We start from the raw sequence: 57,671 nt of genomic DNA, 5'->3' as shown, positions 1-57,671 counted from the left end.
CTCGGCCACGTCTAGGCCCTGCGTCCTGTCCTCCGTCAAGTCGCGAGCGTTTGCGTCAATGAGGTCAGCATCAACAGTTGAGACGGTGACCACGGCTGCCTGAGATGGCATGGTCCGAAAAGCTGGGTGGTTCTCGTACATCCGAGAAAGCTTCAGGGCGGATGACAAGACAGACTTGGGGGCAAGAGCTTCCTGGGCGGAGAGCACCGAGAATCCGGTGGTAAATGCGCTGGTCGACCTCGCCAGGTCAGCGAACTGCAGCACCGTCCGAGACCGCTGCAAACTCGTTGCCTTGATGGCATCAGTCAGAGCAGTGCCAAGGCCGAGATTCAGAGCAGCCGAATGCTGTTTGGCGATCTCCGCGAACGTGCTGTGGAACCCGAGCACCGACTTCGAGAGCTGGGGGGTGACCAGAGCGGAGATGCGGGCGTCACGCTGTTTGGCGATCTCCGCGAATGTGCTGTGGAACCCGAGCACCGACTTCGAGAGCTGGGGGGTGACCAGAGCGGAGATGCGGGCGTCACGCTGTTTGGCGATCTCCGCGAACGTGCTGTGGAACCCCAGCACCGACTTCGAGAGCTGGAACGAAGATGGGGCGTATCGAGCCGCCCCGGTCGTTGGCTTTCCGGGGCGGCTCGTCTCGCCGGAGGATGATGACTCGTGTGATGACTCCTCTGTCACACTTCGAGGCTACCTGAGCTTTGCGGAGCGACGGTTTCCTCACTCGTGCCACCCGTGCTCAAAGGTTGGCGGAGCGGCTTTGGCGCGAGTGATCATGGCCCCGTAAGCTTCCGGCGCGTCGGGCAGTCTGTGGACCTGCCCGTTAAAGCACGACGTTGGGGCCATGATCTTCGAGGCTCGCGCCAAAGTGGCTGCCTAAAGCCGTGGAGCCGACCGCCCCAGCCACGACGTACCCCTTCTCTGGCATCAGGCGGCTGATTGCTCTGAGCGCGGCGCGGGCGCCGGCTGGGCTGGAGCGGGGCGGAGACAGGAGCGCAGGCCCGGCCGGGGGTCGGGCCGCGCGCGGGGAGCGGAGCGAGCCGCCTTGAACCAGTAGAGAAAGTTGTAACTCACTGGGCTGGCAGGTCGTGATCACTGGGGCGTGTCAGAACGGTGAGGGTTCGCTGTAGCCCTCGCTTGTGTCAACGGGACATGGGGCGCTGTCCGTTGGTGCCTCTGTGTCACAGAACATGAAGGGGTTTCGCTGGCCTTCCAAGCCTGTGGAGTCCTCGCCCCATGTGTTGAGGGCGTCGATGGCCTGCTCTCTGTGTTGCCACAGTTCGCTGGTTCCCAGGGTTTGCCGGATCGCGGGGATCAGTGCTGTGCGGTGGTGCAGCAGGCGGGGATCGTCCGGAGCGGAATGCACGCCGTGATCGCGGCCTCGGCTACCTGCCGGTCTGTGTCGTCGATGTATGCCACGGCTGCTGAGTACAGAGGCGGTCGAATCCTTCGGACGTCGACGGCCGGCGGGTAGTCGTCGAGGGGGAATCCGTGCCGCCGACTGAGGACGTCGGCCTCGTCTGTGACTGCGTCAGCTACCGAGGCGATCCAGTGGAGTAGCTCGGCGCGCATGCATACGGTGGTCAAGTGGTGGTTCTTGTCCACGGTGCTGATGCTTCGTGGATTCGGGAGGATCGCGGCCACGCACAGTGCTGCGGGCACCGTCGCCTCGTAGAGGGTGTTTTGGTGGTGCAGGGTGTGGTGCAGGTAGTCGAGCGCTTTGGTCCTCACGCTCTGGTCCTGGGCGAGGAGTTCGGCCAGTCTCTTGGGTGCTTCAGCGGCCGACCCGTAGGCGTGCCCGAGGGTGGCCCAGTTCGTTCCCGTCGCTAGAACTCTGTACGTCTCTGCCTCGTCCAGGGCGGCGATTGTCCTGGGCAGGTCCGCACCGACACTGGCGTTGGTGCCGTTCAAAGGGTGATCGCTGCTGTCGGTGCTCACAGGGCTGAGCATGCCCGATGCCTGGCCCAGCGGGGAGACTAGGTGCGAGTCGAGCATCGGGCCAGATGCCGAGCGTCAAACGGACCTGTGAGGCTTGAAGTCGTATGCGCATGTAGGGAGTTCCGCGGCCTGACGGTGCGCCAGCGGCAGGAAGGTCACCGGGCTCACGGTCCAGGTGATGAGCGTGCGGGCGTGGATGACGGACACCGCCCATGGCACGCGGCGCAACAGGGCCCGTCGGGTGTTGACGCGGTGGTCGAAGAGCCGCTCCCATGCCTCTTCGAAGGTGTCCGCGTCGAGTTCCGGTGAGATGGTGCGCAGGATCTCGGAGACCCGGTTGTTCGCCTCGGTCTCTGTGTAGGCGTCGTAGGAGCCGAAGAGCGTTGGCGGCTGGCCGTCGTCCAAGTGTCGAGTCCAGCATTCGCACCAAGAGCCCGGACCGATCGTCGTGCTCAGCACTGGTGCCCTCCTCGTCGCACGTCCGTGAAGAGCTCCGCGGTGACCGTGTGGCCGCCGTCGCTCTCGTGGACCACGACCCGGTGCGCAATCGCGCCAACCATGCCCAGCCCCCGGCCGTGCTCCGCGTCCTGGTCCTGGTGCTCGACCTTCGGAGCCGTCCCGGCGCCCCCGCCGTCCGTCACCGACAGGGCGACCACCTGCGAGGACACAGCGAGCGCCAGGTGGAAGCTGCCTGCCTCTCGCCCACTGGCCGTGTGGAGGATCGCGTTCGCGCTCAGCTCGCTCACGATCAGTTCTGCGTCGTCGGCCAGAGGTGAGCCGCGCAGGATGTCGCGGGTCCAGCGGCGGGCACGGCTGACCTCTTCGGGGAAACCTGGGCAAGTAAGTCCCCAGACCCGCACAGTGCTCGTATACTCGTGCATACAAGTTCCTTCGTGCTGGTAGGCCGCCATGTGCAGCGGGTTCGGGCTAGACGAGTTTCACGCCGTCGTGGGCGCGGATGGCCGGCGGGAACGCCGCGTCGAGTGCGTCGATGACGCGGATCGCGTATGCCTCGTCGGCGAGTTCGGTGACTTCTTCGCGGGTGGCCCAGCGAAGTGCGCGGGTCTCGTCCCCGGTGGTGGGTGTGCCGTCGGCGGCTTGGCAGCGGAAGACCAGGGAGATGATCAGCCCGGTCATGTTCTTGTAGACGCCGGTGAGGGTCGCGGGGAGCGCGATCTTGATGCCGGTTTCTTCGAGGACTTCGCGTTGGAGGGCCTCGGGGAGGGTTTCGTCTCGCTCGACGACGCCGCCCGGGGGTTCCCACTTGCCGTTGTCGCGGCGCTTGATCAGGAGGGCGCGGCCGTGGTCGTCGACGATGACTCCGGCGACGCTCACGGAGTGCGGACGGTCAGTGCTCACGTTCCTCGGCCCTCTCGGCTGGCTAGGCTCTCCACCGTAGCAACAACACTCGCCCACTCGTCTAGATATCCAAAGGAGTACTCAACGTGAGCTCTCTCCGTACCGGCCTGCTCGGTGATCTCGACCCCATGAGTGATCGTGCGGTCTTCCGGCAGATCGCCGACCAGCTGCGCGAGGCCATCGACCGTGGGCGGTTCAAGGAGGGTGAGAAGCTGCCCTCCGAAGCTGACCTCGTCGAGCACTACGGGGTTTCGCGGATGACCGTCCGCAACTCCTTCTCCGTCCTCCAGGGCGAGGGCCTGGTGCATGCCGAGCACGGCAAGGGCGTCTTCGTACGGCCTCGGCCGCCCGTGCGGCGCCTGGCCTCTGACCGCTTCGCCCGCCGTCACCGTGAGCAGGGCAAGTCCGCGTTCACAGTGGAGGCGGAGGCCGCCGGCAGTCATCCCCAGGTCGACAGTCTGGAGGTGAAGGAGGAGAAGGCCAGCCAGGACATCTCCACTCGGCTCGGTTCCGTACGGCGTGTGCTCGCCCGCCGGCGCCGGTATCTCCTCGACGGGAAGCCGGTCGAGTTCGCAACTTCCTACCTCCCGCTCGATATCGCGCGCGGTACGCAGATCGCCGAACCCAACCCGGGCCCCGGCGGCATCTACGCCCGCCTCGAAGAACTCGGCCACCACCTCGACCACTTCGAGGAGGAGATCCGTGCCCGGATGCCCTCGCCCACCGAGGTGAAGACGCTCCGGCTGGCCTCCGGCGTGCCCGTGATCCACCTCATCCGCACCGCGTACGACACCGAGGGGCGGGCGGTGGAGGTCTGCGACACGGTCATGGCGGCGGATGCCTACGTGCTGTCGTACCAGCTCCCGGCGACCTGATCGCGTGACGGGCGGTGGTGCGCGGGGGGCGCTTCCCGAACTCGTACACCCCAACGTGCATACTCGTATAGACGAGTGGGCAAGTTGTGTGACAGGGTGGTCCGCACGAACCTGGAGATCGGGTTCTCGGATCGCTACATGTATAGACGAGTAGATAGGGAAACTTCCTTGCGTACCATCCGTGTTGAGACCACCGCCGCGACGATCCTGCTGACCGAGGCCCCGGAGCCGAAGGTCCGCGACCGTCAGACCGGCGAGATCGCCAAGGACGCCGTCAGCGGCGAGGCGCTCATGACGCTCGGCGTCGTCTACATCGAAGAGGGCGAATCGTCCCTCATCAAGGTCACCGTCCCCGAGGGCGGTGTCTCCGAGGGACTGGCGCTCGGAGCTCCGGTCTCGCTCCCGGGCCTTGTCGCCCGGCCGTGGGAGAGCGTGTTCAACGGGCAGCAGCGTCACGGCATCGCCTTCCGTGCCGCCGCCGTCACTCCGGCCGCGTTCCCGGCCGTCGCCGGGGCTGCCGCCTGATGGCCGACCTGACGACGCTCCTGGAGGTGGGTGGTCCCCTCGCCGCGCTCGGCGGCGGGGCCGCCTACACCCGGGCCAAGCACCCGGCCGCGTACTGGTCCACGGTCGGCCTGCCGATATCCACGACCCGCCTGCTCAGCTCGTACGGCTCGGTCATGGAGGCCTGCGGCCTGACCGTCGCCCCGTCCCGGCTGCGCATCCTCGCCGTCAGGGCCACCACCCGCCGCGAGGTCCGTCCCGTACCGCCCCGCCGGGGCATCATCCGGCCCACCACGACCGGCCTGCGGATACGGCTGCGGCTCGCCCCGGGCCAGGAACCCGCCGACGTCGCCGCCTCCGCCGAACGGCTCCGCCACGCCTGGGGAGTTCACGCCGTCTACGTCACCACCCTCAAGCCCGGCGTTGTCGAACTCCGCCTCGTCGGCTACGACGTACTGCGCCGGGTCCGCATGCCCCGCACCCGCAAGCTCCCCTCCGGCCTCCTCAAAGTACCGGTGGCCCTGCGGGAAGACGCCACCCCCTTCGTACGCGACTACCGCACCGTTCCGCACCAACTCACCCTCGGCGCAACCCTGTCGGGCAAGTCCATGTACCTGCGCCACCTGGTCGCCGGACTCGCCCGTCAGCCGGTCGCCCTGGTCGGCATCGACTGCAAGCGCGGCGTGGAACTGTCCCCGTTCGCTGCCCGCCTCTCGGCTCTGGCGACTGACCCGGACTAGGCGGCTGACCTGTTGCCCGCGCTCATCGATGAGATGGAGGACCGCTACGACCTGATCAAGTCCCGGCAGGGCATCGCCCCCAACACCCCTGAGGAGGAGATCACTTCAGACATCTGGGGCCTGCCGGAGAGCGAACGCCCGGTACCCGTCGTGCTGTTCGTCGATGAGGTGGCCGAACTCTTCCTCGTCGCCACCCGCAAGGACGAGGAACGGCGCGACGAGATGGTCACCCAGCTCATCCGCCTCGCCCAACTCGGCCGCGCCGCCGGCATCTACCTGGAGGTCTGCGGCCAGCGCTTCGGCGCCGAACTGGGCAAGGGCGCCACCATGCTCCGCGCCCAGCTCACCGGCCGCGTCTGCCACCGCGTCAACGACGAAGCCTCCGCCAAGATGGCACTCGGCGACATCGCTCCCGAAGCTGTCGGCGCGGCCTGCGCCATCGCCCCCGAACGTCCCGGCCTGGCCGTGGCGGGGGATACCTCCGGCGGCTGGTCCCGCATCCGCACCCCGTACCTGTCCCTCGGCGCTGCCGCCGAGATCTGCCGCGACTCCGCGCACCTGGTGCCCGACCTGCCTGCGCTCAAGCGATTCCAGCCGTACGCACCCGCGCAACCGGTCAAGGCCCCGGGCCTCAACGTCCAGCCGCGCCCGGCAACCAACTGACCTTCCCTCACCCCGGTTTGGCGTGACCGCCTTGCGCCACGTCTCTACCCCTCCCATGCCCGAACCCGGAAGGAGCCGCATCATGCGCGCCCAACTGGCCCGCGTCGACGCGGTACTCGTCCAAGCCCTCATCGCCGCCGCCCTCTCCTTCGCCCACCTGCACGACATCGCCTCGGCGGCCGGACAGGACGGGTGGAAAGCGTGGGCCTACCCCATCAGCGTCGACCTGCTGCTCGTCGCCGCCTGGCGCCGACTGCGGACCGGCGACGCGAAAGCCTCCGGCTGGTGCTGGTTCGTCATCGCGCTGACCGCATCCCTCGGCGCGAACGTCGCCACCGCCGGACTCCTCGACCTCGGCGACGTTCCCGCCTGGCTACGCATCCTCGTCGCGGGCTGGCCCGCCGTCGCCTTCCTCGGCGGAACCCTCCTCGCCCACACCACAACGCCCCCAAAAACCAACGACATTGAGGCCGTCGACGTCCAAGAGGACGTGCCCGAACCCCTGCCCGAGATGCCCGCGCAACCGGCCATCGAGGCACCGCCCGAGCGCCCTGCCGTGCCTGTCCCGGCCGCCCTGGTGGAGCACGCCCGCAAGGTCGCCGCCGAGCACCACACCCGCACGGGCACACCGATCGACACCCCGACCCTCTGCGTCCGCCTCGGCGTCCCGGTACCCATGGCCGAAGCCATCGCCGCCCAACTCTGAAGGCGGGCTCTGTCGGGAGGCTTTACCGCTTCCGCAACACTCGCCGCGTTCCGATAACGGCCGAAACGATCAGTACCTCAAGGCAGCCCGTGGTGATCGCGGTGGCCCAGGACTCGCCCAACCACCACCGTCCCCCAAGACACGCGAGTCCAAGTACCAACGCGGCCGTACCGCAGGCGGCCAGCTGCCGCACCCCTTGTGACATACCGCCTGTCTACACGCCCTCGCCCCTCTTGGGCGAGCGATCAACGAAATGGAGATCATCCGTGCCCGCCAACCGCCGCTTCCGCAACGTCATCCGCATCGGCCCCGTCCAGGTCGCCACGTCCTACGACGACCGGGGCCAGGAGAAGCACACCGCTGCCTGCACCGCCCCGCGCTGCGGCGCCTCGCACGACTACGACAGCCGCGCCGCCGCCGAGTTGGCGGCCCACACCCACCGCTGCCCCGTCCGCTGAAAGGGAGTTCCACCCCGTGACCGTCAGCCTGCCGCTCGTCGTCGTCCTCGGCTTCTTCGCCTGGGGAGCGGTCAAGTTCCTCGGCGTCCGCACCTGGATCGTCGTACTGATCGCCCTGTTCGGCTTCTGGCTCTCGCACACCTTCCTCGCCCCCGCCATCGAGTCCGGCACACGCTCCGGTGTGGGTGTCGTAAACGGCTCACATGACTAGACGAGTAGATGAGAAAGGGTTCGCTGTGTTCCTGCCCAAGTACCCCGACAACCCGACCCCGCCGCCCACACACACCCACACCCCGGCCGACCCGATGCCCGCACGGCGCTCGCTCCCGCCCCTCGCCATCGACCGCAACACGGTCGTCGCCCTGGTCGTCGGCGGAGTCGTCCTCACCGCGCTCCTGGCCGCCGTCGCCGTCACGGCCATCTCCGTAGCCATCGCCGCCGTGGTCCTGCGCTCGATACTCCGCGACCACCGCCGCTGAACGACTCCCGGAACACCCCCTGGCCTCCGGGGCGGCGGCACACGACCAAGCATTTCGCCGCCCCGGGGCCCGTCTCTCCTGACCGAGCCAGCCAGAAGGAGCAAGCCATCTTCACCCGCCCCACCCCGGCCCCACTCCCCGAACTAGCGAACCTGGCCGCGCAAGGCACCCTCCCGGGTATCCTCCGCCAACTCTCCAGCCTCGGCGGCTGCACCAACCCCATCCGCCTCGACGGCCACCGCACCGAATACGACGTCGACACCACAACCGGCGAGATCGGCACCGTCCTCCACCACCTCAACTCATCCTCGCTCCCGGCCGGCCAGCTCCTCGTCCGCTGCAACAACCGCCGCACCACCCGTTGCCCGGCCTGCTCCGAGGTCTACCGCCGCGACACCTTCCACCTGATCACCTCCGGCCTACGCGGCGGCAAGGGCACCCCCGAACACGTCGCCACCCACCCCCGCGTCTTCGCCACCTTCACCGCCCCCGGCTTCGGCCCCGTCCACAACCGCCGCACCGACGGCCGCCCCTGCCGCTGCGGCACCCACCACACCCAGGACGACGACACCCTCGGCACCCCACTCAACCCGCACACCTACGACTACGAAGCCGCCGTCCTCTGGAACGCACACGCCGGACCCCTCTGGCGCCGCTTCTCCACCTACCTGCGCCGGGAAGTCGCCAAGCGCGCAGGCCTCTCCCAACGCCGCTTCCGCGACCACGCACGCGTGTCCTTCGCCAAGGTCGCCGAGTACCAGAAACGCGGAGCCGTCCACTTCCATGCCGTCATCCGCATCGACGGCCCCACCGGCGGCGACACGCCACCCCCGCCCTGGGCAACGGCCGAGCTGCTCACCGACGCCATCCGCACCGCTACCGCCAAGGTCCGTGTCGACGGTCCGACCATCGACGGCCGCTCCCACACCTTCACCTTCGGCCGCCAACTCGACGTCCGCACCATCCGATCCGCCGACTTCAACGACGGCCAGGAGCTGACCGAGCGGGCCGTCGCCGCGTACATCGCCAAGTACGCCACCAAGGGCGCCGAGACAGCGACGGGAGCTCTCGACCGCCCGCTGAAGTTCGCCGCTGAACTCGCCCACCTCGACATCAGCGACCACGCCCGCCGCCTCATCCGAACCGCCTGGGCCCTCGGCGCCTGCAAAGACCTGGAACACCTCCGCCTGCGCGCCTGGGCCCACATGCTCGGCTTCCGCGGCCACTTCTCCACCAAATCCCGCCGCTACTCGACCACCCTCGGCGCCCTCCGCGACGCCCGCGCCGAATGGCGCCGTGCCCAAGCGACCCCCACGCCAACAGAACCCCGCACCAACACGACATACGTCCTCGCCCACTGGGTCTTCGCCGGAACCGGCCTCTCCTCCACCGAAGCCTGGCTCGCCGAATCCCTCGAACCCGCCCCCGGCACGGAAGGAGAGCCCACCCGTGGCTGAGCCGCGAGCCCTGACCGCTGTTCCGGAACTGGCCGACCCGTCCTTGGTCCTGCTGACCGTCGAAGAGGCGGCACGGCGACTCCGTATCGGCCGTACGACGTGCTTCAAGCTCGTGCTCGCGGGCGAGATCGAATCGGTCACGGTCGGTCGACTCCGCCGAGTTCCGGCTGAGGCGCTGCCCGCCTACGTCACCCAACTCCGCCGCCGTCCCGCCGTAGCGGCCTGAAGGGGGAGACATGGCAGAGATGAAACGCACCCGCCAGCCCAACGGAGCCTCGTCCATCTACCTCGGCAAGGACGGCAAATGGCACGGCCGCGTGACGGTCGGCGTCCGCGATGACGGCAAGCCTGACCGCCGCCACGTCGAGCGGAAGACGAAAGCCGAAGTGACCAAGGCGGTCCGCGAGTTGGAACGGGCCCGCGACGACAAGAAGCTCCGGAAGCCGGGCAAGGGCTGGACCGTCCAGGGCTGGCTTGAGCACTGGGTCGAGAACATCGCCAAGCCGTACGTCTCCGAGAACACGTACGCCGGATACGAGGTGGACGTACGTGTTCACCTGGTCCCGGGCCTCGGCGCCCACCGACTCGATCGGCTGGAGCCCGAGCACTTGGAGCGCTTCTACCAAAAGATGCAGAGCAACGGCAGCGCGGCCGGCACCGCCCACCACGTGCATCGCACGGTCCGTACCGCCCTCAGCGAGGCAGTACGGCGCGGACACGTGCCCACCAACGCAGCCGAGATCGCTAAGGCTCCGCGACTCGAAGAGGAGGACATCGAGCCGTTCACGATCGAGGAGGTTCAGAGCCTGCTCGTCGAAGCGGCGAAGCTCCGCAACAGCGCGCGGTGGGTCGTCGCTCTTGCGCTCGGACTCCGGCAGGGCGAAGCACTCGGGCTCCACTGGGAGGACATCGACCTTGCCTCGGGATACGTCCGCATTCGTAAGAACCGACTCCGCCCCAAGTACGCGCACGGCTGCGGCGCCAACCCGTGTGGCCGCAAGGCCGGTTACTGCCCCAAGCGGGAGCAGACCCGACGCGAGCACAAGTCCACCAAGTCCCGGGCCGGACGGCGCACCATCGGCCTGCCCGACCCGCTGATCAAGATTCTCCGCCAGCACCAGGAAGCCCAGGACCGGGAGCGGATCGCGGCCGGCACCGACTGGGAGGGCAAGGGATACGTCTTCGCCTCGCCGATCGGCGGCCCCCTCAGCCCCAACACCGACTTCCACACCTGGAAGCGGCTTCTCCGGGACGCGGGCGTACGCAACGGCCGTCTCCATGACGCGCGCCACACCGCCGCGACCGTCCTCCTGATCCTCGGGGTCCCCGACGTCGTGATCGACTCGATCATGGGTTGGGAGCCCGGGGGAGCGGCCAGGATGCGCGCTCGGTACATGCACGTGACGGGGACCATGCTTCGCAAAGTCGCCCAGCAAGTTGGCGACGCCCTTTGGGAGCTCCCGAAAACGGACTCAGAGACAAACTGAGACGGAAACTGAGACGGACAACGACGAAGGGCCCCGCTGCGAACAGCGGGGCCCTTCGACATCGTGCCCGGTGAGGCACTGGCGGAGGATACGAGATTCGAACTCGTGAGGGGTTGCCCCCAACACGCTTTCCAAGCGTGCGCCCTAGGCCACTAGGCGAATCCTCCGCGGCAAACAATACAAGACGTTGAGGAGTGCTCGCGAACTCGTTCCCCCCGCTCAGATCCTGTAGCCTGTGCGGAGCCCCTCACGCGGCGCTATCTGACTGAACTCCCCCAGGGCCGGAAGGCAGCAAGGGTAGGTTGGCTCTGGCGGGTGCGTGGGGGGCGCTTGCGTTCGCGGTGGTTCCGGTGGGCGAGGTCGCCGTCGGCCCCCGTTGTCAGTGGGCGCCTATAACCTCGTACGCGTGTCGTCTCTCGCGCTGTACCGCCGTTATCGCCCGGAGTCGTTCGCCGAGGTCATCGGGCAGGAGCATGTAACCGACCCGTTGCAGCAGGCGCTGCGGAACAACCGGGTCAATCACGCGTACCTGTTCAGCGGCCCGCGTGGCTGTGGCAAGACGACCAGTGCGCGGATCCTGGCCCGGTGCCTGAACTGCGAGAAGGGGCCCACGCCCACCCCCTGCGGCGAGTGCCTGTCCTGCACGGACCTCGCGCGCAACGGGCCCGGGTCGATCGACGTCATCGAGATCGACGCCGCTTCGCACGGTGGTGTGGACGACGCCCGTGAGCTGCGCGAGAAGGCGTTCTTCGGGCCCGCGAGCAGCCGTTACAAGATCTACATCATCGACGAGGCCCACATGGTCACGTCGGCCGGCTTCAACGCCCTGCTCAAGGTCGTCGAGGAGCCCCCGGAGCACCTCAAGTTCATCTTCGCGACCACCGAGCCCGAGAAGGTCATCGGGACGATCCGGTCGCGGACCCATCACTATCCCTTCCGGCTCGTGCCGCCGGGCACGCTGCGCGACTACCTCGGCGAGGTGTGCGGGCGGGAGAACATCCCCGTCGAGGACGGCGTGCTGCCCCTCGTCGTGCGCGCGGGCGCCGGTTCCGTGCGTGACTCCATGTCCGTCATGGATCAGTTGCTGGCTGGGGCGAGCACCGACGGTGTGACCTACGCCATGGCGACCTCCCTCCTCGGCTACACGGACGCCTCGCTCCTCGACTCCGTGGTCGAGGCCTTCGCCACCGGTGACGGCGCCGCCGCCTTCGAAGTCGTCGACCACGTCATGGAGGGGGGCAACGACCCCCGCCGTTTCGTCGCCGACCTGTTGGAACGCCTGCGCGACCTGGTGATCCTCGCCGCCGTGCCCGACGCCCTCGAAAAGGGCCTCATCGACGCCCCGACCGACGTCCTGGAACGTATGCAGGCGCAGGCCGGCACCTTCGGCGCGGCCGAACTCAGCCGCGCCGCCGACCTCGTCAACACCGGCCTGACCGAGATGCGCGGCGCCACCGCCCCCCGCCTCCAGCTCGAACTCATCTGCGCCCGCGTGATGCTCCCCGCCGCGTACGGCGACGAGCAGTCCGTCATGGCCCGCCTCGACCGGCTCGAACGCGGCGTCAACTTCGCGGGCGGCGGGGGAGCGCCCGCCATGGGATACGTCCCCGGACCCGACGCCCACGGCGGCCACCCCCAGGCCCAGGCCCAGGCCCAGGCTCAAACCCAGGCCTACGGAGGCGGCGGCGCCCCATCCGTCCCGCCGGGCGGCGGTGCCGCTGCCGCCCGGGCCGCGGTACGAGGTCCAGGAGCACCCGCCGCCGCCCCGGCCTCCACCAACTCCGGTGCCCCCTTCGCCAGTACGACGACACCGGTCGCCCCCGCCCCCGCGGCACCGCCGGAGCAGGCCCCGGCCGCCTACTCCCAGCCCACCCCGCCGCCCCAAGCACCCCCGCAGCCACAACCCCAGACACAAGCCCCTGCCCCCGCCCCCGGCGCCTGGCCCACCGCCACCGCCGCAGGCAGCGGTCGCCGCCCGGGCGGCTGGCCCACGACGACCCCGGCGGGCGGCGGCCAACCCCCGTCCGCCCACGGCGCCCCCGCCCCCGCCCCCGGACCCACCTCCGCCCCCGCCGCTGTACCGGCCTCCGCACCCCAGGCCACCCATGCCGCGGCCCCCGTTCAACCCCCGGCCGGCGGGCTCGACCCCCGCATGCTCTGGCCGAACATCCTGGAAGTGGTGAAGAACCGCCGCCGTTTCACCTGGATCCTGCTCAGCCAGAACGCGCAGGTCACCGGCTTCGACGGCACGACCCTCCAGATCGGCTTCGTCAACGCCGGGGCGCGGGACAACTTCAACAGCAGCGGCAGCGAGGACGTACTGAAGCAGGCGCTGGCCGAGCAGTTCAACGTCCAGTGGAAGATCGAGGCGGTCGTCGACCCGTCGGGCGGTGGTACCCCGCCCCCGCAACCGGGCGGTTCATACGGCGGTGGTGGTGGAGGTGGAGGTGGCGCGCCGGGTGGCTACGGCAGTGCACTCGGTGGCTCTGGTGGCTCCGTTGGTTCCGGTGGCTACGGCAACCACGCCCCCGCCACGCCCGCCCCCGGCCCGATGTCCACCCAGCCCACCCCCGCCTCCGCGCCCGCACCCACGCACACCACCAACTCGCCCTCGGCACAGGCGTCCACCCAGCCTCAGCCTCAGCCCCCTGCCGCTGCCCCCTCCCCACCCCCCGTCCACCACACCGTCTCCGCGGAGGACGACACCCCCGAGGACGACGACCCCGACCTCGTCGAGTCGGCCCTCTCCGGCCACGAACTGATCGTGCGGGAGCTGGGAGCAACGGTGATGGAGGAGTTCACCAACGAGTAGCGAGCGACAAGAAGCGGCGAGAAGCGACAAGAAGCGACAGGGAGCGATTGAGCAGGGTCCCTCACGACCACCCCGCCCCGCCCCGACCCTGCCCCGACCCCGACCCCGACCCGACCCCGACCCCGCCCCGACCCCGACCCCGACCCGACCCCGACCCCGCCCCGACCCCGACCCCGACTCCGACTCCGACCCCGACTCCGCCCCACCCCGGACCACCCCACCCTCCCCGTGTCCTAGGCTGACCCCGTGAACGTCCTTGTCATCGGTACCGGCGCCCGCGAACACGCCCTGTGCCGTTCTCTGTCCCTCGACCCCGACGTCACCGCGCTGCACTGCGCCCCCGGCAACGCCGGCATCGCCGAGGTCGCCGAACTGCACCCGGTCGACGCCCTCGACGGCGCCGCCGTGGCCGCGCTGGCCACGGAGCTCGGTGCCGAGCTGGTCGTGGTCGGCCCGGAGGCACCCCTTGTCGCCGGGGTCGCCGACGCCGTGCGCGAGGTCGGCATCCCGGTCTTCGGCCCCTTCGGGGAGGCCGCGCAACTGGAGGGCTCCAAGGCCTTCGCCAAGGAAGTGATGGCGGCGGCGGGTGTCCCGACCTCCCGCTCCTATGTCTGTACGACCCCGGAAGAGGTCGCGGAGGCTCTCGACGCCTTCGGTGCGCCGTACGTCGTGAAGGACGACGGACTGGCCGCAGGCAAGGGAGTCGTCGTCACGGACGACCTCGAAGCGGCGAAGACTCACGCGGCCGCCTGCGAGCGCGTCGTCATCGAGGAGTTCCTCGACGGCCCCGAGGTGTCGCTCTTCGCGATCACCGACGGTGTGACCGTCGTCCCGCTCCAGCCCGCGCAGGACTTCAAGCGCGCGCTCGACGGCGACGAGGGCCCGAACACGGGCGGTATGGGCGCGTACTCCCCGCTGCCGTGGGCCGACCCGAAGCTGGTGGACGAGGTCATGCAGACCGTCCTCCAGCCGACCGTCGACGAGATGCGCCGCCGCGGCACCCCCTTCTCCGGCCTGCTCTACGCCGGTCTCGCGATCACGTCACGCGGTGTGCGGGTCATCGAGTTCAACGCCCGCTTCGGCGACCCGGAGACCCAGGTGGTTCTGGCCCGCCTGAAGACCCCGCTGGCCGGTGTCCTGCTCGCCGCGGCGAACGGCACCCTCGAAGACCTGGCCCCCCTGCGCTGGAGCGAGGACGCGGCGGTCACCGTCGTCATCGCCTCGCACAACTACCCCGACACCCCGCGCACCGGCGACCCGATCACCGGCCTCGACGAGGTGGCCGCGCAGGACGCCCCGCACGCGTACGTGCTGCACGCCGGGACCAGGCGCGACAGCGACGGCGACGCCATCGTCAGCGCGGGCGGCCGTGTCCTCTCCGTCACGGCGACCGGCACGGATCTCACCCAGGCCCGCGAGCGCGCGTACGCGGCCCTCACCCGCGTCCGCCTCGACGGCTCCCAGCACCGCACGGACATCGCGGCGAAGGCGGCGGCGGGCGAGTGACCCCAGGGGCTCCCGCGCACCGAGTATCCCCAGGGGCTCCCGCGCACCGAGTATCCCCAAGGGCTCCCGCCCGCCGATGAACCCCACAGGCCCCGATCCCGTCTCAGGAATCGGGGCCTGATCCTTGCCCTCACCCTTGCCCTCCGTCGTCCACCTTTCCCCTGAGCCATTCCATCGAGTGACCGATGCCCCATCCGGCTGACGGGGGCCGGGGCCCCAACTATGGTGCGGCGCAAGCGTTCCGGCACTTGGCCCACCGGCATTGCGATGTCAGTGGCGGGTGCCACAGTGGGGGAGTGAGCAACGCCAGCAGAGCGGGACAGCACGGAGGGGGTGACGTCCGGTCGTGACCGGTATGGGTGTGGAGGCGGGCGCGCAGGCGGCGCGTTCCCGGGCCTTGGCCGTGCTGCGCATCCGCAGCCGCGCGCTGGCCGTCGCCCTGTTGCCCGCCGCCGTCGCGGTGATCCTGCTCGCCGGCGGTTCCTCCGGCCATCTCATGGGCCGGGGCTGGGACCTGGCCCGCTGGATCATGGGCGTGGCCGCTGTCCTCGTGCTGCTCGCGGCCGGCGCGATCGCGCTGGTCGTCGCCCGCTCCCGCCCCGCCGTGAGTCCTACGGTCGCGATCGCCGAGGAGTCCGCCCCCGACCTGTACCGCATGGTGCGCGACCTGGCCGACCGCCTCGACGTGCCCGCGCCCTCCGCGATAGCCCTCACCCCGGACTGCGACAGCTGGCTGGAGGACCGCACCCACCGGGCCCACGGCCCGCTCCCGCAGGAGGACCGCGACGAGATCACGGGCGTACGGGGCCTCACCCCGGCGCGCTCCCGTCGTACGGCGGCCGCGCCCGTCCTGGTCATCGGCTCGCCGTTCCTGTGGTGGATGCGGGTCGGTGAGCTGCGCGCGGTGCTCGCCCCGGTCGTCGCGGGTACGGGACCTTCCGCGCACCCGGACATAGCCGCCGCCCGCCGTTTCGTACGGGGCCTGGACGCGGCGGTGGCCGTGACCTCGGCACCGCGAGGTCCCGTGTTCCGCTCGGTGCTGGCCGGTGTCGGCTGGGTGGCCCGGCTGCTGCTGCGCAGTTGCCGGGGGCACGCGGCCGAGATGGAGCGGGGCGTGGCCGCCGCTGCCGCCGAGCGTGCACAGGCTGTGGATTACGGACTGCGGATCGTCGCCCAGGAGCAGGTGGGGCTGGCGTACGCGGGCTGGGACCGGCTGCTGACCCGGGTCGCGCTGCCCGCGTGGCGGATGGGCCGCTGGCCGTCCCGCCTGGACGCGGGCGTCGTCGCGGCACTCACCGAGCTGTCCCGCCGCGACCGCCTGGCCGAGGGCTTCGCCTCCCGGCTCGGCGAGCGCCCTGCCTGTGACCTGCTCGAAGAGCCCGGCACGATCGACGAGGCGACCTCGCTGCTGGCCGCCCGCCTCTTCCACGGCGGCCCGGCCGAGGCCGGTCCCGACTGGGCGCCGGTGGACTGGCAGGAGTACCCGGAGGAGGTCGTCGACCGCACCTGGCGCACCGACGCGGCCCGCCTCCACCGCGTCCTGGACACCCTCGGCGTCCGCCGTTCCCCCGACCCGGTCGCCCCGCACCACGACGCCCCGACCCTGGCCCGGGTGGTGGACCACCTCACGGACCCGGCGGCGGATGCCTCCGGCCGCTACGCGGAGTCGGCCGCGGTCGACGGAACTGCCGTTTCCCTGGGGCCGGTTGACCTCGACCGACCCACCACCGAACCCTTTGCCGAGCCTCCCGTCCATGACCGTCCCTCCCCCGAGCCCTACAAGGCCATGGCCGCCGACGACGACGAAGAGCTCGGCGAAAGCTGCTCGCCGCACAGCGCGGCGCTCGCCGCCGGGCTCACCGCGGAGTTGGCGCGGGAGGAGGAGGCGACCCCGGCGACCGGTTCGGCGCCGCCCGGACAGGGCCCCGACTCCGCACTCTGGGACGACGGCTCGCTGCCCCTCTTCCCGCTCCAACCACCGCGCACGGGACGGGAGTTGCTCGCCGATCACGTCACAGCGATGGTGTGCTGCGCCGCGATGGACACGGCCGGCGCGACTCCCGGCCTCGACTGGCTCGACGGCCCCACCCTGCTCGTCAACGGTTCGCGAGCGGTCGACCTCGCCCCGAGGGTCCTCAGTCTCGTGGAGGACGGCGACCCGGCCCCGCTGCGGGCCTGGCTGATCGACCTGGGCATACGCCCGGAGAAGCCGGTACGCCTCGTCTGAGGTCGCGCCCCGCCACCCCTCACGCGCCTCACGCGTATCGGAACCCCGACCTCCACTTTTGGTCAATTCGCAACGACCAGTGACAGAGTGAGTGCTTAATGTGATGTGCTGGGGCCGATCCCGTACGCCGTCCGGTGTCTGGCAAAGGCTTGCGGCATACGACAGTTGGGCGAAGAACCACCGAGGAACCACCGAGGAACCACCGAGGAACCAACGAAGAACCACCACGGGGGCACGAGGGAGGGGAGTGACATGGGGTCGGAGCAGATCCGCCGCTGGGAGTCGGGAGCGCTGGCGCACGCCGTGACGGACCCCTTCGGACAGGGCCCCGTCCCCTGGCTCCGCGGCAGCGAGACCTACTTCGACGACACCGGCCATGTCGTCCCCTGGTACGTGGACCCGGCCCCCGCCCAGCCCCCGGCGCACGCCTCCGGCAGGAACACCCCAGGCAGGAACACCTCCGGCAGGAACACCTCCGGCAGGAACACCCCCAAGGTCCCCGCCCCGCGCGCATCCGCGTCCACCGGTGGCGCCCCCCGCTCCGCCGACGACGTCCACCGCCAGATCAAGGGATTCACCTCGGCCAGCGCGGTCGCACCCGGCGAGGCCCTCGACTTCCACGTCACCGTCGACCCGCCCCAGGAGTTCGGCGTCGACATCTACCGCATCGGCCACTACGGCGGTGACGGCGCCGCCAAGATCACCACCAGCCCCCGCCTCTCCGGCATCGTCCAGCCCCCGCCGCTCACCGCCGATCGCACGGTCTCCTGCCACCACTGGTGGCTGTCCTGGCGGTTGCAGATCCCGAGCTACTGGAGCATCGGCGCCTACGTGGCCGTCCTCACCACCGCCGACGGCTACCGCTCCCACATCCCGTTCACGGTCCGCGACAGCCACCCCGCCGACCTTCTCCTCCTCCTGCCGGACATCACGTGGCAGGCGTACAACCTCTACCCGGAGGACGGCCACACCGGCGCGAGCCTCTACCACGCCTGGGACGCCGACGGCCGCCTCCTCGGCGAGTCCGAGGCCGCGACGACGGTCTCCTTCGACCGCCCGTACGCGGGCGCGGGCCTGCCCCTGCACGTGGGCCACGCCTACGACTTCATCCGCTGGGCCGAGCGCTACGGCTACGACCTCGCCTACGCCGACGCCCGCGACCTGCACTCGGGCCGCGTGGACCCCACCCGTTACCGGGGGTTGGTCTTCCCGGGCCACGACGAGTACTGGTCGACCCCCATGCGCCGTACCGTCGAACTGGCCCGCGAGCACGGCACGTCCCTCGTCTTCCTCTCCGCCAACACCATGTACTGGCAAGTGGAGTTGGCCCCTTCGCCGTCCGGTGTCCCCGACCGGCTGCTCACCTGCCGCAAGCGCCGGGGCCCGGGCCGCCCGGTGCTGTGGCGCGAAGTCGACCGCCCCGAGCAGCAGTTGGTGGGGATCCAGTACGCGGGCCGGGTGCCCGAGCCGCACCCGCTGGTCGTCCGCAACGCCGACCACTGGCTGTGGGAGGCGACCGGCACCGCCGAGGGCGAGGGCATCGAGGGCCTGGTCGCGGGCGAGGCCGACCGGTACTTCCCGCGCACCCAGCTCCCCCCGCACGACGAGCGCATCCTGCTCGCGCACTCCCCGTACACGGACAATGAGGGCGCCCTCCGCCACCAGGAGACCTCCCTCTACCGCGCGCCCTCCGGCTCCCTCGTCTTCGCCTCCGGCACCTTCGCCTGGTCACCGGCCCTGGACCGCCCCGGCCACGTCGACGCCCGCGTCCAGCGCGCCACCGCCAACCTCCTGGACCGCATCTGTAAGCACGACTGACCAGATGTAGCAGCACGACTGACCAGACGTACCAGCACCACTGACCCACACGTACGAGGTCGACCGCCCCCGGCCCGCGAGGTCACCTCACCCCCTGTCCGGAGGCGGCCGCCCATACGGGACAATCAAGCCAGTTGGACAGACCCACTGGAGGAACCCGTGTCCGGATTCGTAGAAAAGCCCGAGCCGCTCCAGGTCCCGGGCCTGACGCACCTCCACACCGGCAAGGTGCGCGAGCTGTACCAGAACGAGGCGGGCCAGCTCGTGATGGTCGCCAGCGACCGCATCTCCGCGTTCGACTGGGTGCTGCCCACCGAGATCCCGGACAAGGGCCGTGTCCTCACCCAGCTCTCCCTCTGGTGGTTCGACCAGCTCGCCGACCTGATCCCCAACCACGTCCTCGGCACCGACCTCCCGCCCGGCGCCCCCGCCGACTGGGCCGGCCGCACCCTCATCTGCAAGTCCCTCCAGATGGTCCCGGTGGAGTGCGTGGCCCGCGGCTACCTCACCGGCTCCGGCCTGCTGGAGTACAACGCGTCCCGCACGGTCTGCGGCCTCGCCCTCCCCGAGGGCCTGGTCGACGGCAGTGAACTCCCCGCCCCGATCTTCACCCCGGCCACCAAGGCCGCCGTAGGGGAGCACGACGAGAACGTGTCGTACGAGGAGGTCGCCCGGCAGGTCGGTGCGGACACCGCCGCGCAGCTGCGGCAGGCGACGCTCACCGTCTACGGGCGGGCCCGGGACATCGCGCGGGACCGGGGCGTCATCCTCGCGGACACCAAGTTCGAGTTCGGCTTCGAGGGCGAGACCCTGATCGCCGCCGACGAGGTCCTCACCCCGGACTCGTCCCGGTTCTGGCCGGCCGAGGAGTGGGAGCCGGGGCGCGCGCAGCCGTCGTACGACAAGCAGTTCGTGCGTGACTGGCTGACCGGGCCGGAGTCGGGCTGGGACCGCAAGAGCGAGCAGCCCCCGCCGGCGCTGCCGCAGCAGGTCGTGGACGCGACCCGGGGGAAGTACATCGAGGCGTACGAGCGCCTGACCGGCTTCAACTGGGCCTAGGGGACGAAAAAACCCCGGTCCACCCGGACCGGGGTTTTCGCTGGAGCGGACGACCAGGTTCGAACTGGCGACCTCAACCTTGGCAAGGTTGCGCTCTACCAACTGAGCTACGTCCGCGCTGCGCCGTGGCGCGAGAGCAACTATACCCAACCTCGCTCGCGTGCGAGACGCACTGCCGTATGACGGTTCTCGGCACCGAGCTTCGAGGCGGCCGAGGAGAGATAGTTCCGTACGGTGCCCTGCGAGAGCGCGGCTCGTTCGGCGATCTCCGCGACCGGTGCACCATCCGCAGCCAGTTCCAGGACCTCGGCCTCACGTGCGGTCAGCGGGGAGTCCCCGGCGGAGATGGCGTCGGCGGCCAACTCCGGGTCGACGTACCGCTGTCCGGCATGCACCGTGCGGATGATCTCCGCGAGCCGTTGCGCGCTGACCGTCTTCGGGACGAATCCGCGCACACCGGCCGCGAGCGCCCGCTTCAGATGCCCGGGCCGCCCGTGTCCGGTCACGATCAGGACCTGGCAGCCGGGCAGTTCGGCGCGCAGCGATGTGGCGACCTTCACACCGTCGGCCCCCGGCATCTGTAGATCCAGTACGGCCACATCGGGCCGGTGCGCCCGCGCCATGGCCAGCGCCTCGGGCCCGGTCGCCGCCTCCGCGACCACCAGCAGATCGTCCTCAAGCCCGAGCAGCGCGGCCAGCGCCCCCCGGATCAGATGCTCGTCATCGGCGAGCAGCAGCCGTACGACGTCGGCGGTCATGACGCGAAACCCCCCGCCCCCGCGCCCAGCGGCACCGTAGCCACCACCCGGAACCGGTCGCCGTCCACAGCCCCCGCCTCCAGTTCCCCGCCTACGGCGGTCAACCGCTCCCGCAGCCCCACGAGCCCCGCCCCACCGCCGCCGGAAGCGATACCCCCGCCGCCGGAACCGATACTCCTGCCGCTGGAACCGGCACCCCCACCCCTGATCCCCCCGTCGCCCACGGCCTTCGCCCCGTCGTTCTCCACGGTCAGCACCACGCTCCCCTCCGCCACCCGGACCGCGACCGCGCAGCGCCCCGCGTTGCCGTGCCGCAGGACGTTGGTCGTCGCCTCGCGGACCACCCAGCCGAGCGCCGACTGCACCTCGGTCGGCAGTCCCGCCGCCTCCCCGGTCACCTCGCACTCGATGCCCGCGGCGCTCAACACGCCCTGCGCTCCGGCCAGTTCGACGTCGAGCGCGGTCTCGCGGTAGCCCCGTACGACATCCCGTACCTCCCGTTGCGACTCCCGTGCGATCCGCTGCACCTCGATCATCTGCTCCACGGCCTCGGCCCGCCCGCGCCGGGCGAGCTGTACGGCGAGTTCGCTCTTCAGCGCGATCACCGACAGGTTGCGGCCCATCACGTCGTGCAGGTCGCGCCCGAACCGCAGCCGTTCCTCGGCGACGGCGAGCCGGGTCCGGGTGTCGCGGGCCTCGTCGAGTTCGTAGACGGCGTCGAGGAGCCAGACGGAGAACGCGGCGGTGAAGGCGAGCCCCCCGGCCGCGAAGAGGACGGCGATCACCGTGCCGAGCGCGGCGGGCGCGGCCACGCCCAGCGGGAGTTGCAGGAGCAGCGCCGCGCCCACCGCACCCGCCACCACCGCGAGAACGTGCCGCCGACCCCGCACCCCGAGCGTGAGCGTGCCCGCGCCGAAGCCCAGCACGCCCACGAAGACCGTGCTCGCGGCGGTCCGCAGCTCGTCACCGCCGGAGTCCCGCTCCCGCACGACGATCGCGGCGACGGAGATCAGCACGGTGACCGCGCCGAGGACCCACAGCAGCCGTACGGGCTGTGGCCGCCGGTCGCGGGTCCAGTCGAGGGCCCGGGAGGCGGTGACGGAGCAGAGCAGGGCGTGGACGACGAGGGCCGCCGCCAGCCAGCCCGTGATGTCCGTCCCGACCTGGCCGAACAACGGCAGCCCGATCGCCCCGATCTCGACCAGGACGAAGAAGTGGAAGGTCCAACGGGTGTACGTCTCGACCTTCCCCGGCGTGCTCTTCCGCCCCCACCAGCCGCCGGAGTCGCGCGAGCCAACAAGTGTCCGCATGCCGTTGTGCTCCCCGTACCTCAGCGCCGCGGTTCCCACCGGAACCACCGCCGTACAGCAAACACCGCGAGGACGGTCCAGGCCAGCGCGGTCAGGGCGGTGCCCAGGGCGTCGGAGCCGGACAGGTCGCCGCTCCAGCCGCCGCCGATCAGCCGGATCGCGGGGGAGAAGGGAAGGAACCGGCAGACGTCGGCGACCCGGTCGGACAGCAGCTGGAGCGGGATGATGATCCCGGATCCCATCATGGACACCAGCACCACCGGCAGCGCGGTCACCTGCGCGCTCTCCGCCGTCCTGGTCACACTGGCCGTGAGAGCGGCCAGCGCGGCACTCAGGACGAGCCCGAACAGCAGCCCCAGGACGACGAGTTGGGGCTTCGCGGGCGCCCCGGCGTCCAGCAGCAGCACGCAGGCGGCGGCCAGCAGCAGGGACTGCACGAACCCGAGGCACACGGCCGGGAGCGCGGTCCCGGCGAGGATCTCGGAGTCGCCCAGCTCCCCGGTGCGCAGCCGCTTGAGGACGAGTTCCTCCCGGCGCGCGACGAACGCGCTCACCAGCGACGAGTACACGGCGAAGAGCAGCGAGAACCCGATCGCGGCGGTCAGCATCACCGAGCCGACCGACAGCCCCTCCCCCTTCAGATCCATCTGGTCGATCGCGGGCCGCACACTGAACGGCAGCGCCAACGGCACGAACAGCGCCGTGACCACCGCGTTCCGGTTCCGCCCGAGCAGGCTCAGCTCGGCCCGCCCCAGCGCCCGCATCCGCCCCGCCGGAGTACTCACCACGGCGTTCATACGGCCACCTCCTGTTCCCGCGCGATCCCCAGGAACGCCTCCTCCAGCGAGGCCGACCGCAGCTCCAGCCGCCGCAGTTCGATCCGCGCCCGCTCGGCCCACACCAGCAGCCCGGTCGCCGCCCGCTGCAACTCATGCGTCCGCAGCCGTACGACCCTCCCGTCCACCTCGTGCCCGACGACGCCCAGCTCGCCGAGCGGCGGCAGGTCCCCGATGAAGTACCCGTCGGGCAGCTCGAAGGAGATCCGCGAGGGCCGCCCCGCCGTCACCTCGTCCGGTGTCCCCGTGACCGCGATCCGCCCCTCGCTCATGATTGCCAGCCGGTCGGCGAGGCCCTCTGCCTCCTCCAGGTAGTGCGTGGTCAGCAGCACGGTCGTCCCGCCGTCGCGCAGTGCCCGCACCAACTCCCAGGTGTCCCGGCGCCCTTCGGCGTCGAGCCCGGTCGTCGGCTCGTCGAGGAACAGCACCTCGGGCTCCCCGAGCAGCGCGAGCGCGAGATCGAGCCGCCGCCGCTCACCCCCGGACAACTGCTTCACCCGTACGGCGGCCCGCCGCTCAAGCCCGACCAGCGCGAGCGCCTCCGGCACCGGCCGGGCCCCGCTCGTGCACCCGGCCCACATCCGCGCGGTTTCGGCGACGGTCAGCTCGGACGGGAAGCCGCCCTCCTGCAACATCACGCCGGTCCGCGGCCGTACGGCGGCCCGTTCGGTGTGGGGGTCGTGGCCGAGGACGCGCACCCGGCCGCCGGACGGCGCCGCGAGTCCCTCCAATACCTCGACGGTCGAGGTCTTGCCGGCGCCGTTGGTGCCGAGCAGCGCGAAGACCTCTCCGCGCCGCACGGAGAATGTGATCCCCCGCACAGCCTCGAACCCGCCCCCGTACACACGGCGTAGGTCGGTGACCTCAATCACGTGTTCGTGTTCGTTGGTGTCCATGACTCCAGCGTCCCGGCGGCGGGGGCGCGGCGGCAGTGTGCGGTGTCATCACTCGGCATGACAAATGTCAGACGGACACGGGACAGCGGGTGCCGGGCATATGAGAAAACCCCCGGTCCAGTGGACCGGGGGTTTTCGCTTGAGCGGACGACCAGGTTCGAACTGGCGACCTCAACCTTGGCAAGGTTGCGCTCTACCAACTGAGCTACGTCCGCATTGCCTCCGACCGGCTCTCACCAGTCGGCGCGAGCACCAGCCTACCCGATCCACCAGAGTGGTCCGGACGGCGATGCAGAGCGGGTGACAGGAATTGCACACTGCGCCTTCCCCCTGGAAGGGAGATGTTCTGCTACTGAACTACACCCGCATGTACTCCGTGAGCTGGGCCTTTCGGCCTCGCCCCTCGGCGTGCTCCGAACTCTAGCTGACCAGGAGGGGTGCAGCGCAAGTCGGTTCCCCCGAGGGCCCGGTGACCGGCCGTCGGCCCAGTCCCACGGTCCGCACTACTGCGCGGCGGCGAACGCCTCGTAGACCTTCTTGGGGATGCGTCCGCGGGCCGGTACGTCCATCTTGTTCGCCTGTGCCCAGGCGCGGACGGCCGCCGGGTCGGGGGCGACCTCGGTCTGGCGGTAGGCCTTGCCCGACCTCGACCGCTTGCGACCTGCGTCCACGTAGGGCGCGAGCGCCTTACGCAGTTTCTTGGCATTGGCTTGATTCAGGTCGATCTCGTACGACTTGCCGTCGAGTCCGAAGGCGATCGTCTCCGCCGCTTCCGAGCCGTCGATGTCGTCAAAGAGAGTGACCACGACCTTCTGCGCCACGAATATCGGTCCCTTCGTGCGACACCTGAAACCGCACTATCCGCGAGGGCGCACGGAGACGCCACGGAGGTGCGGAGATGTCGACTGTCCGCCTGTTATTGGGCAAAGTATCGGCTATTGCCAATTCATTTGTACAGTGCCCGGCAATGCAATGTGAAGCCCGACTAAATCTTCCCGCGTGTCTCCGCGCAATAGTGAACCTGGATCGATCCGGGATCTTTCCCTGAACTTTTCGTGAAGACCCCCACTCGATGCCGGATCGTGACGGTCCTCACGTAGATTCCTACAACTCTACTCGCGTAGAAATTTTGTGCGGGTAGTCTGAAGACACCTGTCGAAGACCCGCAGGAACACGCTCAGCACCACAACACCGGGAGTGCCAGTGGCACGCGTCGTAGTCGACGTCATGCTCAAGCCGGAGATCCTCGACCCCCAGGGCCAGGCGGTCCAGCGTGCGCTGCCGCGCCTGGGTTTCGAAGGCATCTCCGACGTACGTCAGGGAAAGCGATTCGAACTGGAAGTTGACGGCCCGGTCGACGAGGCCGCGCTCGCCCGCATCCACGATCTCGCGGAATCCTTCCTCGCCAACACCGTGATCGAGGACTTCACCGTCAAGGTGGAGGAAGTCGCGGAGGCCGCGAAGTGACCGCTCGTATTGGCGTCGTCACTTTCCCGGGCAGCCTCGACGACCGCGACACCCAGCGCGCGATCCGCCTCGCCGGCGCCGAACCGGTCGCCCTCTGGCACAAGGACAAGAACCTCCACCAGGTGGACGCGGTAGTCCTCCCGGGCGGTTTTTCCTACGGCGACTATCTGCGCGCGGGTGCCATCTCCCGCTTCTCGCCGGTGATGGAGACGGTCATCGAGCAGGCGAAGTCGGGACTCCCCGTCCTCGGAATCTGCAACGGCTTCCAGGTCCTCACCGAGGCGCACCTCCTCCCCGGCGCGATGCTCGGCAACAACCACCTGCACTTCATCTGCCGTGACCAGAAACTGCGGGTGGAGAACGCGGACACCGCCTGGACCGGTGACTACACCGCGGGCCAGGAGATCCACATCCCGCTGAAGAACATGGACGGCCGCTACGTCGCCGACGAGCGCACGCTCGACGAGCTGGAGGCGGAGGGCCGCGTCGTCTTCCGCTACCTGGACCTGAATCCGAACGGCTCGCTGCGCGACATCGCCGGCATCACGAACGCCGCCGGGAACGTCGTAGGCCTCATGCCGCACCCCGAGCACGCGGTCGAGCCGCTCATCGGGTCCGGCCGCACCGACGGCCTCCCCTTCTTCACCTCGATCCTCAAGAAGCTGGTCAACGCATGAGCCGGACGCCTCTGGACACGGTCGAGCACGCGGCCGAGACCCCCGACGTCGAGCTGCCCTGGGCCGAACTCGGCCTGAAGAAGGACGAGTACGAGAAGGTCGTGGAGATCCTCGGCCGCCGGCCCACCGGCGCCGAGCTGGCCATGTACTCCGTCATGTGGTCCGAGCACTGCTCGTACAAGTCCTCCAAGGTCCACCTCCGCCAGTTCGGCGAGAAGGCCCCGCACTCCGACGCGCTGCTCGTGGGCATCGGCGAGAACGCGGGCGTCGTCGACGTCGGCCAGGGCTACGCGGTCACCTTCAAGGTGGAGTCGCACAACCACCCGTCGTACGTGGAGCCGTATCAGGGCGCGGCCACGGGCGTCGGCGGCATCGTGCGCGACATCATCGCGATGGGTGCGCGGCCGGTGGCGGTCGTGGATCCGCTGCGCTTCGGTGCCGCGGACCACCCGGACACCAAGCGCGTACTGCCCGGTGTCGTCGCGGGCATCGGCGGCTACGGCAACTGCCTGGGCCTGCCCAACATCGGCGGCGAGGTCGTCTTCGACGCCTGCTACCAGGGCAACCCGCTGGTCAACGCGGGCGCCATCGGCGTCATGCGGCACGAGGACATCCACCTCGCGAAGGCCTCCGGCGCGGGCAACAAGGTCATCCTCTACGGCGCCCGCACGGGCGGCGACGGCATCGGCGGCGCGTCGATCCTCGCGTCCGAGACCTTTGACGACGCCAAGCCCTCGAAGCGCCCCGCCGTCCAGGTCGGCGACCCCTTCCAGGAGAAGCTCCTCATCGAGTGCACCCTGGAGGCCTTCGCCGAGAAGCTGGTCGTCGGCATCCAGGACCTGGGCGCGGCCGGACTCTCCTGCGCCACAAGCGAGTTGGCGTCCAACGGCTCCGGCGGCATGACGGTCACCCTGGACGACGTACCCCTCCGTGACTCGACGCTCTCTCCCGAGGAAATCCTCATGAGCGAGTCGCAGGAACGGATGTGCGCGGTCGTCGAGCCGTCGAAGGTCGACCGCTTCCTGGAGATCTGCGAGAAGTGGGACGTCATCGCCACAGTCATCGGTGAGGTGACCGACGGCGACCGGCTGGAGATCTTCTGGCACGGCGGCAAGATCGTGGACGTCGACCCGCGCACGGTCGCGCACGACGGCCCGGTCTACGAGCGCCCGTATGCCCGCCCGTCCTGGCAGGACGCGCTCCAGGCGGACGACGCCAACAAGCTTGCCCGGCCCGGGACTTCGGAGGAACTGAAGTCCCAGGTCCTGGCCCTGGTGTCGTCCCCGAACCAGGCGTCCAAGAAGTGGATCACCTCGCAGTACGACCACTTCGTGCAGGGCAACACGGTGCTGGCGCAGCCCGAGGACTCGGGCATGATCCGCATCGACGAGGAGACCGGCCTCGGGGTGGCCATCGCGACGGACGGCAACGGCCGGTACGCGAAGCTGGACCCGTACGCGGGCGCGCAGTTGGCGCTGTCCGAGGCGTACCGGAACGTGGCGACGACGGGCGCGAAGCCGCTGGCCGTCTCCGACTGCCTGAACTTCGGTTCGCCCGAAGACCCGGCGGTGATGTGGCAGTTCGCGGAGGCCATCCGTGGACTGGCCGACGCCTGCCAGCAGTTGGGCACCCCGGTCACGGGCGGCAACGTCTCGCTCTACAACCAGACGGGCGAGGTCGCCATCCACCCGACCCCGGTGGTCGCGGTGTTGGGCGTCATCGACGATGTCGCGCGGCGCACACCGGTCGCCTTCCAGGAGGAGGGCCAGCTGATCTACCTCCTCGGCGACACCCGTGAGGAGTTCGGCGGTTCGGCCTGGTCGCAGGTCGTCCACGACCACCTCGGCGGACTGCCTCCGAAGGTCGACCTGGAGCGGGAGCGGCTGCTGGCCGAGATCCTGATCTCCGCGTCCCGCGACGGCATGATCGACTCGGCGCACGACCTGTCCGACGGCGGTCTGATCCAAGCGGTGGTGGAATCGGCCCTGTTGGGTGAGAAGGGCGCGCGCCTGATCGTCCCGGACGGCCTGGACGCGTTCACGTTCCTCTTCTCGGAGTCGGCGGGCCGCGCGGTCGTCGCCGTCCCGCGCTCGGAGGAACTCCGCTTCAACGACATGTGCGGCGCACGGGGCCTGCCGGTCACGCGCATCGGTGTCGTGGACGGCGAATCGGTAGACGTTCAGGGCGAGTTCGCGCTGTCCCTGGCGGAGCTGCGCGAGGCGCACGAGGCGACGATCCCGGCGCTGCTGGCGTAGGTCGTCGTAAGTCGTCGTAGGAACGCATGCGAAGGCCCTGTCCGGGATCCGGGCAGGGCCTTCGCTCGTGTTAACTTCGACGGGCTGTGGGCGTGGAACGGGGGAGCGGGAACATGGAAGTACCGGTGAGGACAAGCGAGTTCGGCGGCGGCCGGAGGCACGCGTGAGCTTCCGGAGTGAGAACACGACTGAAGCCTCCGAGCGTGCCCGGGTGCCCTTTCCGCGCTCCCGCTGGCTGACTCCGGACCGAGGGAGCCGTCGGCGCAACGCCTTCAACCAACTCGTGGCCGTGGCAGCGGTGTTCGGGGTCGGTGCGGGTGGCTGGGGGCTGTGGCTGGCGACCGAGGACCACCTCGACCGGTCCGCCAGCCGGGACCGGATCGCGAAGGCCTGCGCCGGACTCGTCGACCCCGACCAGGTGCTGGACCTCAACGGCGGTACGACGAGGGCGCGGGCGGGCAGCGAGGACGACGACTCGATCGGCGACCTCGGTACCGCCTCGAAGTCCGCGCGGTGTCAGATCTACCGGGTCGGCAAGTCGGGCAGGACGTACGGCCACTTCCTGCTCTCGGTCTGGGCGAACCCGAGTGACGACTTCGCGCAGTTGGTGAGCGGGTGGGACGACCCGTTCGGGCTGTTGGGCGGGCCGGCGAAGGCCGACATCACACAGCAGGCGGGGCAGACCGCGGCATACCCGATCGGTGACGGGCGGCTCGGTGTGTACTACGGCAACGCGGCCGTGGTGAAAGCCGAGTGCGCCGACGAGTCGGGCCGGATGACGTCCGTCAACACCATGACCGTGGCCAAGTACTTCGAGGACGCCCCGGTCACGGACGCCGACCGCAGAACGCTCGCGGGGCTGGCCCGCACCGCGGCCGTACGGGCGGCGAAGAAGCTCGGTTGCACGGCCACGCTGCCCGCGCTTCCGGCCGAACTGCCCACGCCCAGCGCGAAGTTGGTGAACGCGAAGTCGGCCGGCGGAACGTGCGGCTGGTACGCCGGGTACATCCGGGCGGAGGGCCGCTGGCGTTTCCCCGACCGGGCCCTGGGCGCCCCTGCCGCCCACGCGCAGGAGGAAAGCTGCCTGCTCGGGGTGAGCGGCCAGGAGGTGCGCGGGATGTGGCCCGGCCTCGGCAAGGACGAGGTCGGCGCCGACAGCCTCGACGACGTGCTCCGGGTCGCGCCGTTCTGGCTGCGGACCGACTCCTACTTCGGCGACGAGGCACGCGAGGTCGCGACGGACCACTTCGGCCGGGAACAGGTGGCGTTGAAGCCCGGCACGGCGGGCTACGACCGTGACGACAACGTGTGGTGGGCCTCCTCCACCTGCGCCGGACAGCCGGCCGTCCACACGCTGAGCATCGACTATCCGTACAACAAGGTCGTCCGGAAGCGACTCCAGGCCCTCTTCAAGGCGTACGTCACGGACGTCGCCGCCCGCCGCGACTGCACCGACCTGAAGTTCCCGGCCACGGCCACGTTCCAACCGTCCACGACCTGACCGGGTTCGCTTGTCAGGCCTCCTGCTCGCCCCGGGCCCTCTGGCCGAAGAAGGCGAGCAGGTCCTGGCCCAGGGCCTCGTTGACGGCCACTGCCTCGACGGCGGCCGTGGCGCTACGGGGGAACAGCGCCTCCTCGTACGCGGTGAGCCCCCGCTCGACGTCGTCGGGGAACGCGGCGACGGCCAGGGCGAGTTCGGCGCCGTCCTGCATGGCGAGGTTGGCGCCCTCGCCGTCCGGCGGGGAGAGATGGGCGGCGTCGCCGACCAGGGTCACACCCGGTGTCCGGTCCCAACGGTGGCCGATCGGCAGGGAGTTGAGAGGGCGCAGCACCGGAGGGGTGTCGCTGTCGGTGATCAGGGCGGTGATCTCGGGGGCCCAGCCGTCGAACTCCGCGGCGATCCGCGCGGTGGCTGCGGCGGCATCGGTGAAGTCGATGCGGTCGAACCACTCCTGCGGCCTGATCAGCGTCGCATAGGAGTGCAGCGTCTCGCCGCTCTCCCGGTGCGCCCCGATCCACCTCCCCTTCGCGTCCTTGTCGAGCACGAACAGCGATCCGCCGCCGACCGCCTTCGCGGCGGCGGGATGCCGCGTCTCGGCGTCGTACAGGTAGGTCTCGACGAAGGTCCGGCCGAAATACTCCGGGACGGCGTCGGACAGCAGCGGCCGTACGCGGGACCAGGCGCCGTCCGCGCCGACGAGCAGGCCGGTGACGGCGGTGCCGCCGTCCGCGAAGACCACCTCGTGCCGGCCCTCGCCGAGCGCGTGCACCCCGGTGACCTTGTGCCCCCATCGCACGGTGCCGGCCGGGAGCGAGTCGAGCAGGATCTGCCGCAGCTCGCCGCGCTGTACCTCGGGGCGGCGGCCCGTGCCGTCGTCGGGATGGTCGTGCAGGACGGTTCCGTCCGGGGCGAGGATGCGGCTCGCCTGGCGGCCCGCCAGGACGATGGCGCGGAACTCGTCCATCAAGTCGGCTTCTTCCAGGGCGAGTTGACCGTTGTAGTCGTGGATGTCGAGCATTCCGCCCTGCACCCGGGCCATCGGCGATGCCTCCGCCTCGTAGACCGTGGCCGGTATGCCGTGGACGTGCAGGACGCGGGCGAGGGTCAGTCCGCCGAGTCCGGCGCCGATGATGGTGACATGCGTGGTCATGACGATTCCTTGGGTACGGCGGGCCCACCGGACGGCCGTCCGACGGGATCCCGGCCAGACTCCAACCCGCCGCCGACAGCCCGCCGACGCACCGCCGACACCCCCGACAGACCGCCGACACGACGCCCTCCCGCACGCGCGGAAAACGCCGTGAGACCACCCCCGACAAGCACTAGGCTCGCCGTCATGCCCACGGCCAAGAAGCGCGCCCGCACCTATGACCCGGCCAGGACCCGCACCGCGGTGCTCGCCCAGTTCGGGAACGTACGGGAGGCGGTGGTGGCCCTCACCGCCGAGCAGCTCGCGCTGCCGACCCGGCTCGGCGACTGGACCGTGCGGGAACTCGTCGCGCACATCGGGGCCGCGCTCTCCGCGATCGGCCGCTTCCTCGACCGGCCGGAGCCCGGCGCGGCGGACGCCACCCTGCTCGACTGGCCGTTCGCGACCTCCGCCAACTCCGACGCCCTCGCCGACCTGGCCCACCGGCTCGCCGAGCGGAACCCCGACCTCGACACCTACCTCGCCGGCATCGAGCAGGACTTCACCGCCCGCCTCGACGCCCACCCCGGCACCCGGCCGCTCGACACCAACGCGGGCGCCATCCCCCTCGCCGACTACCTCGTCACCCGTACCGTCGAACTCTGCGTCCACACCGACGACCTGAACGCCGCCGTCCCCGGCCTCGACATCCCCTACGACCGTCAGGCCCTCGCCGCCGCCACCCGCCTCCTCGCCGATGCCCTCGCGGTGAAGGCGCCCGGCGGTTCCACCGAGGTGCGGATCCCGCCGTACGCCGTCGTGCAGTGCGTCGAAGGGCCCCGGCACACCCGCGGCACCCCGCCCAACGTCGTCGAGACCGACCCGCTGACCTGGCTGCGGCTCGCGACCGGGCGGACGTCGTGGAAGGACGCCGTGGAAGACGCGAAGGTGCGGGCCAGTGGGGAGCGGGCCGACCTCGGGGGACTGCTGCCGATCATGTCCTGAGGGCGGTTCGGGCGCGGCAGGATGTGCGACCGCTCACCTCGTAGGGCGGGCGGCGCGGCCGTCGTAGCGTCCCTTTCCGTGTTTTGGCTGGTGAGAGCGGTGGCGTAGGCGAGTGATCCATTGCGGGCGTGTATCCCGAATTCGGACCAGTGGTCGATCTCGCCTACACTCGGTGCCGTGCCACGTGGTGACGGTCGACTCAGTCATGATCTGCTCCCCGGCGAGAAAGGACCCCAGGACGCTTGTGGCGTCTTCGGAGTCTGGGCTCCCGGTGAAGAGGTCGCCAAGCTCACTTACTTCGGGCTCTACGCCCTCCAGCATCGAGGCCAGGAATCCGCGGGAATCGCGGTCAGCAACGGCTCTCAGATCCTCGTCTTCAAGGACATGGGCCTCGTTTCCCAGGTCTTCGACGAGACCTCGCTCGGTTCGCTCCAGGGTCATATCGCGGTCGGTCACGCCCGCTACTCGACCACCGGGGCCTCCACCTGGGAGAACGCCCAGCCGACGTTCCGCGCCACCGCGCACGGCTCGATCGCGCTCGGCCACAACGGCAACCTGGTCAACACCGCCCAGCTCGCGGAGATGGTCGCCGACCTCCCCAAGAAGGAGGGCGGCCGCACCCCGCGCGTGGCCGCGACCAACGACACCGACCTCCTCACGGCCCTGCTCGCCGCCCAGGAGGACCCGGACGGCAAGCCGCTGACCATCGAGGAGGCGGCCCACCAGATCCTCCCGCAGGTCCAGGGCGCCTTCTCCCTCGTCTTCATGGACGAGCACACCCTCTACGCGGCCCGCGACCCCCAGGGCATCCGCCCGATGGTCCTCGGCCGCCTTGAGCGCGGCTGGGTCGTCGCCTCCGAGTCCGCCGCCCTCGACATCTGCGGCGCCGCCTACGTCCGCGAGATCGAGCCGGGCGAGTTCGTCGCCATCGACGAGAACGGCCTGCGCACCTCCCGATTCGCGGAAGCGAAGCCCAAGGGCTGTGTCTTCGAGTACGTCTATCTGGCCCGCCCCGACACCGACATCGCCGGGCGGAACGTGTACCTCTCCCGCGTCGAGATGGGTCGGAAACTCGCCAAAGAAGCTCCCGTCGACGCCGATCTGGTCATAGCGACTCCGGAGTCCGGCACCCCGGCCGCCATCGGCTACGCGGAGGCCTCGGGCATCCCCTTCGGCGCCGGTCTGGTGAAGAACGCCTATGTCGGCCGTACGTTCATCCAGCCCTCGCAGACCATCCGGCAGCTCGGCATCCGCCTGAAGCTGAACCCGCTGAAGGAAGTCATCAAGGGCAAGCGCCTGGTCGTCGTCGACGACTCGATCGTGCGCGGCAACACCCAGCGGGCGCTGGTGCGCATGCTCCGCGAGGCCGGAGCAGCCGAGGTCCACATCCGGATCTCCTCGCCGCCCGTGAAGTGGCCCTGCTTCTTCGGCATCGACTTCGCCACCCGCGCGGAACTCATCGCCAACGGCATGACCATCGACGAGATCGGCACCTCGCTCGGCGCCGACTCCCTCTCGTACATCTCCCTCGACGGCATGATCGAGGCGACCACCATCGCCAAGCCGAACCTGTGCCGCGCCTGCTTCGACGGCGAGTACCCGATGGACCTCCCGGACCCCGAGCTGCTCGGCAAGCAGCTCCTGGAGACCGAGCTGGCGGCCGGTCCGGCCGCCACGGCCGCGGCCGACGCGATCCGTCGCCCGTAAGCCCCGTACCGCCAACCCGAAAGATCCCAGGCAATGTCTGAGAGTCCCGCTTCCGGTGCCTCCTACGCGGCTGCCGGTGTCGACATCGACGCCGGCGACCGCGCCGTAGAACTCATGAAGGAGTGGGTGAAGAAGACCCAGCGCCCCGAGGTCCTCGGCGGCCTCGGCGGCTTCGCCGGCCTCTTCGACGCCTCCGCCCTCAAGCGGTTCGAGCGCCCCCTGCTCGCCTCCGCCACGGACGGCGTCGGCACGAAGGTCGACATCGCCCGCCGCCTCGGCGTCTACGACACGATCGGCCACGACCTGGTCGCGATGGTCATGGACGACATCGTGGTGTGCGGCGCCGAGCCGCTCTTCATGACCGACTACATCTGCGTCGGCAAGGTGCACCCCGAGCGTGTCGCGGCCATCGTCAAGGGCATCGCCGAGGGCTGTGTGCTGGCCGGCTGCGCCCTGGTCGGCGGCGAGACCGCCGAACACCCCGGACTGCTCGGCCCGGACGACTTCGACGTCGCCGGCGCCGGTACGGGCGTCGTGGAGGCCGACCGGCTGCTCGGCGCGGATCGCATCCGCACGGGTGACACGGTCATCGCCATGGCCGCCTCCGGACTTCACTCGAACGGGTACTCGCTCGTCCGGCACGTCCTGCTCGACCAGGCCGGCCTCGACCTGGAGGCGCGGATCGACGAACTCGGCCGCACCCTCGGCGAGGAACTCCTCGTGCCCACGAAGATCTACTCGCTGGACTGCCTGGCGCTGACCCGCACCACCGACGTCCACGCCTTCTCGCACATCACCGGCGGCGGACTGGCCGCCAACCTCGCCCGGGTGATCCCGGACGGCCTGCACGCGATCGTGGACCGCTCCACCTGGACCCCGGCACCGATCTTCGACCTCGTCGGGAAGACCGGCCGGGTCGAGCGCCTGGAGCTGGAGAAGACCCTGAACATGGGCGTCGGCATGATCGCGATCGTCCCCGAGGAGTCCGCGGACGTGGCCCTCGACACCCTGGCCGACCGCGGGGTCGAGGCATGGATCGCCGGCGAGATCACCGAGCGCGGCGACCACGCGACGGGCGCGGCCATGGTCGGCGACTACTCAGCCTGATCGCGACGGCTGCCTGATCAACGGCAGCACAAAACCCGGTCCGGCGGTGTTGCCCCGGACCGGGTGAGGTGCAGTTGTTCCGGATATGCGGAAACTGCGGAGGGACGCTGTTGCGTCAAGCGCCGCGACGTTGCGACTGAGGACCGGACTCGTCGTCCTCGTCCTCATCGTCGTCGTTATAGAGATCCGCGTACTGAGCGTACGGGTCGTCTTCTTCCTCGTCGTCGTCCTCGAACGGCTCGCCATTCGGCGGCTGGCTCGAAGTCGAAGCGCCCAGCTCATTGGCCAGACGCGAGAGGTCAGTCCCGCCGCTGCTGTACTTCAGCTGGCGGGCGACCTTCGTCTGCTTGGCCTTTGCCCGGCCGCGCCCCATGGCTCGACCCCCTCGGATACGAGGCTCGGTGGCCTCAGAGTCTTGACACGCGTTCATGATCTGGAACGGACTCTCCGTGGAGAGACCGGTCCGTAGGGCTTCCACGGTACCTGAGCCCGCGCCCATACGGTACGTCGCCCGCAGCACGTGCCGGGCCAGAGGACCCGCGAGGTGCCCTGTCCTCGCTGGTCAACCGCGATTTTAACCACTTCTTGGCAGGCGACCCGCCGACGAACGTGAGAGTTCTCTCGAAGTCTTCGCCGACGGGTACCGGCTCACCTGTTCCGCGCGGCTGCCTCGTGCATCCGCTGCTCGGCGATCCGGTCGGCCGCCGCGGCCGGCGGAATACCGTCGTCCTTCGCACGTGCGAATATGGCCAGCGTGGTGTCGAAGATCTTCGCGGCCTTCGCCCTGCACCGCTCGAAGTCGAACCCGTGCAGCTCGTCGGCCACCTGGATCACCCCGCCCGCGTTCACCACGTAGTCCGGCGCGTAGAGGATCCGGCGGTCCGCGAGGTCCTTCTCCACGCCCGGGTGCGCGAGCTGGTTGTTGGCCGCGCCGCACACCACCTTGGCGGTCAGCACCGGCACGGTCTCGTCGTCGAGCGCCCCGCCGAGCGCGCAGGGGGCGTAGACGTCGAGCCCCTCGACCCGGATCAGCGCCTCCGTGTCCGCGACGGCCCGCACACCGGTCGGATGCTTGTCGAGGATCCGCCGTACGGACTCCTCGCGCACATCGGTGATCACGACCTCGGCGCCCTCGTCCCGCAGGTGCTCCACCAGGTGGTGCCCGACCTTGCCGACGCCCGCGATACCGACCGTACGGCCGCGCAGCGACGGATCGCCCCACAGGTGCTGCGCGCTGGCCCGCATGCCCTGGAAGACGCCGAAGGCGGTCAGCACGGAGGAGTCGCCCGCGCCGCCGTTCTCCGGCGAGCGGCCGGTCGTCCACTGGCACTCGCGCGCCACGACGTCCATGTCGGCGACATACGTGCCGACATCGCACGCGGTGACGTACCGCCCGCCCAGCGATGCCACGAACCGGCCGTAGGCGAGCAGGAGTTCCTCGGTCTTGTCGCGCTCCGGGTCACCGATGATCACGGCTTTCCCGCCGCCGTGGTCCAGGCCGGCCATGGCGTTCTTGTACGACATCCCGCGGGCGAGGTTGAGCGCGTCGGCGACGGCGTCGGCCTCGCTCGCGTACGGGTAGAAGCGCGTGCCGCCCAGCGCGGGGCCCAGCGCGGTGTTGTGGATGGCGATGACGGCCTTGAGGCCGCTGGCCCGGTCCTGACAGAGCACGACTTGCTCATGACCGCCCTGGTCCGAGTGGAACAGGGTGTGCAGGACGCCGTTGTCTACGTCGGTCACTGTGGTGACTCCTGGGTAAGTGGCGGCGGTTGGAGACAGGCCCCCGTAGGGGTGGCGGGTGCCGTGGGACGAGCGTAGGGCCTGCGTGTGGCCGCCATCGGTGCAGTGTTCAGGATCACCTACCGAAGGGGGGTGTCCGTGCGACGATTTGCATAGTTTTCCCGCCCGTCAGTGAGCGGGTTCCGAAGGTTTTCCGCACGGTCGGCGGGGGAGGGAGCAGGCGTGCCCAAGAAGGTGTCCTCGGTGACCGTCCCGTACGCGACCTATCTACGGGTCTATGAACCGCTGGCCGCTTTCCCGGAGCCGGAGCGCGGCCACTGGGCGCGCTACGCCCGCCGCCCCGACCGTCCCTCGTACCAGGACGAACTGCGCCGCGCGCTGGCCGACTTGCTGCCCACCCCGCCGGTCGCGGTCCCGGTGCACGAGAGCGCGGACGCCTTCGTGGTCGAGGTCGACGGCGTGGTCTGCGTCTGCCCCTGGCGCACCCGGCTGCGCGGCTGGCAGGCCCTGGGAGACCTCGCGGAGGAACTTCCCCCGTCGGTCCTGGACGCCGTACTGCCGCCGCTCGTACGGCATCAGGCCACCCAGGACTACGAGCGCTGGCTGGCCCGCAACCCGGACGCGCGGCCGTGGATCCGGACGGCGACCTGGCAGGTGCCGCTGAACTGGTTCGTGCTCGTCGGGGACGAGGAGCGCCGCTACGACAAGGCCTCCGGGGACGATCCGCCGATGCTGCGCTACCGGACGCCGATGGTGCAGGCCCGGCGGCGCACGGCGCGCGCGCTGCGGACCCTGAAGGACGCGATCGACGACGGGCCGCTGATCGACGGTCTGGTGGACGTGGGGCGCTGGCTGGAGGAGTTCCATCCGCGTTCGCTGGTGGAACTGGACTACGGCGGTCTCGTGCACGTCCTGCCGGCCGGCGAGCTGGAGGACGACCACTCGGCGGCGGACGTGGCGGCCGGCATCGAGGCGCTGCGGACCGGGGACGGGGCGGCGGCGGGCGAGGCGTACGGGCGGCTCGTGGAGCGGTGGCGGTCGGTCAGGGACCGACGGTCGGCCAACTGAGGCGACTGGGGCGACTGAGGCCGCGGTCGACGAGGGCGGCGCCTTCGAAGCTGACACGTTCGAACAACTGCGCATAGGATTCTTACGGTTCGTCAACACGGGACGTAGGTCCCGATCCGGACGATTGATGTCAAGCGTGACGGATCGCACGTGCAGATCCCTTGCGCCCCTTGCCCGCCCTCATGCCAAAATAGGACAAGGAGTCCGGGGAGGACTCTGTCCGTCCCGTTGTGGGCGGAATCTCAGCATTGCGTGCTTTGGGGGGTCTCGATGACTCCTGATCATCCTGTGACTGATCGTCACAGTGGTGTGACTGTCCGTTATGGCATGGTCCATCGGCTTCCGTCGCTGATGGACACCTGGGATGGCAATTCCGTCGGTTTGGCCGTAGCGGTTGGACAGATGGTGTAGTTGTAGTGCCGAGGACATGCCGTTCGTCCTATAACCGACTCGACTCGCGTCCGCCATTTCGGGCAACGCGGGTCAAGGTGCAGAATTTAGAGGAAAGAACCGAGAAGGTTCGGTTCTCCCGAGGAGGCCGCTCATGACCGCTCGCACCCCTGATGCCGAGCCGCTGCTGACCCCGGCTGAGGTCGCCACGATGTTCCGTGTGGACCCCAAGACGGTCACGCGGTGGGCGAAGGCCGGAAAGCTCACTTCGATTCGCACGCTCGGCGGACACCGCCGTTACCGCGAGGCGGAGGTCCGTGCACTGCTCGCGGGCATTCCGCAGCAGCGCAGCGAAGCCTGACCAACTGAATACGGGCGAAACGGCTGGTCCCCCAACCGGTCAAGCGCCCGAACAGCACAGCTCCAAGCGACGCGGGTTCTGCCCCAACAGAGCCCACGCCCAACGCTCTTAGACATGTGAACACAGGGTGCGTCGTAGATCGCGCTGGACTCCGCCGGGTCCAGCGCGATCTTTTTTGTGCCTGGTCGTGGGTCCGTGCGCGGCTCGCACGGGGGCCTGTGAGGGACCTTGTCGGAGTCTGGGGAGGGCTGTCGGATCTCCTGTGGACCATCGCTCACAGGGGTGCAATTGCACATATTAAATTGACCAGTTGTGGGCGAGTCTTAAGTTCCACCGTTTCAAAAACTTATGCGGTGACACCCGTCACATGCCAGACGCCTTGTTGCCTACGGTCTATGTGCGCTAGGGGAGTTGGCCCGGTGGATCGTCCTGGGGCTCCGGTGGCGGAGGGGAGTCCAGGGCCAGCCGCAGCAGTCGGTGGCAGATCGGACAGTGCCGGGTCACATGGCGGTAGGAGCTGGCGGCCGACAGATGCGCACGGAGCAGGGCCCGCGTCTCATGCCTGACCGAAGCCGCCATACGCCACCTCCAGTGGCCCTGCGGGAAGGGGGCCTGGTTTCTGGGTACCGGGCGCCTGCGGCGGCGTCAAGGGGGCCGTCTGCGCCTGGCCCGTCCCTGGGGGCTCCGCCCCCAGACCCCCATCGGCCCTGAAGGGGCCTCGTCCTCAAGCGCCGGACTGGCTGAGTGGTGCCGGCCGGTACCGACAGGGCGCCGCGCGTGCACGAAAAAACCCACCCCCCGAAGGAAGTGGGTCTCATTCACTGCGGTCCTGACGGGATTTGAACCCGCGGCCTCCACCTTGACAGGGTGGCGAGCACTCCAAGCTGCTCCACAGGACCTGGTTTCGCGGCACTTGATGGTGCGTTGTGCTGCGAAACGAGACTGTACAGGAGGGTGGCCCGCCTGGTCGAACTCACCCTGTGTGCAGGCGCTGTTACGGCGCGGCGGCGTCGATCGCCTTCACGATCCGCTTGTCCGAGACCGGGTACGCCGTGCCCAGCGCGTGCGCGAAATAGCTCACCCGGAGCTCCTCGATCATCCAGCGGATGTCACGCACGGAGGACGGCACCGGGCGGCCCTGCGGCAGCTGTTCCAGGAGCCACGCGTACTCGTCCTGCATCTCGTGGACCTTCTCCATGCGGGTCGTGTCCCGCTGGACCCCCGTCGGCATCTGCTGGAGACGACGGTCCGCGGCCACCAAGTAACGCATCAGGTCCGGGAGCCGACGTATCCCGGCCGCCGTGACGAACCCGGGCTTCACGAGGGCGTCCAGCTGCGCGCGTACGTCCGCGAGGTTCGGCAGGAGGGCCGGGCTGCTCGCCGCCTTCAGACGGCGCTCACACGCCTGCCAGGCGGCCAGCACCTGCTGCACCTGGCTCACCGCCCGCACCGTCGTGTCGACGATCTCCGCCCGCACCCGCTCGTACAGCTTCCGGTACGACTCCTCGTCCCACGCCGGCCCCCCGAAGTCACCGATGAGCTTGTCGGCCGCCGCCAGCGCGCAGTCGTCGAACAGCGCCTGGATCGAACCGTGCGGATTCGCCGACAGCGCGAGCTTCTGCGCGTTGGTGAGCTTTTCGGAAGCGAACTTCGCGGGATTGACCGGGATGTTGCGGACGATCAGCCTCCGCGTGCCCTTCCACATCGCCTCCGCCTGCTCGGCCTCCGTGTCGAAAAGCCGTACGGAGACGGTGTCGCCGTCGTCGACCAGCGCCGGATACGCCTTCACCGGCTGACCCGCCCGACGCGTCTCGAAGACCTTCGTGAGCGTGCCGATCGACCAGTCCGTCAGGCCCTTCCGCTCCAGGGACTCCCCGCCCTCACGCTCCGCCGTCGCCGCGGCCGCCTGCGAGATCGCCTGCCGTGCCTTCGGCTTCAGCCGGAGCTTCAACGCCTCCAGGTCCTTGTCCTCGGCGATCTTCCGGCGCCGCTCGTCCACGATCCGGAAGGTGACGAGGAGATGGTCCGGGACCTTCGACCAGTCGAAGTCGTCGGCCGTGAAGGGGACTCCGACCATCCGCTTCAACTCGCGGGCCATGGTGGTGGTCAACGGCTCCTGCAACGGGGTCGCCGTCGCCAGGAAGCGCTGGGCGAAGTTCGGTGCGGGTACGTAGTTGCGGCGGATGGGCTTCGGGAGGGACCGGATCAGCTCCGTCACGACTTCTTCCCTGAGCCCCGGGATCTGCCAGTCGAAGCCCTCGTCCGTGACCTGGTTGAGGACGTGCAGCGGGATGTGGACCGTGACACCGTCCGCGTCCGCGCCCGGCTCGAACTGGTACGTCACCCGGAACTTCAGCGGACCCTGCCGCCACGAGTCCGGATAGTCGTCCTTGCTGATGTCACCCGCACGCTCGTTGATGAGCATCGAGCGCTCGAAGTCGAGGAGTTCGGGCTCCTCGTGCCGCTTGTGCTTCCACCACGAGTCGAAGTGGGCGCCGGACACGACGTGTTCGGGGACCCGCTGGTCGTAGAAGTCGAAGAGCGTCTCGTCGTCGACCAGGATGTCCCGGCGGCGGGCGCGATGCTCCAACTCCTCCACCTCGGTGAGGAGTTTGCGGTTGTCCGCGAAGAACTTGTGGTGCGTGCGCCAGTCGCCCTCGACCAGCGCGTTCCGGATGAACAGCTCGCGACTCGCCTCCGGGTCGATGCGGCCGTAGTTCACCTTGCGCTGCGCGATGATCGGAACGCCGTAGAGCGTGACCTTCTCGAAGGCCATCACCGCCGCCTGGTCCTTCTCCCAATGCGGTTCGCTGTACGTCCGCTTCAGGAGATGGCCGGCGAGCGGCTCGACCCACTCGGGCTCGATCTTCGCGTTGACGCGCGCCCAGAGCCGCGAAGTCTCCACCAGCTCCGCCGACATGACGAAACGCGGCGTCTTCTTGAAGAGCGCCGAACCCGGGAAGATCGCGAACTTGGCGCTGCGGGCGCCCAGATACTCGTTCTTCGCGCCGTCCTTCACGTCCTTCATGCCGATGTGGGACAACAGGCCCGCGAGGAGCGAGACGTGCACGCTCTGCTCGGCCGCGTCCTCCTCGTTGAACTGGATGCCCATCTGCTTGGCCACCGTGCGGAGTTGGCTGTAGATGTCCTGCCACTCACGGATACGGAGGAAGTTCAGGTACTCCTGCTTGCACATCCGCCGGAACGCCGACGAACCGCGCTCCTTCTGCTGCTCACGGATGTACCGCCACATGTTCAGGAACGCGAGGAAGTCGCTCGACTCGTCCCGGAAACGGGCGTGCTGCTGATCGGCCTGCGTCTGCTTGTCGGCCGGGCGCTCGCGCGGGTCCTGGATGGAGAGCGCGGCGGCGATCACCATGACCTCGCGCACACAGCCGTTCTTGTCGGCCTCCAGAACCATGCGGGCCAGCCGCGGGTCCACCGGCAGTTGGGCGAGCTTGCGGCCCGTCTGCGTCAGCCGCTTCCGCGGATCCTTCTCGTCCGGGTCCAACGCGCCCAGTTCCTGGAGGAGTTGGACACCGTCGCGGATGTTGCGGTGGTCCGGCGGGTCGATGAACGGGAACTTCTCGATCTCACCGAGACCCGCCGCGGTCATCTGGAGGATGACGGAGGCGAGGTTCGTCCGGAGGATCTCGGCGTCCGTGAACTCCGGGCGGGCCAGGAAGTCGTCCTCGGAGTACAGCCGGATGCAGATACCGTCCGACGTACGGCCGCAACGACCCTTGCGCTGATTGGCACTTGCCTGGCTGACCGCCTCGATGGGCAGCCGCTGCACCTTCGTACGGTGGCTGTAGCGGCTGATCCGGGCGAAGCCGGGGTCGATCACGTACTTGATGCCCGGCACGGTGAGAGAGGTCTCGGCGACGTTCGTCGCCAGAACGATCCTTCGGCCCGTGTGCTGCTGGAACACGCGATGCTGCTCGGCGTGCGAGAGCCGGGCGTAGAGGGGGAGGACTTCCGTGAACCGGTAGTTCTTCTTCGTGAGCGCGTCGGCGGTGTCACGGATCTCTCTCTCCCCGGAGAGAAAGACCAGGATGTCGCCTTTGCCCTCGCCCTGAAGCTCCTCCACGGCGTCACAGATCGCGGTGATCTGGTCGCGGTCGGAGTCCTCGGACTCGTCCTCCAGGAGCGGGCGGTAACGGACCTCCACCGGATACGTCCGGCCGCTCACCTCGATGATCGGCGCCTCGCCGAAATGCCGCGAGAAACGCTCCGGGTCGATCGTCGCCGACGTGATGACGACCTTCAAGTCCGGCCGCTTGGGCAGCAGTTGGGCCAGGTAACCGAGCAGGAAGTCGATGTTGAGGGACCGCTCGTGGGCCTCGTCGATGATGATCGTGTCGTAGGCGCGCAGCTCACGGTCGGTCTGGATCTCGGCGAGCAGGATGCCGTCCGTCATCAGCTTGATGAAGGTCGACTCCTGGTTCACCTGGTCGGTGAAACGGACCTTCCAGCCGACCGCCTCGCCGAGCGGGGTGTCCATCTCCTCCGCGACCCGCTCCGCCACGGTCCGGGCGGCGATCCGACGGGGCTGCGTGTGCCCGATCATGCCGCGGACGCCACGACCGAGTTCGAGACAGATCTTCGGGATCTGTGTCGTCTTCCCGGAACCGGTCTCACCGGCCACGATCACCACCTGGTGATCACGGATCGCGGCCGCGATATCGGCCTTCTTCTGGCTGACCGGCAACTGCTCCGGATACGAGATCGCGGGGATACGACGGCGCCGCTCGGCCATCCGCTCCTCGCCACGGGCCACCTCGGCCTCGATCTCGGCGAGCACGGCGGCACGGGCCTCCGGCTTACGGATCCTGCGCGCGCCTTCGAGCCTGCGCCCGAGCCGGTGCGCGTCGCGCAGCGTCAGCTCGGTCAGGCGGGGGGCGAGATCGCCGAGGGCGGGGGCGTCAGGAGCGCCGGGGGCGGAGGCGGGGTGCGTAGACATACGCCATCCAGGATCTCACCTTGGCGAAATTCCTGGCGAATGAATTGGTGGGGGCGGGTTGAGGGCGGGTTGGTGGGTAACTGGGTGGCGTGCGGGTGAGTCAGGGAGCCGTCCCTGAGGGCTCCGCCCCCAGACCCCCGACCGGCGCTGAAGGGGCCTCGTCCGCAAGCGCCGGACGAGCTGGTTGATGCTGACCGGAATCCCGCGACATCGACTGCGCCGTGTTCGACACGGCCTTGATCCCCAGGTACGCCGTCGTCAGACTCGCCATCGCGGTGAACGCCGAGGACAGCACACCCACGATCACCGCCCGGTCACCGTCCAGCTGCCACACCCCGAAGATCGCCACCGCGGTGATCGCGACATTGCTGCCGACCACCGCGATCAGCCCGTACCGCGCGCGTATCTTCTCCAGATTCGTGTCCCGGACACCCCTCACCACGTCCTGGCTCATGCCCAATCTCCCCCACAACTCCGCCACTTGGCACCGACAGAGCCGGATCGTATCCCCGGCCCACGACGGGACGACGACGGCCCCTCCACCCCCACACATCTCCTCGGTCACACGTTCTGCCAATCACCCGATCCGGTGAAGCATCCACATTCACCGGATCGAACACGGAACGCGATCTAGATTCCTTGTTCGTGAAACTGACGCTGCGGGTCAAGCTGCTGCCCACGCCCGAACAGGCGTCGGCCCTCGAAGCGACCCTCCGCGCCTGCAACGAAGCCGCCAACCACGTCTCCACCATCGCCCACACCACCGGCACCAAACACAACCGCGCACTCCGCACCGAGACCTACACCCACGTCAAACACATCTGGGGCCTCGGCGCCCAAGCCGCCCAGCACGTCATCAAGAAAACCAGCGACGCCTACACGGCACTCACCGGCAGCCTCAAAGCAGGAAACCTCGGCCGACCAGGATCACAACGCCACAAGGCCGCGACCGGCAAACCCATCACCTTCCGCCGCCACGCCGCCCAGCCCTACGACGACCGCATGCTTTCCTGGCAGATGGAACAACGCACCGTCTCCATCTGGACCACCCGAGGCCGCCTCAAAAACCTCCCCTTCACCGGAGACCACCACCACCTCCGGCTCCTCGCCCGACACCGCCAAGGCGAATCGGACCTCCTGACCCAGAACGGCCAGTGGTACCTCCTGGCCACCATCGACGTACCCGAAGCCCCACAGAACCCCGACCCCCACGGCTTCATCGGCGTCGACCTGGGCATCGCCAACATCGCCACCACCTCCACCGGACACCGGCACAGCGGCCGAAAACTCAACCGCACCCGCGAGAACGACCGGAACCTGCGCACCCGACTCCAGAAGAAAGGCACGCGATCCGCCAAGCGCCGGGCCAAACGCCACGCGGGCAAAGAGGCACGGCGCACCCGGGACATCAACCACAAGATCAGCAAACACATCGTGGCGGAGGCTGAACGCACCGGTCGCGGAATCGCCCTGGAAGACCTGGGCGGCATCCGCGAACGGGCCCGGCTGAAAAAGCCCCAACGAGTCACGATCAACTCCTGGGCCTTCGGGCAGCTGGCCGACTTCATCGCTTACAAGGCACGCAGAGCCGGCGTCCCGGTCGTCCACGTCAACCCGGCCTACACCAGCCAGGAATGCTCGCACTGCCACCACATCGACAAACGCAACCGGCCCCGCCAGGCCGTCTTCAATTGCAGGTCCTGCGGCTTCGTTGAGCACGCCGACCTGAACGCGTCCCACGTCATCGGCCGACGAGGCTGGTCGACCTGGGTCCGCGGGGCCGAGTCACAGGTCCCTGCCCTCACGCTGGTCGTGTAGGGCTGGATGCGCCGCTGCGCCGAAGCCATCGGCGAGAGCGAGCTGCGAGCCGGGGTTCTTCTCCGGCAGCGGACGCGGCCGCTCGTACCCTTGAGCGCCCTGAGTCTGATCCACGGCAGACATACAAGAAGGCCCCGATCCAGAGATCGGGGCCTTGGCTGTGGCTGGGGCCGGGATCGAACCGGCGACCTATCGCTTTTCAGGCGATCGCTCGTACCAACTGAGCTACCCAGCCGTCAAGGCCTTTTATAAAGCCTTTGCGGTCCTGACGGGATTTGAACCCGCGGCCTCCACCTTGACAGGGTGGCGAGCACTCCAAGCTGCTCCACAGGACCTAGCTGTTGCGCGCGAACTGGTGAAGCCAGTGTCGCACACGGTAATGCGTGCCCCCAACGGGATTCGAACCCGTGCTACCGCCTTGAAAGGGCGGCGTCCTGGGCCACTAGACGATGAGGGCCTTCTTCCGTACTGCTGTGCTTCGTCTAGATGTCCCAGAGGACGTGAGAAGCATGTGACTCCGCTTTCCCCCAGAGGGTGCCGCTTCTCCTTGACCCCTTGCGGAGTTTCGGACGGTCAAGCCCTGACCGGTGCCCTTGGGCACGACGAGACTGTACTACGGCGTTTGGGTCGCAGCCAAACCGAAAAAGCGGTGGGCGCTCAGGGCCGGTTCTCCTTCGGGAGGTGGCGGCTGACCTCGGCCGTCGTCAGGCCCAGGCCGCCGAGTTTGATCTCGTCCCAGGCCTGGAGGCGGTGGGTGTCGCGGTCGATGTAGAGGATCGACGCCTCGATGGGGTCGGGGTACTTGCCCTCCACCGCGCGCAGTCCGCTGCCGCCGGTCGAGCCTTCGATACGGAGGCGGGTGCCGCGCTTCATGACCTCGGTGCCCTCGTGGTGGAGGTGGCCGGCGAGGACCAAGGGGACTTCGCCGTCCGTCTGGCGTGCCGCTGACGGTTCGTGGACCAGGGCGATGTCGACGGGGGTGCCGGCGGTCCGCTGGTCGCGGAGGGAGGAGGCGAGTTGGTCGCCGGCCAGTTCCTCGGCCGCGTTGCCGCCGGGGGCGACCGAGCGGTCGGGGGTGAACTGGGGGTCGCCGATGCCCGCGAAGCGCACGCCCGCGACTGTTTCCGCCCGGCCTTCGTCGAGGACGTGCACGTTCTTCATGCGTTGCAGATAGCGCTGGGTGACGAGGGAATCGTGGTTGCCCCTGACCCAGACGTAGGGGGCGCCGAGGTCGGGGATGGGGTCCAGGAAGCCGTTCTCGGCGGCTGTGCCGTGGTCCATGGTGTCGCCGGTGTCGACGATGACGTTGACCTTGTACTGCTCCACCAGCGACGCGATGATCTTCCAGCTCGCGGGGTTCAGGTGGATGTCCGAGACGTGGAGCACGCGGATCGTCGTCGGGTCCGGCTGGTAGGCGGGGAGGGTGGACGTGACGTCGTAGAGCTTGGTCACGTTGGTGACCAGGCGGGCCAACTCCTGCTGGTAGACGTCGAATTCGGTGACGATGTTGCGGGCGTTGCCGACGACGGAGGGGGCGGAGGAGAGCAGGCCGGAGAACTTGGGTTCCAGGATGGATTTGGGGTTCCAGGTCGCGTAGGCGGTCGCTCCGGACGCGGCGAGGAGGGTGAGGGCGAGGCCGCCGGCGGTGAGGGCGCGGCGGGGGCGGCGGTAGACGGCGAGGCCGAGGGTGGTGGCGCCGAGGACGACGGCGGTGCAGGAGCGTACGGCGAGGTCGAGGGTGCCGTGTTCGACGTCGTGGGCGACTTCGTCCTGGAGGCCGGAGATGCGTTCGGGGTGGTCGACGAGGGCCTGGGAGCGTTCGGGGTCGAGTTGGTCGACGTTGACGTCGAGGCGGACGGGGGCGTGGTGGCTGTCGAGGGAGAGGGCGCCGAGTGGCGAGATGTTGATTTTGGTGCCGCCGGTGAGGGAGGGGCGGAGGGTCATGGTGGTGTTCATGGGGCCGACCTGGGCGCGGACGTTGCCGACGATGAGCAGGCCGAGCCAGGCGCCGACGAGGACGACGGTGATGAGGCCGAGGGCGCGGGGCCAGGGGTGTGGCTGGGGGACGAGTTCGAGGGTGGGGCGGGGGCGGCGGGCGCGGTAGCGGTGGGTGAGGGCGCGCTGGGCCCGGCGGAGGTGGTTCAGGGCTGCGACGGGGACGCTGGCCATTGGTCGCGTATGCCCAGGAGTGGGCGTGTGTATGCGGGGTGGGTGGGGGGAGTGGGTCAGCCCCAGCCGAGTTCGTGGAGGCGTTCGTCGTCGATGCCGAAGTGGTGGGCGACTTCGTGGACGACGGTGACGGCGACTTCGTGGACGACGTCCTCGGTGGTGGCGCAGTAGCGCAGGGTCGGGCCCATGTAGATGGAGATCCGGTCGGGGAGGACGCCGGCGTACCACTCGCCGCGTTCGGTGAGGGGGGTGCCTTCGTAGAGGCCGAGGAGTTCGGGGTCGGTGGGGTCGGGTTCGTCCTCGACGAAGACGGCCACGTTGTCCATGACCCGTGTCAGTTCGGGCGGGATCCGGTCCAGGGCCTCGCTCACCAGCTCTTCGAAGGCTTCGCGTGTCATTTCCAGCACATGCCTATTGTCCGGGACGAACGCGGGTTCGGGGCGGTGACGGGGTCGTCGGGTCGGGGATCAGTGGGGCGACAGTTCGGGGATGAGTGCGGCGACGCGTTCCATCTGTTCGTGCTGGGCGTGCAGGTTCAGGGCGGCGGGGCGGGTGATGAGGTGGCGGGCGCCCGCGGTGACGTACTGGCTGAGGCGTTGGGTCACCTGTTCCGCGGTGCCCGCGACGACGGCCTGGATCTTCTCCAGTTCGGGGAGGGGCATGCCGTAGGTGGTGCGGGTGTAGTCGTCGAGTGCGGCTCGGGCGGTGCGGGGGTCGTCGTCGATTCGTACGGTGACGAAGAGTGCCGGGGTGATGGCCTCGGGGCTGCGGTCCGCCGCTTTCGCCGCTTCCTGGATGGCGTGCAGGCCGGTCGTGTAGTCGGCGGGGTCGGGCGGGTAGGGGAGCCAGCCGTCGTAGAGGCGGCCGGTGCGGGCCAGGGCGGTGGGGGTGGCGCCGGCGAGCCAGACGGGTGGGCCGGTGGGGTGGGTGGGGCGCAGGGTGGGCGGGAGGTCGGTGAGGTGGTGGAACTCGCCGTGGAAGGTGTCGGCGCCCTGCCAGAGGGCCCGCCAGAGCCGGACCGTCTCGTCGAGGCGGGCGAAGCGGCGGGGCCAGGGGACGTCGGAGAGGTCGTAGAAGGGGCGTCCGAAGCGGCCGGGGAAGCCGGCGCCGACGGCGAGGGTGAGGCGGCCGTGGGAGAGCAGGTCGATGGAGGCGAGGGTCTGGGCGGTCTGGACGGGGCGGCGCAGGAAGGGGAGCAGGGCGCCGGTGCCGAGGACGGCCGTCTCGGTGGTGACGGCGAGGGCGGAGAGCATCGTGAGGGCTTCGATGTGGGGGGTGATGAGGGAGTCGTTGACGAAGAGGCTGGTGAAACCGAGGTGTTCGGCGGTGCGGGCGAGGGGGATGAGGTCGCGGGGGTCGTCGGCTTTGGCCCATTGGGCGGTTCCGGTGGGGAGGAGTACGCCGAGGCGGATGGGGTTGGCAGTGTTCATGGGTTCGATGGTCGTCGGGGGCGGGTATGGGCTCAATTCCCTGTGGGGAATGGCTGGTTGGGGTGGGGTGTCGTAGAACTGGGGTGTGGACTTTTCCCGGGTGTTGCGTGAGCGTCGTGTGAGTCGTCGGCTGAGTCAGCTGGAGGTGGCTTCGCGGGCCGGGACCACTCAGCGGCATCTCAGTTTCATCGAGTCGGGGCGGTCGGTGCCGGGGCGGAACATGGTCGTGCGGCTCGCCGAGTCGCTCGAACTGCCGTTGCGGGAGCGGAACGAGCTGTTGTTGGCGGCCGGGTTCGCGCCGGTGTACGCGGAGAGTCCGTTGGAGGGGCCGGTGCTGGCCCCGGTGCGGGCGGCGATCGGGCACATCCTGCGGGGGCATCTGCCGTATCCGGCGGTGGTGGTGGACCGGAAGGGTCAACTGGTCGACGCCAACAGCGCGTTCGGCGTGATCACGGAGGGTGCGGCGGCGGAGCTGGTCGGGCCTGGGGCGAATGTGTACCGGCTGGCGCTGCATCCGGACGGGGTGGCGCCCAGGATCCTCAACCTGGCCGAGTGGGCGCGGCACATCGTGGCGCGGCTGGGTGGGTTGCCGGAGTTGCGGGCCGAGTTGGCCGGGTATGTACCGGAACTGGAGTCTGGGGAGGGGCAGTTGGGGTTCGCGGTGCCGTTGCGGCTGCGGTCGTCGTACGGGGAGTTGCGGCTGATGACGACGGTGACGACGTTCGCGACCGCGGTGGATGTGACCCTCGCGGAGCTGAAGTTGGAGGCGTTCCTGCCGGCGGACGCGGCGACGGCGGAGGCGTTGGCGGCTGCCGCCAGGTCGGCTGGAGATCAGGCGCCGGGGAACATGTAGTCGGTGCGGATGCGGCCGTCGGTGTCGAGTGCGAGCAACTCAAGGCCGCCGCCGACCACTTGGCCGTCGGCGACGGTGACCGTGTCCCAGTGGAACCGGATCAGGCCGTCCAGGCGTACGGCGTCGGTGCGGGCCCGGAAGGTGAACTCGCCCTTCTCGACGAAGCGTTGGTGGGCGCGTGTGACGCGGGTCTCGATGGCGTCGTGGCCCTGGGCCCGCAGGGTCGGGTGGTCGAAGCCGAGGTCGGCGGCGAGTTCGCGGATCTCGGCGGGCGGCTGGAGGACGTGAGTGCCGTCCTCGGCCCAGAGGCTCTCGATCGCCGCCCGGCGGCGGGCGGGGTCCGGTTCCGTCCACTGGGCGATGTAACGGGCGGCGAGGTGTTGGGGGTCGGTCATGTGTGGCTCCTCAGGGCAATGCGGTCGCGGCGGTCGCTGCGGCCGCCGCAGTCATCGCAGTCATCGCAGCCACCGCGGTCACTGCTGTCGCTGCGGTCGCTTCGGGGCCGATCGTGCTGCGGTCGCGGGCGAGGGGCAATTCCCGGCCAGGAATGGGTGACGGCGATGGAACGCGTGTCTTCCGGTGGGCGGCGGGAGTTGAGAGGGCGACTCCTTCTTCCGCCCTCGGAGGTGGCCCCGTGCGCCCCATGTACGTACCCGTCCGTCTGGCCGCCGCCGTCGCCGTGGTCGCCGCTGCCGCCGGCTGTATGAGCGTGGGCGACGACGCGGGCGGCGGTGCCAAGCCCTCGCACTCGGCCGGGCGGCACGCCGGTGACGTGCCCGACGGCGGTTCGGGGGCGCCGGGCGGCGGGCTCGGGTACGGCGGTTCGGCGGGGGACGGGAAGCACGGGCACGGGAAGCCGAAGCCCGGGGAGTCCGCCTCGGGTTCGGCCTCGCCGTCCGCGCGAGGCGGTGCGGCGAGTCCGTCCGCCTCCACCGCGCCCAGACCGGGGACGAGTGCGAAGCCGGGGGTGCCGACCACGGCCGCGCCGCAGCCGACCGCGTCGCGGACTCCGCCGCCCCCGGACCCGACGCCGTCCGCGCAGCCGTCGTCCGCCGCCCCGACCGTCGCGGAGCCCTCGTCCTCGGCGCACGAGGACCCCGTACCGCAGCTTGTGGACCGGGAGCCCGCGCCGGCGGCCGGGTCGCCGGCGTAGGGGGCGGGTGTGACGTACGTCAATGAGGACCGGTTTGCGTTGGGGGGTGGTAGGTGCGTAAGGTGGTAGATCGTTTGATCCCATTGCCCGGCGCCACTGTAGAGCGCGCCGTGTGGCGCGTACTCTCCCTTGCCGTGGCGGACCGCATTGAGGCGGTCGATAGCGAATCACGGAGTTGACGGGCGCGTGCCGACGGATACTCCGGAAGGTTTCGCATTCGCATGTCCATTTCCAGTACTGATCACGTCGTCATGCCCGAGAACGAGAACGAGGGCACCGAGACGGCCGTAGACACCGCCGTGGAGGCTCCCGAGGTGACGTTCGCGTCGCTCGGTCTCCCCGAGGGCGTCGTGCGCAAGCTCGCGCAGAACGGCGTGACCACCCCCTTCCCGATCCAGGCGGCGACCATCCCGGACGCCCTGGCCGGCAAGGACATCCTCGGCCGTGGCCGCACCGGCTCCGGCAAGACCCTCTCGTTCGGTCTGCCGCTGCTGGCGACGCTGTCCGGCGGCCGCACCGAGAAGAAGCGTCCCCGAGGCATCATCCTCACCCCGACCCGCGAGCTGGCGATGCAGGTCGCCGACGCGCTCCAGCCCTACGGCGACGTCCTCGGCCTGAAGATGAAGGTCGTCTGCGGCGGCACGTCGATGGGCAACCAGATCTACGCCCTTGAGCGGGGTGTGGACGTGCTCGTCGCCACCCCGGGTCGTCTGCGCGACATCATCAACCGTGGCGCCTGCTCGCTCGAAGACGTGCGGATCGCCGTCCTCGACGAGGCCGACCAGATGTCCGACCTGGGCTTCCTGCCCGAGGTCACCGAGCTGCTCGACCAGATCCCGGCCGGCGGCCAGCGCATGCTGTTCTCGGCGACCATGGAGAACGAGATCTCCACGCTGGTCAAGCGCTACCTGACCGACGAGGTCACGCACGAGGTCGACAGCGCGCAGGGCAACGTCACGACGATGTCCCACCACATCCTCATCGTGAAGCCCAAGGACAAGGCGCCGGTCACCGCCGCGATCGCCTCCCGCAAGGGCCGCACGATCATCTTCGTCCGCACCCAGCTGGGCGCCGACCGTATCGCCGAGCAGCTGCGCGACGCCGGTGTGAAGGCCGACGCGCTGCACGGCGGCATGACGCAGGGCGCCCGTACGCGGACGCTGGCGGACTTCAAGGAGGGCTACGTCAACGCGCTCGTCGCGACCGACGTGGCCGCCCGCGGTATCCACGTCGACGGCATCGACCTGGTCCTGAACGTGGACCCGGCCGGCGACCACAAGGACTACCTGCACCGCGCCGGTCGTACGGCCCGTGCCGGTCGTACCGGAACCGTCGTCTCCCTCTCCCTGCCGCACCAGCGCCGCCAGATCTTCCGGCTGATGGAGGACGCGGGCGTCGACGCCGGGCGTCACATCATCAACTCCGGTACGGCGTTCGAGCCCGAGGTCGCCGAGATCACCGGTGCCCGTTCGATGACCGAGGTCCAGGCCCAGTCGGCGGGCGACGCCGCGCAGCAGGCCGAGCGCGAGGTCGTCCAGCTCACCAAGGAGCTGGAGCGGGCCACCCGCCGCGCCGCCGAACTCCGCGAGGAGTCCGACCGGTTGGTCGCCCGTGCCGCTCGTGAGCGGGGCGAGGACCCGGAGGTCGCGGTGGCCGAGGCCGCCGCCGTGGTCGAGGCCGCGGCTGCCGAGCAGCCCGTCGCCGAGGCGCCGGTGCGCGAGGAGTCGTCGTACGACCGTCCGCGCCAGCAGCGTGACGAGCGGGGCAACTACGAGCGCCGTGACCGTGACCGTCGTGACGACCGTCCGTCGGGCGGGTTCCGTCGCGACGACCGCGGTGGCAACGACCGTGGTGGCGACCGCGGCGGGCGTTCCTTCGACCGTCGTGACGACCGTCCGTCCGGTGGCTTCCGCCGCGACGACCGTCGTGACGACCGCGGTGGCAACGACCGTGGTGGCCGTTCTTTCGACCGTCGTGACGACCGTCCCTCGGGTGGTTTCCGGCGCGACGACCGTCCGTCGGGCGGTGACCGTGGTGGCGACCGCGGCGGGCGTTCCTTCGACCGTCGTGACGACCGTCCCTCGGGTGGCTTCCGCCGGGACGACCGTCCCTCGGGCGGCGACCGTGGTGGCCGTTCTTTCGACCGTCGTGACGACCGTCCGTCCGGTGGTTTCCGGCGCGACGACCGTCCCTCGGGCGGTGACCGCGGTGGCTTCCGTCGCGACGACCGTCCGGCGACCGGTCACCGGGGCAGCGACCGTCCGTTCAACCGCGACCGCCAGGGCGACCGTCCGGGCTTCCGCGCCGGCGGTCACGACCGTCCGTCCGGCCACCGTGGCACGACCGGCACGGGTACCGGCACCGGTACCTTCGGCCGCCGTGACGACAAGCCGCGCTGGAAGCGCAACGGCTGACGTGAACGGCTGACGTCGACGGCTGACGTCAACTGACGTAGCGCAGAAATGAGATGGCCCCCGCCCGGGTTCGGGCGGGGGCCATTTTTGCGTTTTCTTGGCTGTGCGTTGACTGTATGATCAGCCGACTTTCATGGGGTTCAGGTCTGTTTCCGGGGGGAAACTTTGGCTCGTCGTGTCTTCACAGCCACCGCCGTCTCGGCCGTGCTCGCGGCCGGGCTCGGCCCGCTGCTGCCGGCGCCCGCGCTCGCGGTGGGGGTCGCGCAGGAGACGGTCGTACCGGCCACGCCGCGCGGCACCTACACCTCGGCCGCGCTGCTCGCGTCCTCGACCCAGGGCGGTCATGACAGCGCCGGGGCGCGGGGCGTCTTCCATCGCGTGGAGGGCGTCTCGCCGACGTTGTGGACGCGATACTCGGACGGCGGTTCGGTGCCCGTGCCGGTGCGGGCCGGGGCGAGCACCCGGGCGACCGGTACCGATGTCCTCGCGTACCAGTACCCGGACGGCCGGTTCGAGTTCTGGGACCCGACCGACGGTACGACCCGGAGTCTCCAGGTCCCGGCGGGCCTCGGCTTCCTGAGCGCCTTCGACAATCTCGCCCTCGCCTTCCGGAACTCCACCACCGAGGACGGCACCAGCACCCGGATCATGCATCTGCTGACCCCCGGCCCCGAGGGGACCACCCGGGACGTGATCGTCGCGGGCGGACCGGCGGGCCTGATCGTCGGTCTGCCGGCCGGCGCGGACGCCACGAGCGTGTTCTTCCGCTCCTCGCTGGACGGGCAGCAGGTGCTGATCGCAGTGGACCGGGAGACCGGGCAGGTGCGCAGCACGAGCGGTCCGCTGCCCCTCGGGTACACCCATGTGTACGCGTCCCGGGACCATGTGGTCGTCGCCGCCTACGACAAGGCCAAGGTGCTGGTGCTGCCACGCGCCGACCTGTCGGCGACCCCGGCCGAGGTGGTGCTGAGGGGTGTCGGCGACGGCGTGAACGCGACGCACGATCTGGCACTCGTGGGGGACTGGCTGGTCAACGGCACCGGTGCGGTGACGGCCCAGCCGATCGCAGGCGGCGCCGCCTCGGTGACCCTCATGCCGTCGTCGTCGTTCGGGATCGCGGCCGGCCCCGACGGCACCGCCGTGAAGATCGGCCGCACCAGGAGCGACGACTGGGGCATCCAGCGCATCCAGCCGGGTCCCGACGGCGTCCCGGTCGTCACCCAGGTCAGGGCGCTGCCCAAGCCGCCGACCAGGATCCAGGGGCTGTCCCTGGAGCAGGGGCGGCTCCTCGTCGCCGACACGGGTGGCCCGAACGGCTACCGCGACGACTACATACGTACGGTCTCCGTGACCGGCACGCCGGAGTTCGGTGCCCGCTCGTCGTTCGACGGCGCTCAACTGAACCTCGGCACCTGCCCGTTGACGGAGCTCGGCTGCTCCCAGCTCTACGGCACGGCGGACGGCCGCGCCGCCTGGCTGACGAAGGACACCGCGACGAGCGACCGTATCCGCGTCAACGGGCCCGCCCCGTACACCTTTTGGGAGCGCACCGTCCCCGCGGGCGGCCGCATCACGGACGTCTCCGGCCGCTACCTGATCCACACCACGGCGACGGCGCAGACCGTCTACCGCATCGGCGACGACGGCAACCCGGCCCTCACCCGCACCCCTGGCGCCGCGGCCCTCTCCGGCGACACGCTGTGGACCCCGGGCACCACCCCCGGCACCCTCACGGCCTACAACCTCACCACCAGACGGACCACCGAAACCCTCCTGACCGACACCGCCTGCGCACCCACCGAACTGCGGGCCAACGGCCGCTGGCTGTACTGGAGTTGCCCCGACGGCACGGCCGGCGGCTACGACCGTACGGCGCGGAGGTCCGTCCAAGTCCCGTCCGGCGAGGCGGAGTTGGGCGACGGTTTCGTCGTCACGCACGACACGCGGGCCGGGCGGCTGGTCCTCACCACGTTCGCCGACGGCACCCCCGCGAGCCGGGTGATCGGCGCGCTGCCCGACACCGGAGTCTCCCAGCGCGAGGTCCGCTGGACGGTCGACGAGTCGACCGGGAACGTGGCCTACGTCGACGACCAGGAGCGCGTCCACCTGGTACCGACCGGCGTGCCCGCGCAGCCCCTGCGCCTGCTGGCCCCGGTCGAGGCGGCCCCGTCCGTCCGGGCGCACGAGATCGACACGACCCAGGACACCCTGGCCACCGTGCTGCTGTCGAAGCCGTCCGCGAGCTGGCGGCTGACCGTGCGCAGCCGGGCCACCGGCAAGATCGTGGACACGCGGGACGGCGGCGCGGCGCGCGGTGAGCTGAAGGTCGGCTGGTCCGCGGCCCCCGACGGGGTGACCTTCCTGACGAACGGGCCGTACGACTGGACGCTGTCCGTCGCTCCGGCCGACGGCGTCGGTGCCCCGGTGACGGTGAGCGGCACGGTCGCGCTGCGCGGCGGTTCCCCGGCGCGCCACGACCAGGTCGGCGGCGATGCCGTGGGCGATCTGCTGACGCTCGACCGGTCCGGCGCGCTGACGTATCAACTGGGCACGGGCAAGGGCGGGTTCGCGGGAAAGGTCACCGGCACCGGCTGGCCGACGAGCGTCAAGGCGGTCCCCTTCGGCGACCTGAACGGGGACCGCTGCAACGACGTCCTGGTCCGGCTGAGCAGCGGCGCCCTGCGCGCGTACAGGCCGGCCTGCGACGCGGCGCTCAAGCCGTCGACGCCGTACACGTCCTTGGGGACGAGCGGCTGGAACCAGTACGACGTCCTCACGTCCCCCGGCGACATCAGCGGCGACGGCCGCCCGGACCTGATCGCGCGAAGCGCGTCGACGGGGACGGTGTACTTGTACAAGGCCACGAGTACGGGCACGAGCACGGGCAAGCTGTCCGCCCGCGTGAAGCTGTACGCCGACTGGAAGACGTACAAGAAGGTCGTCGGCGTGGGCGATGTGAACGGCGACGGCATCGGCGACCTCCTGGCCCAGGACAGGTCGAACAACGTCTACCGCTACTACGGCACCGGCCACGGCACGTTCGGGGCGCGGGTGAAGCTGTTCAGCGCGTGGGGCGGCTCGTACGACACGGTCGTCGGGGTCGGGGACATCACCGGGGACGGGAAGGCGGACCTGGTGGAGCGGGACTCGGCGGGGGTGCTGTACCGCAACAGCGGTGACGGGAAGGGGTCGTTCGGGGCGCGGGTGAAGGTCTCGGGCGGGTGGAGCGGCTACAAGGGCGTCTCCTGATCCGACCGGTGGGGCGTTTTTTGGCCACATCGAGTCCTTATCGATTCCTTAAGTGGCGCATGTCACGTCCCCGGCGAGGGAATCGCTGGGGGCATGACAGATGACGCCATAGCGAGTGGGCTGTCAAAGGGACCTCCAAAGGGACCCCTCTCTGACGAAGAACGGCTTGCCCAGCTCGGCTATACGCAGGTTCTCGCCCGCCGCATGTCGGCGTTCTCCAACTACGCGGTCTCCTTCACGATCATCTCGGTCCTGTCCGGCTGCCTGACCCTCTACCTCTTCGGCATGAACACGGGCGGCCCGGCGGTCATCACCTGGGGCTGGGTGGCCGTAGGCCTGATGACGCTGTTCGTCGGCCTGTCGATGGCCGAGATCTGTTCGGCCTACCCGACCTCGGCGGGCCTGTACTTCTGGGCCCACCGCCTGGCACCACCCCGTTCGGCCGCGGCCTGGGCGTGGTTCACGGGCTGGTTCAACGTCCTCGGCCAGGTCGCGGTGACCGCCGGCATCGACTTCGGGGCCGCGTCGTTCCTGGGCGCGTACCTGAACCTCCAGTTCGACTTCAAGGTCACCCCGGGCCGCACGATCCTCCTGTTCGCCGGGATCCTGATCCTGCACGGCCTGCTGAACACGTTCGGCGTCCGCATCGTCGCCATCCTCAACAGCGTGAGCGTGTGGTGGCACGTGGTGGGCGTAGGCGTGATCGTCGGCGCGCTGGCGTTCGTCCCCGACCACCACCAGTCGACGACCTTCGTCTTCACGAAGTTCGTGAACAACACAGGCTGGGGCAGCGGTGTGTACGTGGTGCTCCTGGGCCTCCTGATGGCGCAGTACACCTTCACCGGCTACGACGCCTCCGCCCACATGACGGAGGAGACCCACGACGCGTCGACAGCGGGCCCGAAGGGCATCGTCCGCTCCATCTGGACGTCCTGGATAGCCGGCTTCGTCCTCCTCCTGGGCTTCACGTACGCGATCCAGTCCTACGACGCGGAGCGGAAGTCGCCGACGGGGGCACCGCCGGCCCAGATCCTCCTGGACGCGCTCGGAGCGACGAGCGGGAAACTGCTCCTCCTGGTGGTGATCGGCGCGCAGCTCTTCTGCGGGATGGCCTCGGTGACGGCCAACAGCCGCATGATCTACGCCTTCTCACGCGACGGCGCGCTCCCGTTCTCGCGGGTCTGGCACACGGTGAGCCCGCGCACCCGCACCCCCGTCGCGGCGGTCTGGCTGGCGGCGGCGGGCGCACTCCTCATGGGCCTGCCGTACCTCATCAACTACACGGCCTACGCGGCGGTGACGTCCGTCGCCGTCATCGGCCTCTACA

At 69.7% G+C, this 57,671-nt stretch carries 49 protein-coding genes, 8 tRNA genes, 1 other RNA gene and 1 pseudogene (2 of these 59 cut by a window edge); 31 read left to right on the top strand and 28 right to left on the bottom strand.

Features of this window, described 5'->3' with window-relative positions; genetic code table 11:
• From ACWIHT_RS21545 to ACWIHT_RS21525, 5 genes are all read right to left on the bottom strand, one after another.
• On the bottom strand, positions 1-681 hold the 5' portion of the coding sequence (locus ACWIHT_RS21545; protein WP_456169762.1) for a hypothetical protein. 252 nt of this gene lie to the left of the window's left edge; the window shows 681 of its 933 coding nt (coding positions 1-681); it begins with the start codon at positions 679-681; its stop codon lies off the left edge, out of view.
• A gap of 633 nt (positions 682-1,314) precedes the next feature.
• The gene (locus ACWIHT_RS21540; RefSeq protein ID WP_456169761.1) at positions 1,315-1,938 is read right to left on the bottom strand and encodes a hypothetical protein; all 624 of its coding nucleotides are present in this window, start codon (positions 1,936-1,938) and stop codon (positions 1,315-1,317) included.
• Between the two features lie 75 nt (positions 1,939-2,013).
• Positions 2,014-2,343 (bottom strand): hypothetical protein, encoded by a 330-nt coding sequence (locus ACWIHT_RS21535; RefSeq protein WP_456169760.1) that lies wholly within the window; start codon positions 2,341-2,343, stop codon positions 2,014-2,016.
• Positions 2,344-2,390: 47 nt separating this feature from the next.
• Positions 2,391-2,819, bottom strand: a complete 429-nt coding sequence (locus ACWIHT_RS21530; RefSeq protein WP_456169759.1) for an ATP-binding protein — start codon at positions 2,817-2,819, stop codon at positions 2,391-2,393.
• 46 nt (positions 2,820-2,865) lie between these two features.
• A complete protein-coding gene (locus ACWIHT_RS21525) occupies positions 2,866-3,273 on the bottom strand; it encodes an NUDIX hydrolase (RefSeq protein WP_456170051.1) in 408 nt (135 codons plus the stop codon).
• Between the two features lie 110 nt (positions 3,274-3,383).
• Between ACWIHT_RS21525 and ACWIHT_RS21520 the strand changes: the two genes are divergently transcribed.
• From ACWIHT_RS21520 to ACWIHT_RS21475, 10 genes and pseudogenes are all read left to right on the top strand, one after another.
• Positions 3,384-4,172 carry a GntR family transcriptional regulator gene (locus ACWIHT_RS21520; RefSeq protein WP_456169758.1) on the top strand — a complete coding sequence of 263 codons (789 nt, stop codon included), beginning with the start codon at positions 3,384-3,386 and terminating at the stop codon, positions 4,170-4,172.
• Positions 4,173-4,340: 168 nt separating this feature from the next.
• Positions 4,341-4,697 carry an SCO3933 family regulatory protein gene (locus ACWIHT_RS21515; RefSeq protein WP_456169757.1) on the top strand — a complete coding sequence of 119 codons (357 nt, stop codon included), beginning with the start codon at positions 4,341-4,343 and terminating at the stop codon, positions 4,695-4,697.
• Positions 4,697-6,079 (top strand): annotated as a pseudogene (locus ACWIHT_RS21510) (FtsK/SpoIIIE domain-containing protein). The gene ACWIHT_RS21515 and the pseudogene ACWIHT_RS21510 overlap by 1 nt, the downstream one beginning before the upstream one ends.
• A gap of 82 nt (positions 6,080-6,161) precedes the next feature.
• Positions 6,162-6,785 (top strand): DUF2637 domain-containing protein, encoded by a 624-nt coding sequence (locus tag ACWIHT_RS21505; protein ID WP_456169756.1) that lies wholly within the window; start codon positions 6,162-6,164, stop codon positions 6,783-6,785.
• Positions 6,786-7,051: 266 nt separating this feature from the next.
• A complete protein-coding gene (locus ACWIHT_RS21500) occupies positions 7,052-7,243 on the top strand; it encodes a mobile element transfer protein (RefSeq protein ID WP_093628273.1) in 192 nt (63 codons plus the stop codon).
• A 16-nt stretch (positions 7,244-7,259) separates the two neighbouring features.
• Positions 7,260-7,454, top strand: a complete 195-nt coding sequence (locus ACWIHT_RS21495; RefSeq protein ID WP_019075277.1) for a hypothetical protein — start codon at positions 7,260-7,262, stop codon at positions 7,452-7,454.
• Between the two features lie 25 nt (positions 7,455-7,479).
• Positions 7,480-7,722 (top strand): SpdD protein, encoded by a 243-nt coding sequence (locus tag ACWIHT_RS21490; RefSeq protein WP_456169754.1) that lies wholly within the window; start codon positions 7,480-7,482, stop codon positions 7,720-7,722.
• Between the two features lie 152 nt (positions 7,723-7,874).
• Positions 7,875-9,179 (top strand): replication initiator, encoded by a 1,305-nt coding sequence (locus tag ACWIHT_RS21485; protein WP_456170050.1) that lies wholly within the window; start codon positions 7,875-7,877, stop codon positions 9,177-9,179.
• Positions 9,172-9,405, top strand: coding sequence for an excisionase family DNA-binding protein (locus ACWIHT_RS21480; RefSeq protein WP_019075273.1), 234 nt, complete (start codon positions 9,172-9,174; stop codon positions 9,403-9,405). Before ACWIHT_RS21485 ends, ACWIHT_RS21480 begins: the two co-directional genes overlap by 8 nt.
• Before the next feature lie 10 nt (positions 9,406-9,415).
• Positions 9,416-10,666, top strand: a complete 1,251-nt coding sequence (locus ACWIHT_RS21475; protein WP_456169753.1) for a tyrosine-type recombinase/integrase — start codon at positions 9,416-9,418, stop codon at positions 10,664-10,666.
• Positions 10,667-10,745: 79 nt separating this feature from the next.
• On the opposite strand, the gene ACWIHT_RS21470 is transcribed toward ACWIHT_RS21475, so the two are convergent.
• Positions 10,746-10,833 (bottom strand) — tRNA-Ser (locus ACWIHT_RS21470).
• Positions 10,834-10,904: 71 nt separating this feature from the next.
• Here ACWIHT_RS21470 and ffs point away from each other — a divergent pair.
• The 6 genes from ffs to ACWIHT_RS21440 all read left to right on the top strand — a co-directional run bounded on the left by ffs (position 10,905) and on the right by ACWIHT_RS21440 (position 20,088).
• Positions 10,905-11,003, top strand: an RNA gene (gene ffs / locus ACWIHT_RS21465) — signal recognition particle sRNA small type.
• Positions 11,004-11,072: 69 nt separating this feature from the next.
• The gene (locus ACWIHT_RS21460) at positions 11,073-13,478 is read left to right on the top strand and encodes a DNA polymerase III subunit gamma and tau (RefSeq protein ID WP_456169752.1); all 2,406 of its coding nucleotides are present in this window, start codon (positions 11,073-11,075) and stop codon (positions 13,476-13,478) included.
• A gap of 246 nt (positions 13,479-13,724) precedes the next feature.
• Entirely contained in the window at positions 13,725-14,984 is a 1,260-nt protein-coding gene (gene purD, locus ACWIHT_RS21455; RefSeq protein WP_456169751.1) for a phosphoribosylamine--glycine ligase, read from the top strand.
• A 346-nt stretch (positions 14,985-15,330) separates the two neighbouring features.
• Entirely contained in the window at positions 15,331-17,211 is a 1,881-nt protein-coding gene (locus ACWIHT_RS21450) for a hypothetical protein (protein WP_456169749.1), read from the top strand.
• Between the two features lie 252 nt (positions 17,212-17,463).
• Positions 17,464-19,029 (top strand): N,N-dimethylformamidase beta subunit family domain-containing protein, encoded by a 1,566-nt coding sequence (locus tag ACWIHT_RS21445; RefSeq protein WP_456169748.1) that lies wholly within the window; start codon positions 17,464-17,466, stop codon positions 19,027-19,029.
• A gap of 159 nt (positions 19,030-19,188) precedes the next feature.
• The gene (locus ACWIHT_RS21440) at positions 19,189-20,088 is read left to right on the top strand and encodes a phosphoribosylaminoimidazolesuccinocarboxamide synthase (RefSeq protein ID WP_456169747.1); all 900 of its coding nucleotides are present in this window, start codon (positions 19,189-19,191) and stop codon (positions 20,086-20,088) included.
• A 41-nt stretch (positions 20,089-20,129) separates the two neighbouring features.
• Here the strand turns inward: ACWIHT_RS21440 and ACWIHT_RS21435 are convergent.
• The 8 genes from ACWIHT_RS21435 to ACWIHT_RS21400 all read right to left on the bottom strand — a co-directional run bounded on the left by ACWIHT_RS21435 (position 20,130) and on the right by ACWIHT_RS21400 (position 24,709).
• Positions 20,130-20,205: transfer RNA gene (locus ACWIHT_RS21435), tRNA-Gly, on the bottom strand.
• A gap of 23 nt (positions 20,206-20,228) precedes the next feature.
• Positions 20,229-20,846, bottom strand: coding sequence for a response regulator (locus ACWIHT_RS21430; protein ID WP_456169746.1), 618 nt, complete (start codon positions 20,844-20,846; stop codon positions 20,229-20,231).
• Complete coding sequence (locus ACWIHT_RS21425; RefSeq protein WP_456169745.1) at positions 20,843-22,156, bottom strand: sensor histidine kinase; 1,314 nt, start codon at positions 22,154-22,156, stop codon at positions 20,843-20,845. Before ACWIHT_RS21425 ends, ACWIHT_RS21430 begins: the two co-directional genes overlap by 4 nt.
• Before the next feature lie 20 nt (positions 22,157-22,176).
• Positions 22,177-22,953, bottom strand: a complete 777-nt coding sequence (locus ACWIHT_RS21420) for an ABC transporter permease (RefSeq protein WP_456169744.1) — start codon at positions 22,951-22,953, stop codon at positions 22,177-22,179.
• Positions 22,950-23,888: an ABC transporter ATP-binding protein gene (locus ACWIHT_RS21415; protein ID WP_456169743.1), complete on the bottom strand. Its 939-nt coding sequence runs from the start codon at positions 23,886-23,888 to the stop codon at positions 22,950-22,952. Before ACWIHT_RS21415 ends, ACWIHT_RS21420 begins: the two co-directional genes overlap by 4 nt.
• Positions 23,889-24,030: 142 nt before the next feature.
• Positions 24,031-24,103, bottom strand: a tRNA-Gly gene (locus tag ACWIHT_RS21410).
• 80 nt (positions 24,104-24,183) lie between these two features.
• Positions 24,184-24,255: transfer RNA gene (locus ACWIHT_RS21405), tRNA-Gly, on the bottom strand.
• 136 nt (positions 24,256-24,391) lie between these two features.
• Positions 24,392-24,709 carry a histone-like nucleoid-structuring protein Lsr2 gene (locus ACWIHT_RS21400; protein ID WP_019073805.1) on the bottom strand — a complete coding sequence of 106 codons (318 nt, stop codon included), beginning with the start codon at positions 24,707-24,709 and terminating at the stop codon, positions 24,392-24,394.
• Positions 24,710-25,091: 382 nt separating this feature from the next.
• Between ACWIHT_RS21400 and purS the strand changes: the two genes are divergently transcribed.
• The 4 genes from purS (at position 25,092) to ACWIHT_RS21380 (ending at position 29,788) form a co-directional block, all read left to right on the top strand.
• Positions 25,092-25,355 carry a phosphoribosylformylglycinamidine synthase subunit PurS gene (purS, locus tag ACWIHT_RS21395; RefSeq protein WP_015659417.1) on the top strand — a complete coding sequence of 88 codons (264 nt, stop codon included), beginning with the start codon at positions 25,092-25,094 and terminating at the stop codon, positions 25,353-25,355.
• On the top strand, positions 25,352-26,032 hold the full coding sequence (gene purQ / locus ACWIHT_RS21390; protein WP_456169742.1) for a phosphoribosylformylglycinamidine synthase subunit PurQ: 681 nt from the start codon (positions 25,352-25,354) through the stop codon (positions 26,030-26,032). Before purS ends, purQ begins: the two co-directional genes overlap by 4 nt.
• Positions 26,029-28,287: a phosphoribosylformylglycinamidine synthase subunit PurL gene (gene purL / locus ACWIHT_RS21385; RefSeq protein WP_456169741.1), complete on the top strand. Its 2,259-nt coding sequence runs from the start codon at positions 26,029-26,031 to the stop codon at positions 28,285-28,287. The genes purQ and purL overlap by 4 nt, the downstream gene beginning before the upstream one ends.
• A gap of 211 nt (positions 28,288-28,498) precedes the next feature.
• Positions 28,499-29,788: a hypothetical protein gene (locus ACWIHT_RS21380; protein WP_456169740.1), complete on the top strand. Its 1,290-nt coding sequence runs from the start codon at positions 28,499-28,501 to the stop codon at positions 29,786-29,788.
• A gap of 13 nt (positions 29,789-29,801) precedes the next feature.
• Here the strand turns inward: ACWIHT_RS21380 and ACWIHT_RS21375 are convergent, their stop codons facing one another.
• Positions 29,802-30,938 carry an FAD-dependent oxidoreductase gene (locus ACWIHT_RS21375; protein ID WP_456169739.1) on the bottom strand — a complete coding sequence of 379 codons (1,137 nt, stop codon included), beginning with the start codon at positions 30,936-30,938 and terminating at the stop codon, positions 29,802-29,804.
• Between the two features lie 186 nt (positions 30,939-31,124).
• On the opposite strand from ACWIHT_RS21375, the gene ACWIHT_RS21370 reads away from it, so the two are divergent.
• From ACWIHT_RS21370 to purM, 3 genes are all read left to right on the top strand, one after another.
• Positions 31,125-31,922, top strand: coding sequence for a sterol carrier family protein (locus ACWIHT_RS21370; RefSeq protein ID WP_456169738.1), 798 nt, complete (start codon positions 31,125-31,127; stop codon positions 31,920-31,922).
• A gap of 177 nt (positions 31,923-32,099) precedes the next feature.
• Positions 32,100-33,629, top strand: coding sequence for an amidophosphoribosyltransferase (gene purF / locus ACWIHT_RS21365; RefSeq protein ID WP_200713709.1), 1,530 nt, complete (start codon positions 32,100-32,102; stop codon positions 33,627-33,629).
• Between the two features lie 33 nt (positions 33,630-33,662).
• On the top strand, positions 33,663-34,736 hold the full coding sequence (purM, locus tag ACWIHT_RS21360) for a phosphoribosylformylglycinamidine cyclo-ligase (protein WP_456169737.1): 1,074 nt from the start codon (positions 33,663-33,665) through the stop codon (positions 34,734-34,736).
• 115 nt (positions 34,737-34,851) lie between these two features.
• On the opposite strand, the gene ACWIHT_RS21355 is transcribed toward purM, so the two are convergent.
• Positions 34,852-35,109 (bottom strand): DUF3073 domain-containing protein, encoded by a 258-nt coding sequence (locus tag ACWIHT_RS21355; RefSeq protein ID WP_019061825.1) that lies wholly within the window; start codon positions 35,107-35,109, stop codon positions 34,852-34,854.
• 275 nt (positions 35,110-35,384) lie between these two features.
• Positions 35,385-36,476, bottom strand: a complete 1,092-nt coding sequence (locus ACWIHT_RS21350) for a Leu/Phe/Val dehydrogenase (protein ID WP_456169736.1) — start codon at positions 36,474-36,476, stop codon at positions 35,385-35,387.
• Positions 36,477-36,698: 222 nt separating this feature from the next.
• Between ACWIHT_RS21350 and ACWIHT_RS21345 the strand changes: the two genes are divergently transcribed.
• Positions 36,699-37,544: a hypothetical protein gene (locus ACWIHT_RS21345; RefSeq protein WP_456169735.1), complete on the top strand. Its 846-nt coding sequence runs from the start codon at positions 36,699-36,701 to the stop codon at positions 37,542-37,544.
• A gap of 544 nt (positions 37,545-38,088) precedes the next feature.
• Entirely contained in the window at positions 38,089-38,295 is a 207-nt protein-coding gene (gene bldC, locus ACWIHT_RS21340; protein ID WP_003949541.1) for a developmental transcriptional regulator BldC, read from the top strand.
• Positions 38,296-38,697: 402 nt separating this feature from the next.
• On the opposite strand, the gene ACWIHT_RS21335 is transcribed toward bldC, so the two are convergent.
• The 4 genes from ACWIHT_RS21335 to ACWIHT_RS21320 form a co-directional block, all read right to left on the bottom strand.
• Entirely contained in the window at positions 38,698-38,874 is a 177-nt protein-coding gene (locus ACWIHT_RS21335) for a DUF6274 family protein (RefSeq protein WP_317883523.1), read from the bottom strand.
• Between the two features lie 245 nt (positions 38,875-39,119).
• A tRNA-Asp gene (locus ACWIHT_RS21330) sits at positions 39,120-39,194 on the bottom strand.
• Positions 39,195-39,289: 95 nt separating this feature from the next.
• A complete protein-coding gene (gene hrpA, locus ACWIHT_RS21325; protein ID WP_456169734.1) occupies positions 39,290-43,258 on the bottom strand; it encodes an ATP-dependent RNA helicase HrpA in 3,969 nt (1,322 codons plus the stop codon).
• 100 nt (positions 43,259-43,358) lie between these two features.
• Positions 43,359-43,712: a hypothetical protein gene (locus ACWIHT_RS21320; protein ID WP_456169732.1), complete on the bottom strand. Its 354-nt coding sequence runs from the start codon at positions 43,710-43,712 to the stop codon at positions 43,359-43,361.
• 191 nt (positions 43,713-43,903) lie between these two features.
• On the opposite strand from ACWIHT_RS21320, the gene ACWIHT_RS21315 reads away from it, so the two are divergent.
• Entirely contained in the window at positions 43,904-45,076 is a 1,173-nt protein-coding gene (locus ACWIHT_RS21315; RefSeq protein ID WP_456169730.1) for an RNA-guided endonuclease InsQ/TnpB family protein, read from the top strand.
• A gap of 161 nt (positions 45,077-45,237) precedes the next feature.
• Here the strand turns inward: ACWIHT_RS21315 and ACWIHT_RS21310 are convergent.
• The 6 genes from ACWIHT_RS21310 to ACWIHT_RS21285 all read right to left on the bottom strand — a co-directional run bounded on the left by ACWIHT_RS21310 (position 45,238) and on the right by ACWIHT_RS21285 (position 48,675).
• A tRNA-Phe gene (locus tag ACWIHT_RS21310) sits at positions 45,238-45,311 on the bottom strand.
• A gap of 25 nt (positions 45,312-45,336) precedes the next feature.
• Positions 45,337-45,411, bottom strand: a tRNA-Asp gene (locus ACWIHT_RS21305).
• Between the two features lie 49 nt (positions 45,412-45,460).
• Positions 45,461-45,533, bottom strand: a tRNA-Glu gene (locus ACWIHT_RS21300).
• Positions 45,534-45,733: 200 nt separating this feature from the next.
• A complete protein-coding gene (locus tag ACWIHT_RS21295; protein WP_456169729.1) occupies positions 45,734-47,245 on the bottom strand; it encodes a metallophosphoesterase family protein in 1,512 nt (503 codons plus the stop codon).
• A 56-nt stretch (positions 47,246-47,301) separates the two neighbouring features.
• On the bottom strand, positions 47,302-47,652 hold the full coding sequence (locus ACWIHT_RS21290) for a metallopeptidase family protein (RefSeq protein WP_456169728.1): 351 nt from the start codon (positions 47,650-47,652) through the stop codon (positions 47,302-47,304).
• Positions 47,653-47,712: 60 nt separating this feature from the next.
• Entirely contained in the window at positions 47,713-48,675 is a 963-nt protein-coding gene (locus tag ACWIHT_RS21285; RefSeq protein WP_456169727.1) for an LLM class flavin-dependent oxidoreductase, read from the bottom strand.
• Positions 48,676-48,760: 85 nt separating this feature from the next.
• Here ACWIHT_RS21285 and ACWIHT_RS21280 point away from each other — a divergent pair, with 85 nt between their 5' ends.
• Positions 48,761-49,528 carry a helix-turn-helix domain-containing protein gene (locus ACWIHT_RS21280; protein WP_456169726.1) on the top strand — a complete coding sequence of 256 codons (768 nt, stop codon included), beginning with the start codon at positions 48,761-48,763 and terminating at the stop codon, positions 49,526-49,528.
• On the opposite strand, the gene ACWIHT_RS21275 is transcribed toward ACWIHT_RS21280, so the two are convergent.
• Complete coding sequence (locus tag ACWIHT_RS21275; RefSeq protein WP_456169724.1) at positions 49,507-49,923, bottom strand: hypothetical protein; 417 nt, start codon at positions 49,921-49,923, stop codon at positions 49,507-49,509. The genes ACWIHT_RS21280 and ACWIHT_RS21275 overlap by 22 nt on opposite strands.
• A 248-nt stretch (positions 49,924-50,171) precedes the next feature.
• On the opposite strand from ACWIHT_RS21275, the gene ACWIHT_RS21270 reads away from it, so the two are divergent.
• The 4 genes from ACWIHT_RS21270 to ACWIHT_RS21255 form a co-directional block, all read left to right on the top strand.
• Positions 50,172-50,681 carry a hypothetical protein gene (locus ACWIHT_RS21270; RefSeq protein WP_456169722.1) on the top strand — a complete coding sequence of 170 codons (510 nt, stop codon included), beginning with the start codon at positions 50,172-50,174 and terminating at the stop codon, positions 50,679-50,681.
• A gap of 221 nt (positions 50,682-50,902) precedes the next feature.
• On the top strand, positions 50,903-53,095 hold the full coding sequence (locus tag ACWIHT_RS21265) for a DEAD/DEAH box helicase (protein WP_456169721.1): 2,193 nt from the start codon (positions 50,903-50,905) through the stop codon (positions 53,093-53,095).
• A gap of 165 nt (positions 53,096-53,260) precedes the next feature.
• Complete coding sequence (locus ACWIHT_RS21260; RefSeq protein WP_456169720.1) at positions 53,261-56,344, top strand: FG-GAP repeat domain-containing protein; 3,084 nt, start codon at positions 53,261-53,263, stop codon at positions 56,342-56,344.
• Between the two features lie 93 nt (positions 56,345-56,437).
• Positions 56,438-57,671, top strand: the 5' portion of a protein-coding gene (locus ACWIHT_RS21255) for an amino acid permease (protein ID WP_456169718.1). The gene runs 329 nt beyond the window's last position; the window shows 1,234 of its 1,563 coding nt (coding positions 1-1,234); it begins with the start codon at positions 56,438-56,440; the stop codon falls past the right edge of the window.

The organism is Streptomyces sp. NPDC002276 (assembly GCF_053891435.1).
This window is presented reverse-complemented; position numbering and strand designations above follow the sequence as displayed.

Bases quoted from the DNA above. Each gene is read 5' to 3' on its own strand.
- ACWIHT_RS21415 (WP_456169743.1), bottom strand. From the start codon at position 23,888: ATGGACACCAACGAACACGAACACGTGATTGAGGTCACCGACCTACGC.
- ACWIHT_RS21445 (WP_456169748.1), top strand. From the start codon at position 17,464: ATGGGGTCGGAGCAGATCCGCCGCTGGGAGTCGGGAGCGCTGGCGCAC.
- bldC (WP_003949541.1), top strand. From the start codon at position 38,089: ATGACCGCTCGCACCCCTGATGCCGAGCCGCTGCTGACCCCGGCTGAG.
- ACWIHT_RS21355 (WP_019061825.1), bottom strand. From the start codon at position 35,109: ATGGGGCGCGGCCGGGCAAAGGCCAAGCAGACGAAGGTCGCCCGCCAG.
- ACWIHT_RS21335 (WP_317883523.1), bottom strand. From the start codon at position 38,874: ATGGCGGCTTCGGTCAGGCATGAGACGCGGGCCCTGCTCCGTGCGCAT.
- ACWIHT_RS21375 (WP_456169739.1), bottom strand. From the start codon at position 30,938: ATGACCACGCATGTCACCATCATCGGCGCCGGACTCGGCGGACTGACC.
- purM (WP_456169737.1), top strand. From the start codon at position 33,663: ATGTCTGAGAGTCCCGCTTCCGGTGCCTCCTACGCGGCTGCCGGTGTC.
- ACWIHT_RS21285 (WP_456169727.1), bottom strand. From the start codon at position 48,675: ATGAACACTGCCAACCCCATCCGCCTCGGCGTACTCCTCCCCACCGGA.
- ACWIHT_RS21320 (WP_456169732.1), bottom strand. From the start codon at position 43,712: ATGAGCCAGGACGTGGTGAGGGGTGTCCGGGACACGAATCTGGAGAAG.
- ACWIHT_RS21295 (WP_456169729.1), bottom strand. From the start codon at position 47,245: ATGGCCAGCGTCCCCGTCGCAGCCCTGAACCACCTCCGCCGGGCCCAG.
- ACWIHT_RS21530 (WP_456169759.1), bottom strand. From the start codon at position 2,819: ATGCACGAGTATACGAGCACTGTGCGGGTCTGGGGACTTACTTGCCCA.
- ACWIHT_RS21430 (WP_456169746.1), bottom strand. From the start codon at position 20,846: ATGACCGCCGACGTCGTACGGCTGCTGCTCGCCGATGACGAGCATCTG.
- ACWIHT_RS21475 (WP_456169753.1), top strand. From the start codon at position 9,416: ATGGCAGAGATGAAACGCACCCGCCAGCCCAACGGAGCCTCGTCCATC.
- ACWIHT_RS21270 (WP_456169722.1), top strand. From the start codon at position 50,172: ATGTACGTACCCGTCCGTCTGGCCGCCGCCGTCGCCGTGGTCGCCGCT.
- ACWIHT_RS21265 (WP_456169721.1), top strand. From the start codon at position 50,903: ATGTCCATTTCCAGTACTGATCACGTCGTCATGCCCGAGAACGAGAAC.
- hrpA (WP_456169734.1), bottom strand. From the start codon at position 43,258: ATGTCTACGCACCCCGCCTCCGCCCCCGGCGCTCCTGACGCCCCCGCC.
- ACWIHT_RS21505 (WP_456169756.1), top strand. From the start codon at position 6,162: ATGCGCGCCCAACTGGCCCGCGTCGACGCGGTACTCGTCCAAGCCCTC.
- ACWIHT_RS21425 (WP_456169745.1), bottom strand. From the start codon at position 22,156: ATGCGGACACTTGTTGGCTCGCGCGACTCCGGCGGCTGGTGGGGGCGG.
- ACWIHT_RS21420 (WP_456169744.1), bottom strand. From the start codon at position 22,953: ATGAACGCCGTGGTGAGTACTCCGGCGGGGCGGATGCGGGCGCTGGGG.
- ACWIHT_RS21275 (WP_456169724.1), bottom strand. From the start codon at position 49,923: ATGACCGACCCCCAACACCTCGCCGCCCGTTACATCGCCCAGTGGACG.
- purL (WP_456169741.1), top strand. From the start codon at position 26,029: ATGAGCCGGACGCCTCTGGACACGGTCGAGCACGCGGCCGAGACCCCC.
- ACWIHT_RS21370 (WP_456169738.1), top strand. From the start codon at position 31,125: ATGCCCACGGCCAAGAAGCGCGCCCGCACCTATGACCCGGCCAGGACC.